The organism is Acinetobacter sp. TY1, assembly GCF_048551395.1.
Lineage (GTDB): Bacteria > Pseudomonadota > Gammaproteobacteria > Pseudomonadales > Moraxellaceae > Acinetobacter.
On sequence record NZ_JBLYZK010000025.1, the window covers coordinates 1 to 46,133 of the forward strand.

52 protein-coding genes and 1 tRNA gene are annotated in these 46,133 nt (G+C 38.0%); 34 read left to right on the forward strand and 19 right to left on the reverse strand.

Annotated elements, in window-relative coordinates:
* Position 1 precedes the first annotated feature (1 nt).
* Positions 2–77: transfer RNA gene (locus tag ACK2M2_RS12775), tRNA-Gly, on the reverse strand.
* Between the two features lie 226 nt (positions 78–303).
* On the opposite strand from ACK2M2_RS12775, the gene ACK2M2_RS12780 reads away from it, so the two are divergent.
* From ACK2M2_RS12780 to ACK2M2_RS12800, 5 genes are all read left to right on the forward strand, one after another.
* Positions 304–612, forward strand: a complete 309-nt coding sequence (locus ACK2M2_RS12780) for a BolA family protein (protein WP_409512579.1) — start codon at positions 304–306, stop codon at positions 610–612.
* Between the two features lie 8 nt (positions 613–620).
* On the forward strand, positions 621–1,013 hold the full coding sequence (locus tag ACK2M2_RS12785; protein ID WP_419349046.1) for a SirB2 family protein: 393 nt from the start codon (positions 621–623) through the stop codon (positions 1,011–1,013).
* A gap of 92 nt (positions 1,014–1,105) precedes the next feature.
* Positions 1,106–1,942: a ParA family protein gene (locus ACK2M2_RS12790; RefSeq protein WP_419349049.1), complete on the forward strand. Its 837-nt coding sequence runs from the start codon at positions 1,106–1,108 to the stop codon at positions 1,940–1,942.
* A 13-nt stretch (positions 1,943–1,955) separates the two neighbouring features.
* Positions 1,956–2,351 (forward strand): hypothetical protein, encoded by a 396-nt coding sequence (locus tag ACK2M2_RS12795; RefSeq protein WP_409512576.1) that lies wholly within the window; start codon positions 1,956–1,958, stop codon positions 2,349–2,351.
* Between the two features lie 204 nt (positions 2,352–2,555).
* Positions 2,556–3,152 carry a LysE family translocator gene (locus ACK2M2_RS12800; RefSeq protein WP_409512575.1) on the forward strand — a complete coding sequence of 199 codons (597 nt, stop codon included), beginning with the start codon at positions 2,556–2,558 and terminating at the stop codon, positions 3,150–3,152.
* Positions 3,153–3,168: 16 nt separating this feature from the next.
* Here the strand turns inward: ACK2M2_RS12800 and ACK2M2_RS12805 are convergent, their stop codons facing one another.
* A complete protein-coding gene (locus ACK2M2_RS12805; protein WP_409512574.1) occupies positions 3,169–3,807 on the reverse strand; it encodes a DedA family protein in 639 nt (212 codons plus the stop codon).
* Between the two features lie 190 nt (positions 3,808–3,997).
* Between ACK2M2_RS12805 and ACK2M2_RS12810 the strand changes: the two genes are divergently transcribed.
* Together ACK2M2_RS12810 and guaA are read left to right on the forward strand one after the other, a co-directional pair.
* On the forward strand, positions 3,998–4,414 hold the full coding sequence (locus ACK2M2_RS12810; protein ID WP_419349055.1) for a DoxX family protein: 417 nt from the start codon (positions 3,998–4,000) through the stop codon (positions 4,412–4,414).
* Positions 4,415–4,580: 166 nt separating this feature from the next.
* Complete coding sequence (gene guaA / locus ACK2M2_RS12815) at positions 4,581–6,149, forward strand: glutamine-hydrolyzing GMP synthase (protein WP_419349058.1); 1,569 nt, start codon at positions 4,581–4,583, stop codon at positions 6,147–6,149.
* A gap of 49 nt (positions 6,150–6,198) precedes the next feature.
* Here guaA and ACK2M2_RS12820 read toward each other — a convergent pair whose 3' ends face one another.
* Entirely contained in the window at positions 6,199–7,335 is a 1,137-nt protein-coding gene (locus ACK2M2_RS12820; RefSeq protein ID WP_419349060.1) for a restriction endonuclease, read from the reverse strand.
* A gap of 66 nt (positions 7,336–7,401) precedes the next feature.
* Positions 7,402–8,406 carry a DNA cytosine methyltransferase gene (locus ACK2M2_RS12825; protein WP_419349063.1) on the reverse strand — a complete coding sequence of 335 codons (1,005 nt, stop codon included), beginning with the start codon at positions 8,404–8,406 and terminating at the stop codon, positions 7,402–7,404.
* 364 nt (positions 8,407–8,770) lie between these two features.
* Here ACK2M2_RS12825 and ACK2M2_RS12830 point away from each other — a divergent pair, with 364 nt between their 5' ends.
* The 4 genes from ACK2M2_RS12830 (at position 8,771) to ACK2M2_RS12845 (ending at position 11,607) form a co-directional block, all read left to right on the forward strand.
* On the forward strand, positions 8,771–9,721 hold the full coding sequence (locus tag ACK2M2_RS12830) for a pirin family protein (RefSeq protein WP_419349066.1): 951 nt from the start codon (positions 8,771–8,773) through the stop codon (positions 9,719–9,721).
* A 114-nt stretch (positions 9,722–9,835) separates the two neighbouring features.
* Positions 9,836–10,234 (forward strand): OsmC family protein, encoded by a 399-nt coding sequence (locus ACK2M2_RS12835; protein WP_419349069.1) that lies wholly within the window; start codon positions 9,836–9,838, stop codon positions 10,232–10,234.
* Between the two features lie 113 nt (positions 10,235–10,347).
* The gene (locus tag ACK2M2_RS12840; protein WP_419349072.1) at positions 10,348–10,989 is read left to right on the forward strand and encodes a glutathione S-transferase family protein; all 642 of its coding nucleotides are present in this window, start codon (positions 10,348–10,350) and stop codon (positions 10,987–10,989) included.
* A gap of 6 nt (positions 10,990–10,995) precedes the next feature.
* Complete coding sequence (locus ACK2M2_RS12845; RefSeq protein WP_419349075.1) at positions 10,996–11,607, forward strand: alpha/beta fold hydrolase; 612 nt, start codon at positions 10,996–10,998, stop codon at positions 11,605–11,607.
* Positions 11,608–11,665: 58 nt separating this feature from the next.
* Here the strand turns inward: ACK2M2_RS12845 and ACK2M2_RS12850 are convergent, their stop codons facing one another.
* Positions 11,666–12,268 (reverse strand): SPOR domain-containing protein, encoded by a 603-nt coding sequence (locus tag ACK2M2_RS12850; RefSeq protein ID WP_409512564.1) that lies wholly within the window; start codon positions 12,266–12,268, stop codon positions 11,666–11,668.
* Between the two features lie 107 nt (positions 12,269–12,375).
* Positions 12,376–14,175, reverse strand: a complete 1,800-nt coding sequence (gene argS, locus ACK2M2_RS12855; protein WP_419349078.1) for an arginine--tRNA ligase — start codon at positions 14,173–14,175, stop codon at positions 12,376–12,378.
* Positions 14,176–14,354: 179 nt separating this feature from the next.
* Here argS and ACK2M2_RS12860 point away from each other — a divergent pair, with 179 nt between their 5' ends.
* The 3 genes from ACK2M2_RS12860 to ACK2M2_RS12870 all read left to right on the forward strand — a co-directional run bounded on the left by ACK2M2_RS12860 (position 14,355) and on the right by ACK2M2_RS12870 (position 17,071).
* Positions 14,355–14,624 (forward strand): DUF2798 domain-containing protein, encoded by a 270-nt coding sequence (locus ACK2M2_RS12860; protein ID WP_419349081.1) that lies wholly within the window; start codon positions 14,355–14,357, stop codon positions 14,622–14,624.
* A gap of 213 nt (positions 14,625–14,837) precedes the next feature.
* On the forward strand, positions 14,838–16,535 hold the full coding sequence (locus tag ACK2M2_RS12865) for an NAD-dependent malic enzyme (RefSeq protein WP_419349084.1): 1,698 nt from the start codon (positions 14,838–14,840) through the stop codon (positions 16,533–16,535).
* Between the two features lie 143 nt (positions 16,536–16,678).
* Positions 16,679–17,071, forward strand: a complete 393-nt coding sequence (locus ACK2M2_RS12870; protein ID WP_419349087.1) for a hypothetical protein — start codon at positions 16,679–16,681, stop codon at positions 17,069–17,071.
* A 78-nt stretch (positions 17,072–17,149) separates the two neighbouring features.
* Here ACK2M2_RS12870 and ACK2M2_RS12875 read toward each other — a convergent pair whose 3' ends face one another.
* The gene (locus ACK2M2_RS12875; RefSeq protein WP_419349090.1) at positions 17,150–18,073 is read right to left on the reverse strand and encodes a Dyp-type peroxidase; all 924 of its coding nucleotides are present in this window, start codon (positions 18,071–18,073) and stop codon (positions 17,150–17,152) included.
* Between the two features lie 163 nt (positions 18,074–18,236).
* Here ACK2M2_RS12875 and ACK2M2_RS12880 point away from each other — a divergent pair, with 163 nt between their 5' ends.
* Positions 18,237–18,857 carry a LysE family transporter gene (locus ACK2M2_RS12880; RefSeq protein WP_419349093.1) on the forward strand — a complete coding sequence of 207 codons (621 nt, stop codon included), beginning with the start codon at positions 18,237–18,239 and terminating at the stop codon, positions 18,855–18,857.
* A gap of 437 nt (positions 18,858–19,294) precedes the next feature.
* On the opposite strand, the gene znuB is transcribed toward ACK2M2_RS12880, so the two are convergent.
* Genes znuB through ACK2M2_RS12895 form a run of 3 tightly spaced genes read right to left on the reverse strand, consistent with a single transcriptional unit; the run spans position 19,295 to position 21,357 of the window.
* Positions 19,295–20,095 (reverse strand): zinc ABC transporter permease subunit ZnuB, encoded by an 801-nt coding sequence (gene znuB, locus ACK2M2_RS12885; RefSeq protein ID WP_409512557.1) that lies wholly within the window; start codon positions 20,093–20,095, stop codon positions 19,295–19,297.
* A gap of 3 nt (positions 20,096–20,098) precedes the next feature.
* A complete protein-coding gene (znuC, locus tag ACK2M2_RS12890; protein ID WP_419349096.1) occupies positions 20,099–20,878 on the reverse strand; it encodes a zinc ABC transporter ATP-binding protein ZnuC in 780 nt (259 codons plus the stop codon).
* Positions 20,860–21,357: a transcriptional repressor gene (locus ACK2M2_RS12895; protein WP_409512555.1), complete on the reverse strand. Its 498-nt coding sequence runs from the start codon at positions 21,355–21,357 to the stop codon at positions 20,860–20,862. The genes znuC and ACK2M2_RS12895 overlap by 19 nt, the downstream gene beginning before the upstream one ends.
* Before the next feature lie 138 nt (positions 21,358–21,495).
* On the opposite strand from ACK2M2_RS12895, the gene ACK2M2_RS12900 reads away from it, so the two are divergent.
* The 12 genes from ACK2M2_RS12900 to ACK2M2_RS12955 all read left to right on the forward strand — a co-directional run bounded on the left by ACK2M2_RS12900 (position 21,496) and on the right by ACK2M2_RS12955 (position 30,807).
* Positions 21,496–22,338: a metal ABC transporter solute-binding protein, Zn/Mn family gene (locus ACK2M2_RS12900; protein ID WP_419349100.1), complete on the forward strand. Its 843-nt coding sequence runs from the start codon at positions 21,496–21,498 to the stop codon at positions 22,336–22,338.
* 170 nt (positions 22,339–22,508) lie between these two features.
* The gene (locus tag ACK2M2_RS12905) at positions 22,509–22,901 is read left to right on the forward strand and encodes an ATP synthase subunit I (protein WP_409512553.1); all 393 of its coding nucleotides are present in this window, start codon (positions 22,509–22,511) and stop codon (positions 22,899–22,901) included.
* Positions 22,902–23,013: 112 nt separating this feature from the next.
* Positions 23,014–23,889, forward strand: coding sequence for a F0F1 ATP synthase subunit A (atpB, locus tag ACK2M2_RS12910; protein ID WP_409512552.1), 876 nt, complete (start codon positions 23,014–23,016; stop codon positions 23,887–23,889).
* An 80-nt stretch (positions 23,890–23,969) separates the two neighbouring features.
* Positions 23,970–24,224, forward strand: a complete 255-nt coding sequence (gene atpE / locus ACK2M2_RS12915) for a F0F1 ATP synthase subunit C (protein ID WP_107008918.1) — start codon at positions 23,970–23,972, stop codon at positions 24,222–24,224.
* A 38-nt stretch (positions 24,225–24,262) separates the two neighbouring features.
* A complete protein-coding gene (locus tag ACK2M2_RS12920; protein ID WP_409512551.1) occupies positions 24,263–24,733 on the forward strand; it encodes a F0F1 ATP synthase subunit B in 471 nt (156 codons plus the stop codon).
* An 11-nt stretch (positions 24,734–24,744) separates the two neighbouring features.
* Positions 24,745–25,281 (forward strand): F0F1 ATP synthase subunit delta, encoded by a 537-nt coding sequence (locus ACK2M2_RS12925; protein ID WP_419349107.1) that lies wholly within the window; start codon positions 24,745–24,747, stop codon positions 25,279–25,281.
* 63 nt (positions 25,282–25,344) lie between these two features.
* Positions 25,345–26,889 (forward strand): F0F1 ATP synthase subunit alpha, encoded by a 1,545-nt coding sequence (atpA, locus tag ACK2M2_RS12930; protein ID WP_409512549.1) that lies wholly within the window; start codon positions 25,345–25,347, stop codon positions 26,887–26,889.
* An 89-nt stretch (positions 26,890–26,978) separates the two neighbouring features.
* Positions 26,979–27,848, forward strand: coding sequence for a F0F1 ATP synthase subunit gamma (gene atpG, locus ACK2M2_RS12935; RefSeq protein ID WP_409512548.1), 870 nt, complete (start codon positions 26,979–26,981; stop codon positions 27,846–27,848).
* 26 nt (positions 27,849–27,874) lie between these two features.
* Positions 27,875–29,269, forward strand: coding sequence for a F0F1 ATP synthase subunit beta (atpD, locus tag ACK2M2_RS12940; RefSeq protein ID WP_409512547.1), 1,395 nt, complete (start codon positions 27,875–27,877; stop codon positions 29,267–29,269).
* 27 nt (positions 29,270–29,296) lie between these two features.
* Positions 29,297–29,716 (forward strand): F0F1 ATP synthase subunit epsilon, encoded by a 420-nt coding sequence (locus ACK2M2_RS12945; protein ID WP_419349111.1) that lies wholly within the window; start codon positions 29,297–29,299, stop codon positions 29,714–29,716.
* Between the two features lie 364 nt (positions 29,717–30,080).
* A complete protein-coding gene (locus tag ACK2M2_RS12950) occupies positions 30,081–30,290 on the forward strand; it encodes a DUF4145 domain-containing protein (RefSeq protein ID WP_419349148.1) in 210 nt (69 codons plus the stop codon).
* Between the two features lie 220 nt (positions 30,291–30,510).
* On the forward strand, positions 30,511–30,807 hold the full coding sequence (locus ACK2M2_RS12955; RefSeq protein ID WP_419349114.1) for a hypothetical protein: 297 nt from the start codon (positions 30,511–30,513) through the stop codon (positions 30,805–30,807).
* A gap of 13 nt (positions 30,808–30,820) precedes the next feature.
* Here the strand turns inward: ACK2M2_RS12955 and ACK2M2_RS12960 are convergent, their stop codons facing one another.
* Positions 30,821–31,264, reverse strand: coding sequence for an AAA family ATPase (locus ACK2M2_RS12960; protein WP_409512544.1), 444 nt, complete (start codon positions 31,262–31,264; stop codon positions 30,821–30,823).
* 84 nt (positions 31,265–31,348) lie between these two features.
* Here ACK2M2_RS12960 and ACK2M2_RS12965 point away from each other — a divergent pair, with 84 nt between their 5' ends.
* On the forward strand, positions 31,349–31,813 hold the full coding sequence (locus ACK2M2_RS12965) for a hypothetical protein (protein ID WP_419349117.1): 465 nt from the start codon (positions 31,349–31,351) through the stop codon (positions 31,811–31,813).
* A gap of 2 nt (positions 31,814–31,815) precedes the next feature.
* Here the strand turns inward: ACK2M2_RS12965 and ACK2M2_RS12970 are convergent, their stop codons facing one another.
* The 4 genes from ACK2M2_RS12970 to ACK2M2_RS12985 form a co-directional block, all read right to left on the reverse strand.
* A complete protein-coding gene (locus ACK2M2_RS12970) occupies positions 31,816–32,412 on the reverse strand; it encodes a hypothetical protein (protein ID WP_409512542.1) in 597 nt (198 codons plus the stop codon).
* A 184-nt stretch (positions 32,413–32,596) separates the two neighbouring features.
* Positions 32,597–33,139, reverse strand: coding sequence for a glutathione peroxidase (locus ACK2M2_RS12975; RefSeq protein WP_419349120.1), 543 nt, complete (start codon positions 33,137–33,139; stop codon positions 32,597–32,599).
* A gap of 192 nt (positions 33,140–33,331) precedes the next feature.
* Positions 33,332–33,856, reverse strand: a complete 525-nt coding sequence (locus tag ACK2M2_RS12980) for a hypothetical protein (protein ID WP_419349123.1) — start codon at positions 33,854–33,856, stop codon at positions 33,332–33,334.
* A gap of 217 nt (positions 33,857–34,073) precedes the next feature.
* A complete protein-coding gene (locus tag ACK2M2_RS12985) occupies positions 34,074–34,820 on the reverse strand; it encodes an AraC family transcriptional regulator (protein ID WP_409512538.1) in 747 nt (248 codons plus the stop codon).
* 299 nt (positions 34,821–35,119) lie between these two features.
* Between ACK2M2_RS12985 and ACK2M2_RS12990 the strand changes: the two genes are divergently transcribed.
* Entirely contained in the window at positions 35,120–35,995 is an 876-nt protein-coding gene (locus ACK2M2_RS12990) for a DMT family transporter (protein WP_409512581.1), read from the forward strand.
* 468 nt (positions 35,996–36,463) lie between these two features.
* On the opposite strand, the gene ACK2M2_RS12995 is transcribed toward ACK2M2_RS12990, so the two are convergent.
* The 3 genes from ACK2M2_RS12995 to ACK2M2_RS13005 are packed head-to-tail and all read right to left on the reverse strand — an operon-like array spanning position 36,464 to position 39,413.
* Positions 36,464–37,033, reverse strand: a complete 570-nt coding sequence (locus tag ACK2M2_RS12995) for an L-threonylcarbamoyladenylate synthase (protein WP_419349126.1) — start codon at positions 37,031–37,033, stop codon at positions 36,464–36,466.
* A gap of 41 nt (positions 37,034–37,074) precedes the next feature.
* Complete coding sequence (dprA, locus tag ACK2M2_RS13000; protein WP_419349129.1) at positions 37,075–38,235, reverse strand: DNA-processing protein DprA; 1,161 nt, start codon at positions 38,233–38,235, stop codon at positions 37,075–37,077.
* A gap of 23 nt (positions 38,236–38,258) precedes the next feature.
* Positions 38,259–39,413: a LysM peptidoglycan-binding domain-containing protein gene (locus ACK2M2_RS13005; RefSeq protein ID WP_419349133.1), complete on the reverse strand. Its 1,155-nt coding sequence runs from the start codon at positions 39,411–39,413 to the stop codon at positions 38,259–38,261.
* 124 nt (positions 39,414–39,537) lie between these two features.
* On the opposite strand from ACK2M2_RS13005, the gene def reads away from it, so the two are divergent.
* The 4 genes from def to ACK2M2_RS13025 all read left to right on the forward strand — a co-directional run bounded on the left by def (position 39,538) and on the right by ACK2M2_RS13025 (position 44,185).
* Positions 39,538–40,068, forward strand: a complete 531-nt coding sequence (gene def, locus ACK2M2_RS13010) for a peptide deformylase (RefSeq protein ID WP_409512534.1) — start codon at positions 39,538–39,540, stop codon at positions 40,066–40,068.
* Between the two features lie 89 nt (positions 40,069–40,157).
* On the forward strand, positions 40,158–40,715 hold the full coding sequence (locus ACK2M2_RS13015; RefSeq protein WP_409512580.1) for a DUF2946 domain-containing protein: 558 nt from the start codon (positions 40,158–40,160) through the stop codon (positions 40,713–40,715).
* Positions 40,716–40,800: 85 nt separating this feature from the next.
* A complete protein-coding gene (locus tag ACK2M2_RS13020) occupies positions 40,801–42,915 on the forward strand; it encodes a TonB-dependent copper receptor (RefSeq protein ID WP_419349136.1) in 2,115 nt (704 codons plus the stop codon).
* Between the two features lie 106 nt (positions 42,916–43,021).
* Entirely contained in the window at positions 43,022–44,185 is a 1,164-nt protein-coding gene (locus ACK2M2_RS13025; protein WP_419349139.1) for a hypothetical protein, read from the forward strand.
* 60 nt (positions 44,186–44,245) lie between these two features.
* Here ACK2M2_RS13025 and ACK2M2_RS13030 read toward each other — a convergent pair whose 3' ends face one another.
* The gene (locus tag ACK2M2_RS13030) at positions 44,246–45,454 is read right to left on the reverse strand and encodes an oxygenase MpaB family protein (protein ID WP_419349142.1); all 1,209 of its coding nucleotides are present in this window, start codon (positions 45,452–45,454) and stop codon (positions 44,246–44,248) included.
* 86 nt (positions 45,455–45,540) lie between these two features.
* Between ACK2M2_RS13030 and ACK2M2_RS13035 the strand changes: the two genes are divergently transcribed.
* On the forward strand, positions 45,541–46,133 hold a 593-nt coding region (locus tag ACK2M2_RS13035), incomplete at its 3' end, for a TetR/AcrR family transcriptional regulator (protein ID WP_419349145.1).

Genomic DNA, 46,133 nt, shown 5'->3' on the forward strand with positions numbered 1-46,133 from the left:
TTGGAGCGGGAAAAGAGACTCGAACTCTCGACCCCAACCTTGGCAAGGTTATGCTCTACCAACTGAGCTATTCCCGCATGCCGTGTATAATACAGTATGAAACAAGAGGGTCAACATTTTTTTATAGCTGAATACACTATTTGCATAAAATAAAACCAAATTTGCTTAGAAAAAAGTAATTTATGCTGAAAAATGCTTCAGATTCAGTTTTTAATCGATTGTATTTTACCAATTGTAGATTTTGAGCAGATTGAAATAAAGGCTATACTTTATTTCAATCGTTCATTTCAGTAAGGAAATTCTATGAGCCTAGAACAACAACTGATTACTCAGTTAAATGCGCTACAGCCTGCACATTTACAGGTGATCAATGAATCATCGGGTCATGGTGGATATTTCCCCGGAAAAGAATCACATTTTAAAGTTATTATTGTAAGTGATATTTTTCAAGGCTTACGCTTAGTACAGCGCCATCAAAAAATTTATGCAGCAGCAACAGGGTTACTCGAAGCAGGTAAAATTCATGCTTTGGCAATTCATGCTTACGTACCTGAAGAATGGCAAGGTGAAGCACCTGCAAGTCCAGAATGTGCACACGCACCTAAAGCTTGAGAATAAATATGGATTTACATTTACTCGTTAAAATTATTCATATGACAAGTGTGAGTGTTGCAATCATTGTCTTTTTAGCGCGAGCTTTGACACTCTTTACAGGTATTCAAAATGATCAGCCCAATCCGAAAGGGCGGGTAGCTTATGTGGCTGTGCAACATTTGTCTTATACCTTGATCGTTTTGACGGGTGTAATTCTTCTATTTATGAATAATTTTCAGGTTCAACCTTGGTTCTACGCCAAAATTGTTTTGTTCCTCGTCCTGATTTCATCATTAATTAAAACATGGCGTAAAGATGACACAATTTTATTGGCACAGCGCCGAGCAGGTCTTTTTGTCAGTGCTGTGGCATTGATTGCTATTATTTCATTGGTCATCATTAAACCTGTGTTTAATTAGACTTTTTAAAGATTGTCTGACATAAAAATCAGTACAGGTTAGGCAATCAATTAAACTTCATATTGATAAAATATTAAAATTTTGAGGGAACTATGCTGACACGTGTTGTATTTAACCAAAAAGGTGGTGTGGGGAAATCAAGTATTACGGTGAATCTTGCGGCAATGAGTGCGCATCAAGGTTTAAAGACTTTGGTGATTGACCTCGATCCACAAGCTAATTCAAGTCAGTATTTGTTGGGTGATGATGCAACTTATTCAGCAGATAAAACTGCGCTTGAGCCAAATATTGAAAATTTTTTTGATGATGTATTGGGGAATAATCAACAAAAAGGGTTGCTTGGAAATGCAATTGGCTCATTATTAAAATCTAAAAATAAAGGTTTTGATCAATATATTCATCGTTCGCCTTTTAAAAAATTGGATGTTTTACCTGCCAGCCCAACTTTGGGTGCGCTTGAACATGCATTGGTCAGTAAACATAAAATTTATAAATTACGTGATGCCATTGAAACCTTAAAAGGTCAATATGACCGTATTTTTATTGATACACCACCTGCATTTAACTTTTTTACACTCTCGGCACTCATTACCGCAGATCGTGTACTGATTCCATTTGACTGCGATGTATTTTCAAAACGTGCTTTGCAAACATTAATTGAAAATGTGATTGAAACACAAGATGATCATAATGATCGTCTAGAAATTGAAGGTATTGTGGTTAATCAATATCAAGCACAAGCAAAATTGCCACGTGAAGTCGTTCAACAGTTGAAAGATGAAGGCTTGCCTATATTAAATAGTATGTTGCCACCGTCTGTCTTAATGAAAGAATCCCATCATAAAAATCTGCCGTTGATTTATTTGGCTACAGATCATAAATTGACGCAGGCCTATCAATTATTGTTCAATGAAATTGAAAATAAATAAGCGTGGAAATGCAATGAAAACCATCAACTGGAGTCTATTGGCTCTTTCAGCGGTATTGATGACAGGTTGTGCGACAACGGTTAAACCGACTTATGTTTCTCCTACCCAATATCAAGCGATGAATTGTGCACAATTGGCACAGGAATTCGATCGTATTCAGCAATATATTAACAATGGTGTACAGCCACCGAAAAGTAAAGGTATGGGTGTTGGTCTTGGTTTAGGTGGTGGATGGGGAAGTCATGGTGGTTGGGGCTTTGGTCCATCTATTTCAGTGAATATGGGGCAGTCTAGCAATACCAAAAAAACCGAATTGGGTCGTTTGTATGGTGAGCAAGATGCACTATCGCAAGCTGCTCAATTTAAAAACTGTCCTTATATTCCCAAACGCCAAGAAGTGAAAAAATAATTGATAGGCAGACTTTTAGTGAAAGATTAAGAGTCTGCTTAATAATGGAAATGTTTCAAAATTTATTGATTAAAAATCAGTATATTAAAATAATAATTTTATATTTGAGGAGAGTATAACCCATTTTAAATTGGGTATTTTCCTTGTTTTTTTTACCGTATTTCGTTTAAGGTGTGCCTCGCTTTAAATATTTTTGCACGCTTTATGATCGAAAGTTGGTTTTTTGTTGTCGCGTTATTTGCCGTTCTACTGATTCCAGGACCAGTAAATGCTTTACTTGCCAGTTCCGCATATCATCAAGGTATTGCTAAAACCATTCATTTAATTCCGGCTGAAATTTTGGGTTATTTGTATGGCATAGCCATGTGGGCATTGTTGATTCACTTGAGTATGCCAGTGTGGCCAAATTTGATGCATTGGCTACATTTTATGAGTGCAATTTACGTGATGTGGCTAGCATTCCATTTATGGAAATCATCACAGTTAAAAAAACAAAGTCAGCTCAATTTATTGTTCAAGCCAAGTAAAGTTTTTATTCATACCCTTAAAAATCCAAAAGTTATTTTATTGACGGTTGGTGTACTTCCTGTGGAAACATGGGATTCTTTGGGGAGTTACGTCTTTATTATGGGGATTGTTTGTTTAAGTCTTTTGCCTTGCGCATTGTTCTGGATGTATTTTGGACGAGCATTATTGGCAGGAAAATTAAAGCGAATAAGCACCGACCAAATATATAAAGGGTCGGCGTTGTTATTGATGATTTGTATGTTGCCTGTGGTGTATCGTATTTTTATGGCTTAAGTAAACTTAAAGGATTTTAAGCTTCTTTTTTAGCAAAAAATTTATGACGAATATAGCCAATAATGCCCGGTAAAATGCTCAAGAAAATAATACCAAAAATCAAATGAGTAAAATTATCTTTAACAATTGGCATATTGCCAAATAAATAACCCAAAGTAATAAAAGAACCGACCCAACAAATGGCACCAATAACATTAAAGGTGAGGAAAAATTTATAATTCATGCTGCCTGCACCAGCGACAAAAGGTGCAAAGGTACGAGCAAAAGGAATAAAGCGAGCAAATATAATGGTTTTACCACCGTGGCGTTCAAAAAACTCAGATGTTTTAATTAAATGTTGCTTGTTAATCCATCGAGATTCGATTTCAAACACACGCGGACCAATATATTTACCAATGTGATAGTTTAGCGTGTCACCTAAAACAGCGGCGATAAACAATAAAATGATTAAAACGACAGGATCCATTGCACCTGTAGAGGCTGCTAATGCACCCGCAGCAAATAATAGGCTATCGCCAGGTAAAAATGGCATCACCACTAAACCTGTTTCCACAAAAATAATCAAAAATAAAATGCCGTAGATCCATACGCCATAATTTTTAATAAATTCAAAAAGGTGTTCGTCTACGTGTAAGATAAAATCAATTAAATCCATGGGACTAAAACTATGTGAAATTGTGCACAAAGCCTAGCAGTATGAGCAGGGAAAGTCAGTATGAAAAACTAAATAAATTCCGCTGATATCGTTGCATATTTAATACGATGGATACTAATTTCATATATTTATTCATTTTCTAATCAGATTAAAATAGCTTCAATTCTTAAATAATGAAAAGAGTTTTACCATGTTTAATCCCAATGTTGTTGTTAAAAATATAGTCAATCAACCGACTGCTCAAGCCGTCTTGGCATTATTTGCACGTATTCTTATGGCGTACATTTTTATTGTTGCTGGCTACGGCAAGCTTACAGCATATAGTGCAACTGTTGGGTATATGGAAGCGATGGGTGTTCCAGGTGCAATGTTACCATTGACTATTTTTGTTGAGCTAGGCGGTGGTTTGGCATTACTTTTCGGTTTTCAAGCGCGTTTTGCCGCATTGGGTTTAGGTATTTTTAGTATTATCACGGCATTTTTATTTCATGGTGGTGCAGATGATGCCACTAACTTTATGAAAAATATAGCAATGGCAGGTGGTTTGTTTTACTTGATGCTGTATGGTGCGGGTAAGTTCAGTATTGATCATGCAATTGAGAAATAATTTGTAAAATAAGTCAGTAAATAAAAGCGCAATTTTGTGCTTTTATTTATTTGAAATAAATCATCTTTTTCTTACAAAATACAAGAGTGATGAATACAGTGCGTCTTGCACTGAAAAATGCTAGAATATGGCGCTTAAATCCATTTGCCTGCATAGTTGTATAGCCATGACGACCAATACTCAAATTACTGAAGATCGTATCCTGATTTTGGATTTCGGTTCTCAATATAGCCAGCTGATTGCACGCCGTGTTCGTGAAGCGGGTGTATATTCAGAAATGTACGCATTCGATATGTCAGAAGATGACATTCGTGCATTTAACCCAAACGGGATTATCCTTTCAGGTGGTCCAGAAAGTGTTTATGAAGCTGGTAGTCCACGTGCTCCTGAAGTTGTGTTCAACTTAGGCGTACCTGTATTGGGTATTTGCTATGGTTTGCAAACCATGTCAGAACAACTTGGTGGTAAAGTAGAACCAGGTGATGTTCATGAATTTGGTTATGCCGAAGTCGACATTCAAGTGCGTGATAAACTGATTGGCGATCTTGAAGATGGTAAAGACCAATTAAAAGTGTGGATGAGCCATGGTGACAAAGTCACTGCAATTCCAGCAGGTTTCCAAGTAACTGCAAGTACGCCAAGCTGCCCATTTGCAATGGTTTCTGATGAAGAACGTCGTTTCTATGGTATTCAGTTCCACCCTGAAGTGACTCACACTGCAAAAGGTGAGCAAATTATTTCTAACTTCGTTCACAGCATTTGTGGATGTCGTAACCTTTGGAACTCTGAAAACATCATTGATTTACGTGTTGAGCAATTACGTCAACAAATTGGTGATCAAAAAGTTCTTTTAGGTCTTTCAGGTGGCGTAGATTCATCTGTTGTTGCTGCGCTTTTACACCGTGCAATTGGCGATCAATTGACATGTGTATTTGTAGATAATGGTTTACTTCGTTTGAACGAAGGCGAGCAAGTGATGGATATGTTTGCGAAGAACATGGGTATCCGTGTGATTCGTGCCGATGCTGAAAACCGTTTCTTAACTGCGCTTAAAGGTGAAGTTGATCCTGAAGCGAAACGTAAAATCATTGGTCGTGAATTCATCAATGTATTTGCTGAAGAAGCACGTAAGCTTGATGGTGTAAACTTCCTTGCACAAGGGACAATTTACCCTGACGTAATCGAATCTGCTGCAACCAAAAATGGTAAAGCACATGTGATTAAGTCGCACCATAACGTGGGCGGTTTACCAGAAGATTTAGCATTTGAATTGGTTGAGCCAATTCGTGACTTGTTTAAAGATGAAGTTCGCCGTTTAGGGACAACTTTAGGTCTTCCTTTCGAAATGCTTTATCGTCATCCATTCCCAGGTCCAGGTTTAGGTGTGCGTATTTTGGGTGAAGTGAAAAAAGAATATGCTGATATTTTACGTTTAGCCGATGATATTTTCATGCAAGAACTTCGTGTAAGCGGTTGGTATGACAAAACTGCACAAGCATTTGCTGTATTCCAACCTGTTAAATCAGTTGGTGTTGTAGGTGATGGTCGTCGTTATGCATGGGTCATTGCACTTCGTGCTGTTGAAACTGTTGACTTTATGACAGCTCGTTTTGCTCATCTTCCATACGACTTAGTAGACAAGATTTCTACTCGTATCATGAATGAAATTGCTGATGTTTCACGTGTTGTTTATGACGTGTCTTCTAAGCCCCCAGCTACAATTGAATGGGAATAATTTTCTAAAGAAAATTATTTTAAATAAAGAGGGTGCTTAGGCGCTCTTTTTATTCGTTGTATATAAAGTTTTCGTAACCGTTAAGTTCTGCCTTATCAATTTTGAATTTATTGCCACTATCTCTGTAAATAATAACACTATCAAAGCCCAACTCTAGAAGCTTTTCAATAGTTGCTAATTCACCTTCTTTTAGTTGTAATAATTTTCTTAATAACCAATCTGAAAGTGCTTTATTTGGATTAGTCATTAGTGCTTTAGAGTTTTGTTGGCATACTTTAGCTGAGAATATTTCACCAGTAGGCACTTCTAGTTCGAAAACGTGATCTTTGGGTGGGAAAAAACTTGGGAATAGTTCATGAATTTTTTTAGGAATAGGAATATATACTTCGCCTTTGTCTCTTGCTCTGCCACCAGCATTCCATTGATTTAAACCACTACTTTCAAATACAAATTTTTCTTTATTTTTGATGCCATATAATGGTAAGACGACAAAATCTTGTCCTTTTGTAAGTTTATCTTCAGCTACGTCTAGCCTTGTGTTTTGGAATAAATCTAAAAGAAGAGAATATGGATCATCAATAATTTCAATAGGAAGTCTAAATCCATTTTGGGGAATATAAAACTTTCTAAATAGGGTACTTTTTGAAAAATTAAATGAATATTGATTAATACCATCTTCAAATAAAATGCTAGCTTTTGTTGTTTTTATGATTTTAATGTTAGTTAGATCAATTTTTTCATAATCAGTTTCGAATAGTACTAGTTCGCCATTTCTTCTAGCAACAATGTGGTATACGCTATTAGAAATGTTATAAAGCCTATTTGCTAACTCAATTCTTTCATTGCGATATTCTGCTAGTTTTTTAGCTAATTTTAAACCATTTAATTGTGATAATGTATGAGATAAGGCATTGAATTCAGCAATTTTTTCATTGCTACTGTTAGTTTCACATACAAAAGTTTTAAGCCCTACACCAATTGTCCCTTGAAACTTTGCATCATAAGCCGTATCTGATCGTGATAAATTTTCTGCTAAGAAGCTTCGACAAAAAATATTTTCTGCAACACGATAGTTTATAAAAGGGGTTGTACTTTCACTAAATAGTCCTGAAAGTTTACCAACTGCCTCAAGTAATTTTAAATATTCACCATTATTTTTTTTATCGATTCGAGCGAAGCTAACCATAGTATTTCATATAGAAGTAATTGAAAACCTAATAGTTATACAGTAAATAATATGGTTTAAAAATTATTATTTGATAACTTTTAAAATCTTTTCCCCAATCCGTTGAATCAATGGCATCGTGACTGAATTTCCTGCTTGCATATATAAAGCACTATTTGCCATTTTTTCAGGAAAAACCATTTTATCTACAGGGTAGCCTTGAAACGCAAAACACTCTTTCGGAGTAAGTTTACGAATACCAAAATCATCCACCAATAACGGCACATTATGACCACCTGCACCCATATTTGCTGTTAAGGTTGGGCAAACATTACTCTTATTTTCACGTACATAAACACGACGCCACTGATATAAAGTATCACGAGAAGTCATACTTTCTTTCAATGTAGGGTAATACATGTGATCAGGTTTGTAATAATACTTCTGATCAACTTTTTCTGTTTCTAGAAAATCATGAATGGTTTTCGTCAGTGGAATTGCTTCAGGAAATTGAAACTCGGCATGATTAGGAACAAGTGCTTCATTAAACGCTACAATAAAAATACGTTCACGGTTTTGCGGTACATTGGCATGAGTCATACTATTTAAAACTTGAAAATAGACTGCATAACCAAGCTCTTTTAACGTATTTTTAATGACTTCAAATGTATTGCCTTTATCGTGAGAAATTAAATTTTTTACATTTTCTAAAAAAATTACACGAGGTTGGTGTCTTTCTGCGATATCTACAATATCGAAAAATAATGTCCCACGTGTTTCATTAAAACCTTTTTGATTACCCGCAATAGAAAAGGCTTGGCAAGGAAAGCCACCACATAAAATATCAAAATTTTGAGGGATTTTTTCTTTAGTGTCATTTAATGTGATATCGCCATCTGGTTTTTCACCATAATTTTGAAAGTATGTCTCTTGAGCATTTTTATTCCATTCACTACTAAAAACACAGCTACCTTTTAAATTTTGCAAAGCCATTCTAAATCCACCTACGCCTGCAAAGAGGTCAATGAATTTAAATTGAGTATTAGCCTGTTCAGCAAATTGAACATTGACTAGCTGAGGCTGAGCTTGCATTAATGGTCTCACGAGGTAAGGTGAAAATAAATTTTCTGATAGTAAGCTATATTAAAGTAATTTGCAGCATTTGATGTTAGGTTTTACGAATATTGTTAAAAATAATGGATGGGTTCTGTTTTTGATTAGCTTTTTTAGGACGATTTTTTTAAAAAGCAAAGTTAAACCAAAGAAACCCTGCAAATCAAAACTAGACATAGTTCAAACGACTTACAATAAAAACAAAACTGTTATTGTCCTATAAACGGGTTTCAGCGTATTAACATACGAGTAGGACAATACAGGCTGAACCGCTAATATGAAGTGAAATAGGATGATGCTCGCCTCAACATCCTGAGCTCGTGAACAACTTTAGGATAATAATATGACCAATACCCATGACACTGAAATTTCCCATTCGGATGACTGTGAAAAGTACGTGAATAAATTTATTCAAGACTTTCAAATTCGTTCTGCGGAAATTGGCAAAGGCACAGTCATTAAACGTGCACTACCAAGCCGTGAAAAACGCATGATTGGCGCATGGTGCTTTCTAGACCATGCAGGTCCAGTTCATTTTAAACAAGGTGAAGGGCTTGATGTTGGACCACATCCGCATATTGGTTTACAAACCTTTACATGGATGATTGAAGGCACGATGTTGCATAGCGACAGTCTTGGAACAGTAGATCAGCTGATTCGTCCAAAACAAGTTAACTTAATGACGGCAGGTCATGGTATTTCGCATACCGAAGTTGCACCTGCAACTGAAACTAAAATGCATGCTGCACAGCTTTGGATTGCATTGCCAGATGCCAAAATTAATATGGCACCGCAGTTTGATCACTATCCAGAATTGCCTGTAGTAGAAAAAGATGGCGTTGAATTTACCATTCTTGTCGGTGAGTTTTTAAATACGACATCACCTGTAAAAGTACATACAGAACTTTTAGGTGTGGACTTAACGGCGAAGGAGAAAACAAAAACACGTTTAAGTTTAAATCCGAAATTTGAATATGCATTTATGGCATTGGAAGGTACAGCAGTGGTGAATGGTCATGAACTTGACCAAGATAATCTTGTTGTTCTTGAGCCAGGTTTGACTGAACTTGATATTGAAATTCATGAAGGCGGTCGCATCTTATTGCTCGGTGGTGAACCATTTGAATCACCAATTTTACTGTGGTGGAACTTTGTGGGTCGTACCCAAGAAGAATTACGTATTGCCCGTGAACAATGGATCAATAAAGATCCTCGTTTTGGCAGTATTCCAAGTTATATTGGTGAAAGCTTAAAAGCACCAGTATTCCCAGATAGTATGCGCCCATCAAAATAACTCGGTTATGTATTAATAATTTATATTTCAATAAATTATGTTTTAAAAGTTAGTGGCTTTATTTGGAATTTAAAGCCACTAATTTTGAATAATTAAAAATAAAGGATAATGATCATGGGTACGATTGCCACTGCAAAAGTAAAAAGCTTGCCTGAACCATGGGCAGGTGAAATCATCAGTCATAAACATCAATTTATTACAGATAAACCTGAATCGTTTGGTGGTCAAGACAAAGGTCCTGCACCGTATGACTTTATTTGTTCAGGTCTAATTTCATGCACCATGATCACCTTGCGTATGTATGCAGAACATAAAGGTTTTGATTTGGGCGAGTTTACGGTAGAAGCAGATTTTAAAGCCAACAAAGAAGGCAAGGAATGGATTGAACGCCGTTTGTCTTTTGTCAGTCCTTTGGATGAAGAGCTGAGTGCAAAAATCCTGGCGGTTTGTCAAAAAACGCCTGTCACCAAGACTTTATTGCGTAGTGTTGAAATCAATACATCTATTGTTTAAGCAATTGATTAATGAATAAATTTAAAAAATATAGATGCTATTTTTTAAAAAACAGGGTGTCATTTTTTAATCTCTTTAGGTTATATTGAAAGAAACCTAAAGAGATCACAATAATGATTACACTACATCATCTAGAACAGTCACGCTCACTCCGTATTATTTGGGCGTTGGAAGAGTTGGGTGTGGAATATCAAATTAAGCACTACAAACGTTTACCCACTTTTGCTGCACCGCCTGAGTTAAAAGCTATTCATCCTCTAGGTAAATCACCTGTATTGACCGATGGTGATCTGACGATTGCTGAATCTGCCGTAATCCTCGAATATTTACAGGCGACCTACGACAAAGACAATAAATTTAAACCTCAAAATCCTAAAGATTTAATGCAATACAATTATTGGATGCATTATGCAGAGGGTTCACTCATGCCTTATTTGGTCATGACGCTAGTGATGACCAATATGCCAAAGCATGTTCCTTTTATTATTCGACCTATTGCAAAGAAAATTTCAGATGGAGTGAAAGGTGGTTTTATCAATCCACGATTAAAAGAACATACAGCTTTTCTCGAAGATTATTTTTCCAAAAATGAATATGCAGCAGGGCAATTTTCCTTTGTAGATATTCAACTGAGTTTCCCTGTGGTTGCGATGCAAGAGCGAATTAAAGGAAATAAGCCACAAATTGTTGCCTATGCTGAAAGAATACAGCAACGTCCAGCCTTTCAAAAAGCCAAAGCCAAAAGTGGTTTTTAGATCTAAATGAATATGATTTTTTTACCGGGTGCATCGGGTAATACTGAATTTTGGCAACCGCTAATGGATTTATTACCTGAACAAGATGGCAAAACCGTTATTGCTTATCCGAGTTTTGGTGGTTATGGCGATCATGCCAATGTAAATAATTTTTTAGATTTACAGCGCTATGTCCTAGATCAAATATCACAGCCTTCGGTCATTGTTGCACAGTCAATGGGTGGCATATTTGCTGTTCAAGCTGCTTTGCAAAAGCCCGACCTTGTTGATGCTTTAGTTTTAGTTGCGACATCGGGCGGAGTTGATTTAAGCTCTTTTAATGTTGCCGATTGGCGACAGGACTATCAACAGACATTTGATGTACCTGATTGGTTTGTACAGCCTCAGGTTTATTTGGATAATTTGCTGTATAAAATTGAATGTCCTGTATTGTTGATTTGGGGTGATGCCGATCCCATTAGTCCTGTCGCGATTGGACAGTACTTACATGGAAAAATCATTTTGTCTGAACTTCATGTAATTCAACAAGGGCAACATGATTTGGCACAGCTACATGCTGATCAAGTAGCATTTTTACTTCAGGCATTTATTGAAAAAATTATGTCAATCGAAGAATAAAGTTCAATAAAAAAGATGCCGAGGCATCTTTTTTATTTAAGGTCTGTATTAAGCAAGATTAGCGTTTCACCACAATCGAGTCGATACCGCTATGTTGCAAAGTTTGTTGTGCCATCACCGCTGCATTTTCAGAAGCATATGGTCCTGAAATCACACGATACCAAACCTTATTTCCTTCAGAACTTTGTACAACATCGGCTGAAAGACCATTCAAAATAATTTCAGCACGGCGAGCATCGGCAGCATCAGGATCATCATAGCTTTTCACCTGTAAAATAAATTCAGGTTGTTGGACTACAGGCGCTTGCTCATTCGCATCTACACTCGTATTGACCTCTTCAGTTTTGGCTGGAGCTTCAATAATTAAAGGTTGTTGCTGTGTTTTAGTTTCAGGCACAGCTTGTTCAGGAATAGGTGTGACTTGTTGCTGCGGAAGTAGGTCATAAAAACGGTAGTCTTTATTAGTATCTTCCTGATAATGCGGTGACGTCACTGTATTGTTGCGTGGTTGTACAGGTGCCCAAGGTTTCCACAGGAGCAATGCCACTGCAAAACTTAACACGATTAAAATGACCACGAGCATGCCTAACCATTTTGGTATGAGTGGCTTTTTCGGTTTATTCGGTCTTTCTGATACACCGCGTTGCGTTTTTCCAAACACGAGGAACCTCTAATTATTTTTAAACATCGGGTTTAAGCATAATTTTGCTTTAGCCCGATGTAAAGTAACGATTTATTGTATTACTGATGTATCAAAGAGTACTTTGCTTACATGCTTTCAGGAGCAGATACGCCAAGCAATGTTAAACCATTTCGAAGCACTTGCTGTACATTTGATGATAACAGTAAACGTGCTTGTGATAATGTAACATTTTGATCATCAATGAATTTGATACCATCTTGCGCATACCAACCATGAAACAGGGCAGCCAATTCTTTCAGGTAATTACCAATTTGATGTGGTTCATAACTATTGGCAGCACGAACTAAAACTTCAGGATAAGCAGCAAGCTTCGCTAAAATTTCAGTTTCAGTGTCTAAAGTTAATAAGTTTGCGTGTTCACGAGCAGTAGCAACATTTAGCTCAAGATTTGAAGCTTGTGCTTTTTGCAAAATACGTTGAATACGTGCATGCGCATATTGAATGTAATACACGGCATTGTCTTTGCTTTGTGACACAGCAAGGTCTAAGTCAAAGTCAATGTGTTGTTCAGATTTACGCATTACATAGTAAAAACGTGCGGCATCAATACCCACTTCTTTGCGTAAATCACGTAAAGTCACAAATTGACCTGAACGAGATGACATTTGCACCATCACGCCACTGCGCCACAAGCTCACAAACTGAACTAACAATACCGTTAATTTTTTAGAGTCATAACCCATCGCATCAATTGCTGCTTTTACACGAGCAATATAACCGTGGTGATCTGAACCCCAAATATCAATGATATCGGTATAGCCACGTTGTAATTTATTTAAATGGTATGCAATGTCAGAGGCAAAATAAGTGGTTTGACCATTACGACGTTTCACTACACGGTCTTTTTCATCACCAAATTCAGTCGATTTAAACCAAATGTTGCCATCTTTTTCATATAGGAAGCCACGTTGATCAAGCGTTTGTAATGCTTCATCAATTTTTTCAGTCAAAGATGCTTCACTGAACCATTTGTCAAAAGTTACGCCAAATTCACCAAGGTCATCTTTAATGTCATCTAAAATTGCATGTAAAGCTGCTTGATGGAAAACGCGGTAACCTGCATTTAAATGGTTTTGAGCATTGTGGATTAAACCATCAATATGCTTTTCTTTATCGCCTGAAAGGACAACTTTATTCCCTTCAGCATCAAGCTCAGCGGCATATTGAACATCTTCAGGTACATCTTTATAAATGTCAGCCACAGGACGGACATATGCATCGCCATCTTTATCAATAATGCTTTGTGCGATTTCTTTAACATAATCACCTTGATAAGCATTTTTCGGGAAAACGAGTTCCTGACCTGTCAATTCTAGGTAGCGTAAATAAGTTGAAGTTGCAAGAATGTCCATTTGACGACCTGCGTCATTGACATAGTACTCACGGTCAACGGTTGCACCAGTTGCTTCAAGTAAGTTGGCAACCGTCATACCGTATGCTGCACCACGACCATGTCCTACGTGTAGGCTTGAAGTCGGATTTGCAGATACAAATTCAACTTGAATGCGTTTTGCTGCATTGACAGTTGTTTGACCAAACTGATCTTTCTGTATTTGAATTTGGTCAAGTACAGCAAAGCGTTGATCTGCATTTAAAAAGAAATTGATAAAACCTGGACCTGCAATTTCTGCTTTAGAAATATCAGCAACTTCAGGCAAATTTGCGAGAATTTTATCAGCCAAATCACGAGGTTTCATACCCGCAGCTTTAGATGCAATCATCGCAATGTTGGATGCAAAGTCACCATGACTTCGATCTTTAGTTCGCGTCAGGATACTCGTGTTGTTCCAATCAGATGGAAGTGTCCCTTCAGCTTTTAGGGACTGTACTGCATGATCAAGAGCTGCTTGTATGGCCGTATTCATAATCTATCGAGAAATAAATGTCGCAGAAAAACGCTAAATATAGCAAATTTCGAGGTCTTTAGGTGAATGCATTTTACAGAATAAAACTTATCCGATAGATAAATGTGATGGTTAAAGCATATTCGTTGTTGATCTTATACAATACGGTACAAAATGATCTAATTTAGCTAGAGCGTGATATGTCTGAAAATCGTCCAATGATTGTGGGGAATATTCCAAAACTTCCCGCAAAATATGCCATGTGGATTATGCCTTTATTCTTATCATGTTTGATGAGTGGTATGGTATCACTCATCAATCTAATCTTGAATGTTGGGTTAAGTGAACATTTTTTTAAGAAATGGCTGTCGGCATGGTTGATCTCATGGGTTGTGGCTTATCCTGTGGTTCTTATAGTTTTGCCTTTGGTGCGAAAATTGACAGGTATACTTGTAGATATGCGTGATTAGAAGCATTGTGTTTTAAAAAATAAAATAACCGAGTGTAAAATGTACAATTTTAAAAATATGATGGATTTATCATTCTGTAAAATATATGGCATATCATTATCACGTATCTAAATACCCATTTGCTTCAAAATAGGCTTAAGCTTGTCAGAAATTAAAGTTGTATTGGATTAAATCCTAAACGTATAGAGACGTTTTAGGTCGATGAGAATGGAAATGACCACTGAAAATTTAAATAGATATCCGCTGTATATTCACTATGCAGGCAATGCTTTGCTTGAACTCCCTTTACTCAATAAAGGCTCAGCTTTTACTGAAAATGAGCGCACTTCTTTTAACTTACATGGTTTGATTCCGCATGTTATTGAAAGTATTGAAGAGCAAAGTCAGCGTTCATATCAGCAATATTGTTCATTTAATGAAGCGATCAATAAGCATATTTATTTGCGTAATATTCAAGACACCAATGAAACATTGTTTTATCACCTCATTGAAAATCATCTCAGTGAAATGATGCCTATTATTTACACGCCAACGGTGGGTGAGGCTTGTCAGCGTTTCTCAGATATTTATCGCCGTCATCGTGGTGTCTTTATTTCTTATCCTGACCGTAAACACATTGATGAGATTATTCATAACGTCAATCGTAAAAACGTCAAAGTGATTGTAATCACTGACGGTGAGCGTATTTTAGGTTTGGGAGATCAAGGTATTGGTGGTATGGGTATCCCGATTGGGAAACTATCACTTTATACTGCGTGTGGCGGTATTAGCCCTGCATATACACTACCAATCACACTTGATGTGGGTACAAATAATCCACATTTGCTGAATGATCCAATTTATATGGGTTGGTCTCAGCCTCGTATTAGTGGTGATGAATATTATGCATTTGTTGATGAGGTCATTCAGGCTGTCAAACGCCGTTGGCCAAAAGCTTTAATTCAGTTTGAAGATTTTGCACAGAAAAATGCGATGCCTTTATTGCAAAAATATCGTGATAAAATCTGTTGTTTTAATGATGATATTCAAGGTACAGCAGCCGTTTCTGTTGGTACGTTGATTGCAGCAAGTCGAGCAGCAGGCAAGCAACTCAAAGATCAAGTGATTGCCTTTTTGGGTGCTGGGTCGGCAGGTTGTGGTATTGCAGAGCAGATTATTGCGCAAATGGTGGCAGAAGGTTTAACCGATGCACAGGCACGCTCACAAGTGTATATGGTTGATCGCTTTGGTTTACTCACTGAAAATCAGCCAAATTTACTTGATTTCCAAAGTCGTCTTGTGCAGAAACTCAGTGTGGTTGATGGTTGGGCAAGTGCAGATAATATTATTTCATTGCTTGATGTAGTGAAAAATGCCAAACCAACTGTGTTAATTGGCGTGTCGGGTCAGCCAGGTTTGTTTACTGAAGAAATTATTAAGACCATGGCAGCGCATTGTGTAAATCCAATCGTTTTACCCTTATCTAATCCAACTTCACAAGTCGAAGCTGTACCTGCAGATATTATTCACTGGACGGAAGGTCGTGCGCTCATTGCAACAGGTAGTCCATTCTTGCCTGTAACTTATCATGGGCAAATCTACAATATTTCACAGTGTAATAATTCATATATTTTCCCAGGTATTGGCTTGGGCGTGGTCGCAGTAGGTGCGACTCGTGTAACTGATAGAATGTTGATGGTTTCAAGTACAGCATTGGCAGATTGTTCGCCAAAATTGACTGATCCATCTGCGGACTTATTACCAGATTTAAATGAGTTACAAGCTGTTTCTCGTATTATTGCCTTTAAAGTTGCAAAAGCAGCAATTGAAGATGGTGTTGCTCCGCAAATCAGCGATGAGCAAATTCAGGAAAGTATTGAACAGAATTTCTGGAAACCTGAATATCGTAGTTATCGTCGTGTGCCGTTCTAAAGCAGGATCAGGTATCTTTTCAATGTTCATTTGAATGTTGTTTTAAAAGCAGTATCGGCAGGTACTGCTTTTTTATTTTGAATTTTAAACATACTATAAAAATGGCATTGTAAAAATGATTTGAAAATAAGGGGGGAAGGTTAATGTTAAAAACAGTCAGTATCGTGTTAATGGTGGCAATGGGTTTGGTGGCTTGTGATGGGTCTGAGCAAAAACAATCAAATGAACAAAAAGTGAATGTTAGCGAAACAGCATCTCGAACTGAACAGCCAAAGCCAATCGGTACTTCTAAAACCTTGTGCGATACAGTGAATGTTGAGCAATGGTCAGGTTTTGATGAGGCAGAAGAAGAGCCAAAGTGCCAAGTGATTCAGGCTTATCAGTTATCATCGTATCATTGTGATATTTCAAAAAAGGCTTTTGGCTTTGAGCAGGATGCGGCATTCATCGAAAGTGGTGAGCATCGTATTTTTGCATATTCAAATGATGAAATTTGCCGTAAAGCCTTGGATGTTCATAATTCAAATGCGCCTTGATCAAGAGCATTGATATATGTGAAAAATAAAAAACTCCCTGTGACGATAGTGTGACAGGGAGAAATATTATAAATTTTTTTATTCTTCACCGAGAATTTCGGTCAGTAAATCTTCGCTTGGAGCAAAATAATAGGCACCATCAACGGCTGTAGTGAAGTGCAACAAACGATCATGGACTCCGTCACCTGTTGTACCAAACATATGTTTTAGCATGTCATCAATAATACTGAGATTTTTGGTATATGCGATAAAGAATAGTCCTTTATCACCTTGACCATCACCATAGGGTAAAGAATGGCGTAAAATTTCTTGCTCCTCACCTTTTTCATCTTCAATAACAACACGGGCAATGTGAGCATTTTCAGGTTTAACGTCGTCGTCCATTTCAATGCTTTCAAGTTTAGAACGACCAATCACATGCTCTTGAGCATCTACTTTTAAACGTTTCCATTTGTCTAAAGCATGAACATAGCGTTGTGCAAAAACAAACGAACCATCTGCAAAAATACCTGCATCCTCACCTAAAAGTGTAGTTTCAGCACGATCATCATGGAATTGTGGATTTTCAGTACCATCAATGAAACCTGTTAAATCACGTCCATCAAGATAACGGAAGCAAACACGTTCATCTAAAACGTCGACTTGATCTTGAATTCCTTCAAAAAAAGCTTGGCTGAGTGCAAAACATAAATCTACACGTGCAGAAGCAATATGAATGATGACATCGGCAGGAACGACGGGCATATTAAATGCACCATATACAGGGTCAAGTTGCTTGAAGCCTGTTGGTGTCTGTTCGTGAAGTTGTGCCCAAAGTGTGGGACCAAAAGCAACTGCTGTTTTTACTTCTGCGCTCGGGTGTTGTCCAATGAGGCGGTCACGTGTAGAAAATAGAGTATTCAGTTGTTGTTTAAGGTCTTCAATCGACAAATTTTTTAAATTTAAAACAATAAAGCGTGCATGGTTTGAAGGTAAGGGTAAAATGACAGATTGTGCGGTCATATAAAATGAGTCCTTGAATTTATGAGCAATATTTTTAATCTATTGTGCATGATATAGGAGAAGTTAGACAGTTTTTGTGGATGGTTTTTTAAATCAAATTCATCGAAAAATACGACAATAAAGGCATATAATTGCTTGTTTCGTATTCTCCTGAAAAATAATTATGTTGTTTCAAATTTGGCTTACATATATGGCTGCATGTTGGGTGATTAGTGTATCACCCGGTGCGGGGGCAATTGCTTCAATGTCGAGTGGTTTAAATTATGGTTTCCGTCGTGGGTATTGGAATGTCATTGGGCTGCAAATCGCACTTTTGGTTCAGATTTGTATTGTGGCAGCCGGGGTAGGGGTTTTATTTGCGACAACACCATGGGCTTTTTTAGTGGTGAAATGGTTTGGGATCTTGTACTTATTGTATCTTGCTTACTTACAATGGACAGCACCAGCACAATCTATTGATATTCAATCGGAAAAAAAATTAAAGTCGATTCCTAAAATCATTTTGCATGGTTTTATTGTCAATATTAGTAATCCGAAGGCGATAGTTTTTCTATTGGCAGTTTTGCCTCAATTCTTAGATTTATCGAAACCACAGTGGATTCAGTATGTGATTATGGCTGTAACAATGGTTACGATTGATATGATTGTCATGGCGGGTTATACAGGTTTAGCGGCGAAAGTTTTACGCTTATTGAAATCGCAAAAACAGCAAAAAATTATGAATCGGACTTTTGCTGTGCTATTTAGTTGTGCGGCAGGTCTATTGAGTCTGGTACATCAGTAAACCTTATAGGTTTTTGAGTGTTGATTTGAGTGCTTTTATAATTAGTGTTGTCATTAAAATGTCGGCATACTTTGAATGTCAGGAAGATTAACAATTATAGATTTATCTGATGAAGCTGATCCTCTAAGTCCAAAATATAGGGTCTGCCTTTTTATTGGGGCGTGTATTTTAGTTTGTTTAACATGACGTTAAACGTTGACCAAGTCGCTGAACCTAAATATCTGTAAGCTTTTGAGTATCAATATATCTTGTTCTTAAATTATAAATAAAACATGAAAATATTCTGATTTAAAAACAGGACATTAAAGGATCATTTTTTGTTTTATGGAAGAGACCTATTGGCTTTTTTGACGAGATTGAAATTTGGGAAAAATGAATGCTCGATTCGTATTTGATGAATCCAAGCATGTCGTCCTTCACTTCTAAGATTAATCGTTTTAAGCCATTTTTTTAAATTTTTGAATAATAAAAATAATGGCAAACAATAATGACATGGTTAAAACAATCGTTAAGCCTGTAGAAGTATCTAAGCCCGCACTTGACCATAAGCCGACAGTAATACCGAACTGAGCAATAATGAACGCACCAATCATCATTTGTTTAGGTGAATGTGAAAGTAAACGTGCGGCTAGGGCAGGAATGACTAATAATGCACCCATCAATAATGAACCGACTGCACGTAAAGCAAGTACCGTAAATAAAGCCAAGAGCATCATAAAAACAAGGCGTTGCCATTTGGCATTCACACCTTCACTGACCGCAATATCGGGATCAATTGCAATTTGAATCTGTGCTTGCCAATTTTTATATAAAATCGCGAGTGCAACAACAATAACTGTAGCAAACATAGGTAAATCAGACCATTCAATGGTGAGTAAGTCACCAAATAAATAGCTGAGCAATTCAGGACGTAAGGCAGGTAAATGTTGAATCAGCAGTAAACCTGAGCAAAGTAGCGTTGCTGAACAGAGAGCAAGTAATGCATCGTTGGGTAAACGAGGATCATGTAACACCCACAAAACGGCAACAAGTAAAACAGCCGTGAATGTCACGCCAATCCATAACGGTAGACTTAGAACTGCAGCCAGAGCCACACCGAGCAATGTGCCGTGTGCCATGGTATCTGCAAAAAAAGACATTCTACGCCATAACATTAAACAACCGAGAGGGGCGGTTAAAAACACCAATAACGTGCCCATAATCCATGCAGGTAATAGCAGTTGTAACCATTCCATCATGGATTAAGCTTCCGGTTCTGGGTGAATGTGAGGACGAGGGTCATGCAGACAAGGTGTTGCAGTATCGCCATGTGCACAATGATTGTGATGATGTTGATAAAATGCCCGATTTGTACCAAAAAGTGCTTGGTACTCGGGATGTTGTTGAATACTATCAGGTAGACCACTACAACAAATATGCTTGTTCAAGCACACGACACGTTGCGTACCTTGCATGACCCATTGCAAATCGTGGGAAACAATTAAAACAGAGCAATTGTAACGTTCAGGCAGACTACGTACATAATCATAAAGCTCAGCTTCAGATTGAATGTCTAAGCCTTGCATTGGCTCATCAAGTACTAGAATATCAGGTTGGCGAAGTAACGCACGAGCCAATAAAACCCGTTGGCGCTCACCGCCTGACAGTTGCTGAACTTTCGATTCAAGTAGCTTTGCAATACCCGTATCTTGTACGATTTCAGCTTTAATCACAGAATCACATTTCTCAAGATTGAGTAAATCTTTTACTCGTAACGGCAAGCTATGAGATGGATTAAATTTTTGTGGCACATAAGCCAGCTTCAGTGATTTTTTATTTTGAATTTGACCTGAAGAGGGCTTGGTAATACCCAAAATTACTTTAATCAGCGTAGATTTACCTGCACCGTTTGGACCAATCAGCGTGACAATTTCATTTTCATGAATTGAAAAATCAACATTTTTTAAGATGTCACGTTCGTCAATGCGGACATTGATCTGATTCAACTGAACCAGAGGTGGCGTTAAGCCTTGTTCGAGCATTGCTGACAAATTCCAGAAATTTCAATAATACTGTGGTGTGCTTTAAATTGATCAGATGCTGCCAAATGATCTAACTCTTGAATCAATCCTTTTGCAGATGCCTCTTTTACAATATGACATTGGCTACAAATTAAAAATGCAGCCTGATGCCCTGCACGGGGGTGGCAACACGGAATATATGAATTAATGGAGGTTAGACGGTGGATCAGACCCTTTTCAAGTAAGAAGTCCAAAGTACGATAGACTGTCGGTGGGGCAGCAGGGCGGTCAGATGTACCTTTGAGTTTAGCAAGTAAATCATAAGCGCCGACAGGACCTGATGCATTTAAAATGAGCTCGAGTACTTCTTTACGTAATGGAGTAAGACGAGCGCCTGTTGCTGTACACAAGGTTTCTGCTTCATCTAGGCGAGCTTCAATATTATGATGATCATGAACGCCGTGCAAAGTATCATGATGTTCGTGTGAACATAAGCTCATAACAGACCCTCTGGATTTCTTTTAAATGAAGAGACAATCGAATATCTTAACATGAAGCCATAACTTCTTACGAATGGCATAGGTATTTTTTCATATTTGTTATATTATAACATGAAAATATTTTGGTAATTTCTCGTCATGAAACGCGTGTTCGCTTTTCTGCTGTGTGCTGTTCTAAGTGGTATGGCATGGGCTCAATCTCCTTTGGTTATTTCTACTCATCCTATTTATTTGATTGCCAAGAAAATTACACAAGGTGTGGAAACACCAGAGTTGTTATTGGGAAATCAGTCAGGACATGATGTACAACTTACACCAGCACACCGTAAAGCCATTCAAGAAGCAGGCTTGGTGATTTGGTTGGGGCAAGCACATGAAGCTCCACTCGAAAAAGTGCTCGGTGAAAGTAATAAAGCGATTGCAATCCTCGATTCAGGCATCATTCAAGCATTGCCTTTACGTAGCACTCGTGGTGTGGCAATTAAAAATACCATTGATACTCATGTTTGGCTTGATCCAAACAATGCTGTTCGTATTGGTTTCTTTATTGCAGCGTTACGTTCACAGCAATATCCTGAACATAAAGCAATGTATTGGAATAATGCCAAAAGTTTTGCCCGTGAAATGATTTTAGCATCACAGAAATTTACTACATCAGGTAATCCTAAACCGTATTGGGCATTTCATGATGCATACCAATATTTAGAGCGCCCATTAAACTTAAAGTTTGCAGGTGCTTTAACAGATGATCCGCATGTTGCTGCTACTGTTGCGCAGATTAAATATTTAAATGACACACGCCCAGTTACAAAAATGTGTCTGCTTGCAGAAGGTAGTGCAACCCCTGCGCAATACAGTAAATTAGGCAATATTGCTTTTCAGGCTGTAGATGAAACTTTAGCAAAATATCAAGATTTTGTGGTTGCATGGCAAAGTTTGGCAAAAGAAACACAAGCCTGTATATATAGTGCACGGAAATGATGCAAAAAATAAGCATCAATTGTACAGATCGAAAGCAATGTCGCGTTTAAAAAAACACGACTAAGATCGGGAAAAGATTGCATGTTCAGGGGTGTAACCCTATAATGCCTGCGATTAAAAACGATCATCAGCTAAACTTGTCAAGCATTTATGCTGTGAGTGAGTAAAAAATGAGCCGAGCCAATCGCATGATTGACCGACGATTAGCGAAAGCTTTGGTCCTTTTACAAGCACTAATGATTCCTGTTTCAGCCTTGATTGCTTGGGTAATCAAAGATACTACAGCCGCACTCAGTGCAGCTTTAGGGGCTTTGGTCTGTTGGCTTGCCTGCAGTTACTTTTCATGGCAATCATTTCGGGCTGCGGGAGCACGTGCATCCAAACAGGTTCTGATGAACATGTATCAGGGCATGATGGGCAAATTTGCAATAGTGATCGTTGGTTTCATTTTGATTTTAAGCAATGTTAAGCCGTTGTCAGCGGTTGCATTGTTTTGTGGTTTCATTCTTGTTCAGTGTATGTCGTGGTTTGCGCCTTTATTGGCTGCACGATTACAAAAATAGGCGTAGAAACAACAAAAAATGAAGTTTTTTTAGAACTTTAACGAGATATCAAGCAGCACGCGATGTTCGTTAAAGTTCTAATTTAGTATTTGACATTAACCAGGTGTGATTTATGGCTGCTGAAGAACATACCCTTACCTCGTCTGAGTATATTCAGCATCACTTGACCAACATGACTTATGGCAAAATGCCAGACGGTACGTGGAAGTTGGCTGAGACTGCTGCTGAAGCTAAAGATATGGGGTTCACTGCTATTCACTTGGATTCGATGGGTTGGTCAATCGGTCTTGGTCTGATTTTCTGTTTGTTATTTTGGATGGTAGCGAAAGCTGCAAATGCTGGTATCCCTGGCAAATTCCAATCTGCAATTGAGATGATTATCGAGTTTGTTGACTCAAGCGTTCGCGATACATTCCATGGCAAATCACGCTTAATTGCACCACTAGCATTAACCATTTTCGTGTGGATTTTCCTCATGAACTTAATGGACTTAATCCCAGTTGACTTTATCCCGTATACAGCTCAATTGATCGGTGCACACGTATTTGGTATGGATCCTCATCACGTTTACTTTAAAATTGTTCCAACTACTGACCCTAACGTAACTTTGGGTATGGCATTGTCAGTATTTGCATTAACTATTTTCTATAGTATTCGTGAAAAAGGACTTGTAGGCTTTGGTGCAGAATTTGCACTTAACCCATTTAACCCAAGTAACCCATTGCTAAAAGCTTTACTTATTCCTGTAAATATCTTACTTGAACTTGTAACTTTTATTGCACGTCCAATTTCATTGGCACTTCGACTGTTCGGTAACATGTATGCAGGTGAGTTAATCTTCATCTTGATCGCGTTACTACCTTTCTGGGTACAATGGGCGTTGTCTGTGCCTTGGGCGATCTTCCATATTCTTATTATCACGTTACAAGCATTCATTTTCATGATGCTGACTATCGTGTACATGAGTATGGCTACCGAAAAGCATTAATGAATATGGCTCAGCTGCACTAAGGCGGTTGAGCTACAGTTTTTTTGTTTGATTTAAACTCAACCTCTGAGGATTTTTTCATGGATTTAGTAGTTGGCTTATCTGCTGTTGCAGCTGCCCTTTTAATCGCGTTTGGCGCATTAGGTACTGCAATTGGTTTTGGTCTTTTAGGTGGTCGCTTCCTTGAAGCTGTAGCTCGTCAACCAGAACTTGCTCCACAACTTCAAACTCGTATGTTCTTAATCGCGGGTCTTCTTGATGCTGTGCCTATGATCGGTGTTGGTATTGGCTTGTTCATTATCTTCGCAAATCCGTTCATCGGCTTATTGGGTTAATTCGCTACATTCCGAAATCAACTATTTGAGGAATAGCAATGAATATCAACCTCACATTGATTGGCCAAGCGATTGCATTTGCGATGTTTGTCGCATTCTGCATGAAGTTTGTATGGCCACCACTAATCAGTGCGATTAGTGAGCGTCAGCGTAAAATCGCTGATGGCTTAAATGCTGCTGAAAAAGCGAAAGCTGACCTTGCGGATGCGCAAGCTCAAGTGAAAGCTGAAATTGATGCAGCGAAAGCACAAGCAGCTCAGTTGATCGAGCAAGCGAACCGTCGCGGTGCGCAATTGGTAGAAGAAGCGCGTACTCAAGCATCTGCTGAAGGTGAGCGTATTCGTCAACAAGCGAAAGATGTTGTTGATCAAGATATCAATGCTGCTCGTGAAGAATTACGTCAACAAGTTGCTGCTCTTGCAGTTGCCGGCGCAGAAAAAATTCTGAACCAGCAAGTTGACGCAGAAGCTCATAATGCCATGCTGAATCAGCTGGCAGCTAAACTTTAAGCGAGGCGAATATGGCTGAATTCTTGACGTTGGCACGACCATACGCTAAAGCAGCATTTGCTTATGCTACTGAACAGAATGCAACTGACACTTGGTCAACTGTATTACAACTGCTCAGTGCTGCGGTGCAAGATGAAGCATTTTCCGCTTATTTAAGTCGCCCAGAGTTGACTCCTGCTCAGCAGGTCGAACTTTTTGCGAAAGTTTTAGGTGAACAACAAACTGCATCAGTGTCAAACTTTTTGACACTTCTTGCAGAGAATGGCCGTGTGGCTTTGTTACCTGAAATTGAAGCAGAATACGAACAACTTAAAGCACAGAACAACAACACTGTAGATGTCATTATTGAATCTGCATTTCCACTTGATGCTGTTCAAGAACAGAAACTGATACATGCGCTCGAAAAGCGTTTTAACAGTGCTGTGAAAGCAACGGTAGAAGTGAATAAGGCATTAATTGCCGGTGTAGTTATTCGTGCTGGCGACCAAGTGATAGATGATTCTGCGCTTAGCAAGCTTGAAAAAATGCGAACACGTCTTCTTGCATAATGATTGATAAATCAAAATTGCATAAAAGAAGACTGAACATTAAAACGATTGAGGTATAGCGCAATGCAACAACTGAATCCATCCGAGATCAGTGCGCTCATTAAACAGCGTATCGGCGATCTGGACACCAGCGCGACCGCTAAGAACGAAGGGACCATTGTTATGGTTTCCGACGGTATTGTGCGTATTCACGGCCTAGCTGATGCTATGTACGGTGAAATGATCGAATTCGACGGCGGCCTATACGGTATGGCACTGAACCTAGAACAGGATTCAGTGGGCGTCGTTGTTTTAGGTAACTACTTAAGCCTTCAAGAAGGCCAAAAAGCGCGTTGCACAGGTCGTGTATTAGAAGTTCCGGTTGGTCCAGAACTTTTAGGCCGTGTAGTAGATGCTTTGGGTAACCCGATTGATGGTAAAGGCCCGATCGATGCAAAATTAACTGATGCTGTTGAAAAAGTAGCACCAGGCGTAATTTGGCGTCAGTCGGTAGATGAGCCTGTACAAACTGGTTATAAATCAGTTGATACAATGATTCCAGTTGGCCGTGGCCAACGTGAATTAATCATCGGTGACCGTCAAACTGGTAAAACAGCAATGGCGATCGATGCGATCATCGCTCAGAAACACTCTGGTATTAAATGTGTATATGTAGCAATTGGTCAAAAACAATCGACTATCGCTACTGTTGTGCGCAAGCTAGAAGAAACTGGCGCTATGGCGTATACAACTGTTGTCGCAGCAGGTGCATCTGATCCAGCAGCAATGCTGTATTTAGCTCCGTACTCTGGTTGTACAATGGGTGAATACTACCGTGACCGCGGTGAAGATGCGTTAATTATTTATGATGATTTGTCTAAGCAAGCAGTTGCTTACCGTCAAATTTCATTGTTATTACGTCGTCCACCAGGTCGTGAAGCGTATCCAGGTGACGTATTCTATCTTCACTCGCGTCTTCTTGAACGTGCTTCGCGCGTATCTGCTGACTACGTTGAGAAATTCACTAACGGTGAAGTTAAAGGCCAAACTGGTTCATTAACTGCATTGCCGATTATTGAAACTCAAGCGGGTGACGTATCTGCATTCGTACCAACAAACGTAATTTCGATTACTGATGGTCAGATCTTCCTTGAAACTTCATTGTTCAATGCGGGTATCCGTCCAGCTGTAAACGCAGGTATTTCTGTATCGCGTGTTGGTGGTTCTGCTCAGACGAAGATCATCAAAAAATTGTCTGGTGGTATCCGTACTGCTTTGGCGCAATATCGTGAATTGGCAGCATTTGCTCAGTTCGCTTCTGACCTTGATGAAGCAACACGTAAGCAACTTGAACATGGTCAACGTGTAACTGAATTAATGAAGCAAAAACAATATGCTCCATATTCAATTGCTGACCAAGCTGTTTCAGTTTATGCATCTAACGAAGGTTATATGACTGACGTTGAAGTGAAGAAAATCGTAGACTTTGATGCTGCGTTAATTTCTTACTTCCGCGCAGAACATGCGCCGTTAATGCAAAAAATTGACGAGACTGGTGCTTACGATAAAGAAATCGAAGCAGCATTCAAAGCAGGTATTGAGAAGTTCAAAGCGACTCAAACTTACTAAGTTTCAACCAGTTGAAATTTAGTGATGGTTTGGTTCACGGAATCAACCTTCGGAGGCTCGAAAGGGCCTTTGAATACTAGGTTTAGCGTATGGCAAATTTAAAAGAAATTCGCGCCAAAGTAGCTAGTATCAAAAGCACGCAAAAGATTACTCGAGCGATGCAGATGGTAGCAGCTTCTAAGATGCGTCGTGCGCAAGAGCGCATGGCTCAAGGCCGTCCGTATGCCGAAAATATGCACCGTGTAATTGCTCATTTGGTACAAGCGAACCCTGAATACAAACACCGTTATATGGTTGAACGCCCTGTTAAGCGCGTTGGCTATATCATTGTTTCTTCAGATCGTGGCCTTGCTGGTGGTTTGAACATTAACTTGTTCAAGAAAGTGGTTAAACACGTTCAACAGCAACAAGAGCAGTCAATTGAAGTTCAATTTGCTTTGATTGGTCAAAAAGCGGTTTCGTTTTTTAAAAACTACGGCGGTAAAGTACTAGGTGCGACTACGAATGTAGGCGATACACCAAGTCTTGAACAGTTGTCTGGCTCAGTACAAGTAATGTTGGATGCATTTGATAAAGGCGAGTTAGATCGTATTTATCTTGTATCTAATGGCTTCGTCAATGCAATGACTCAAAACCAAAAAGTAGAACAACTTGTTCCTTTGGCTGCGGCTGAAACGGAAGAAGGTCTAAACCGTCAATATGGTTGGGACTACTTGTATGAACCAGAAGCTGAAGAGCTATTAAATGGTTTATTGGTTCGTTATATCGAGTCAGTGGTGTATCAAGGTGTGATTGAAAATATTGCATGTGAACAATCTGCACGTATGGTGGCAATGAAAGCTGCAACCGATAACGCAGGCGACATCATCAAGAGCTTACAACTTATTTATAACAAGCTGCGTCAAGCCGCGATTACTCAGGAAATTTCTGAGATCGTTGGTGGTGCCGCTGCCGTTTAACATTATTTTGAATTGAGGAGACAGCAATGAATAGCGGTCGTATCATTCAGATCATCGGCGCGGTTATCGACGTCGAGTTTGAACGCAACAGCGTTCCTAAGATCTATGACGCTCTCCATGTTGATGGTACTGAAACTACTTTAGAAGTTCAGCAACAACTTGGTGATGGCGTAGTTCGTACTATTGCAATGGGTTCTACTGAAGGCCTTAAGCGTGGTTTGAACGCAACGAATACTGGCGCTCCAATCTCTGTACCTGTAGGTACAGCGACTCTTGGTCGTATCATGGACGTTCTTGGTCGCCCGATCGATGAAGCTGGTCCTGTTGCAACTGAAGCGCGTTTGCCAATTCATCGTCAAGCACCTTCTTATGCTGAACAAGCTGCTTCTACTGACCTTTTAGAAACTGGTATTAAAGTCATTGACTTACTTTGCCCGTTTGCTAAAGGTGGTAAAGTTGGTCTGTTCGGTGGTGCCGGTGTTGGTAAAACTGTAAACATGATGGAGTTGATCAACAACATCGCTAAAGCTCACTCAGGTTTATCTGTGTTTGCTGGTGTTGGTGAGCGTACTCGTGAAGGTAATGACTTCTATCACGAAATGAAAGACTCTAACGTTCTAGACAAAGTAGCAATGGTCTACGGTCAGATGAATGAGCCACCAGGCAACCGTTTACGCGTAGCGTTGACTGGTTTGACTATGGCTGAGTATTTCCGTGACGAGAAAGATGAAAACGGCAAAGGTCGTGACGTATTATTGTTCGTAGATAATATCTATCGTTATACACTAGCGGGTACTGAAGTATCAGCACTTCTAGGTCGTATGCCATCTGCAGTAGGTTATCAGCCTACACTTGCAGAAGAGATGGGTGTTCTTCAAGAACGTATTACATCGACTAAGTCTGGTTCTATTACGTCAATTCAAGCGGTATACGTACCTGCCGATGACTTAACAGATCCATCGCCTGCAACTACATTTGCTCACTTAGATGCAACTGTAGTATTGAGCCGTGACATCGCATCTTCTGGTATTTATCCAGCGATCGATCCACTTGACTCAACTTCACGCCAATTAGATCCTTTAGTTGTTGGTACTGAGCATTACGAAATTGCTCGTTCAGTTCAAAACGTTCTTCAACGTTATAAAGAATTGAAAGACATTATCGCAATTCTTGGTATGGATGAGCTTGCAGAAGAAGACAAATTGACTGTTTACCGTGCGCGTAAAATTCAACGTTTCTTCTCTCAGCCATTCCACGTAGCTGAAGTGTTTACTGGTGCTCCTGGTAAACTTGTACCGCTTAAAGAAACGATTCGTGGCTTTAAAGGTCTGTTAGCTGGTGAATTCGACCACATTCCAGAACAAGCGTTCTATATGGTTGGTGGTATTGACGAAGTGATCGCTAAAGCCGAGAAGCTTTAATTAGCAACTCTATTTTAGGAGATTCACATGTCGACTATGCAATGTGACGTTGTAAGTGTTAAAGAGTCTTTGTACTCTGGCGCTGTGACTATGCTAATTGCAAAAGGTGCTGGCGGTGAACTAGGTATTATGCCTGGTCATGCTCCGTTGGTAACTTTGCTTAAGCCGGGCGCGATTCGCGTTCTGCTTGAAAATGGTACAGAAGAGTTAATCTATGTATCTGGTGGTGTTTTAGAAGTTCAACCGCATGTTGTTACGATTCTTGCAGATACTGCAGTTCGTGCCGATAACTTAGATGAAGCTGCAATTTTAGAAGCACGTAAAAATGCTGAAATTTTGCTTGCAAATCAAAAGAGCGATTTGGACTCAGCTGCTGCTTTGGCTGCTCTTGCAGAAACTGCTGCTCAGTTGGATACCATCCGCAAAATCAAGAACCGTGCTCAATAAGACACAGTTCGAGATTGAAGAACCGTCCGAAAGGGCGGTTTTTTTATGCTATAAATAAGATTAAATATGAACAATATAAGGTCTTTTGATGCAAAAGAATAATTGATTCTGTCCAATGTTCTAAAAAATTGAGAAATTAGAGCAAGTTGAGAATTTTGAAAAATGCTTATGTGTAACTTGTAACGTTGCCATAAAGCATGAAGTTTTTATAAATATTAGAAATCATATAATTTATGAAGATGAGTGTCTTAGACTTTATGAGTGTGAGCAAATAATAAATTGCCTTTATTAACTGAATTCGGTTTAAGCACTCTTTTTAGAGAAAATAATTAAGTATTTTGGGAAATTTGATGATTTAGGGGGTATTTTAAATCAATTTGAGAGTGGTGGATTTATCTTTACAAAACAAAGAGAATTGTTGGGTAATATTCGTTATTTAGGTAATTATGCAACTCATCGAGCCGACTTTAAATCTAGAAAAGAGTTAATTTTATATCTTAATGTTTTAGAAAATTTAATTCATCAGCTTTTTGTATATTACAAATTGGAGAATGAAGTATCAAAAAAGCAGTGAATAGCGTTAGGTTGAAATCATCTCCAAGACACTCTATATCTGTAGTTAGAGAAACCATGTGTAAAAGAAAGCCAAAGAAAAAACTGTAATTTTCTAAATTTAGGCGCATGAAAGCTCTAAATTTCTACTGATTTAATTTAAAGATAGACCACCTAAAGTTGCATGTATTAAATTGTGTACTTAGCATAATCTAAAGAATAAAAAAGGATTTCAAAAAATTATGCACCTTATTGACCAACAGCCCCACTTTTGGGAACTCTACCAAGATGATTCCAATTACTATCTCAGCATTGCAATAGATATGAGTTCAGTTGTCTCTTGTTGGGATATTAAACTTACTGAAAATGAAATTAAAAGATTCCAATCACAAGGTAGAGTGGCCATTGAAGAAATAGCAGGTTTAATTGTGAGGGAAACTTATCGAGGGGATTTCTCCACTTTAGAATCAAGAAAAGTATCAGCAGACATTGAACAACAAATTCAAATGACTTTTACAGCGTGGCGCTCTACTCAATAACTATTGATTACTTTTAGTCATTTATGGGTAGGATCGAAAATCCATCGTTTTCAATTAGTTTAACTTTAAACAGTGCATTAAATCCTTCTGAAGATGTCGGCTTTTGCAGTTTGTAGAAAGTGGCTTTCACACCTTGTTCAGGAATATTGGCTTTGCCTTCACGTTGTGTATTGCGGTGTAAAGTACTTTCTAAATCGGTTTCAAAATAAAAAGAAACTACATCAAAGTCAGCATCTTTTGCCCGTTGAATATAACGCTCACGGTCATAAATCGTCATATTGGTATTATCAATTACCATTTTGGTTTTAGATCGTAATGCCGCCTCAAACAAAATATTTTCACGATGCCTAGTTTTCAACATATCGAGGTTGATGCGCAGATGTGTATCATAAAAATAATGTTTATAAAATGTTGACTTACCCGATGCTTGAACACCTGTAAAAATAATCAGTTGCATAGATGGCTACAAAAATATGCTAAATTGTGTGGTAAATCATGCAAGATAGACCTATGAGAATCAAGCTTAAGTTTAAAAATTAAAATGAAAAAAGTATTATTAGAGAAGGCCTTATTGTATTTTTGTATTGTAAGTACTTTGAGCGCCTGTCAGCATCAATTTGAACTAACCAAGACTCATCAGCCAACTGAAGCGGCTTTGGTGGCAAATTCAATTCAAAATGGCATGCAAGCAGAATTAGAAATTAACTATTTACAAGCCTACAAAAATTTAAAATTAGCCTATAGCCAATGTATTGCATTTACATCAAAGCAAGATTTTGTTTTTACAGATAGTAAATTGGAAGAACACTTTGAAATGGGGACGATTTTCGCTCGAAGTAAAGGCGGTGCTTATTTATCTAAAGTTTTGTTAGAAAGTGTTGAGCCTCATAAAACTCGTTTAACATTATTTGTACCAAAGGATTACCCTTATGCAAGTTCACGGTTTCGTCAGGAAATCAAACGGGCAAAAGGGCAGGATACTCAATGTAATATTAAAATAGAGTAACTTTATTCCTTTGTGGAATTAGCATCGGCAGTTGGAATGAGCATAGCCGCAAGTTTAAGCATTTCAGTTTGAATATTGCCAACTTGTTGTTCAAACTGTTTAATGTTGATTTTACTCACATCAATATTGCCATTGAGTAATGCTGAATTGAGTAACTCTTTATTGCTTTGTAAAACATGTTGACGAATATCATCAATTTCCTGACTTTTTAAATCTAGGGAAATGAGGGCTGTATTGAAGCCTTGTAGTTCTTGGCTTAATGTTTTTACTGTATTTTGCAATTCATTTTGGTCTTTGGATTCAATCGCATTTTGTAGATCTGCTTGTGCTTGGGTCAATTTTTCAACATAGCCACCTGCTTTAAATTGAACATCAGCTACATCGCGAGCGATATAGAACATATTGCCACTTTTAAGTTCAGATTGAGTTTGTGTTGTATCTGCCTGATTTTCATGGTCACTATGAGCCTGCTCTGAGGACGCTTTAGCATTTGAGTTCTGAGAGTTTGATTGTTCAGGTGATGGCTCACATCCCAATAACAAAATACCTGAGGTAAAAATGACGAAAGGGAGGAGTGCTCCTTGGACGAGCTTTTTCATTGCATGCATCTGAATTTCTTTAAAATACTTTGACTATTGGTTTTGAACTATAAAGTGGAAATGTGAATAAAAATTGGATTGTTGCAAAGTCATAACAATAAGTCATATCAATACATAAAAAGGAACGCTATTCGTTCCTTTTTACCGTGTATTTGAATCATTCTAAATTGGGTCAAGCAATAACTTATTTAGCAAGTTCATTCTGCAAAACTTCGAGTAAGCGTGGATCATCGGCTGTAATGTCTGGTGCAAAACGCGCAACAACTTCACCTTGTTTATTTACAACAAATTTTTCAAAGTTCCATAGCACTTCAGGTTTTGGATTTGGTGTTAAACCATAATCAACAAGATCTTTCCACCATGGACCTTCACCTAAACGTTCAGGAATAGCGTGAATGAGTGTGTCATACAATGGGTGTTTGTCATCGCCTGCCACAGAAATTTTGGCAAATAATGGAAACTCGACATTGTAAGTCAAAGAACAGAACTTCTGAATTTCTTCATCTGTGCCTGGTTCTTGTGCAAGAAAATTATTTGCAGGAAAACCAAGAATTTCTAAACCTTGATCTTTCTTTTCAGAATATAGTTTTTCAAGTCCTTCATATTGTGGAGTTAAACCACATTTTGAAGCAACATTAACAATTAAAAGAACTTTGCCTTCATATTGATTAAGTGTGGTGTCTGTACCTTGTATGGTTTTGACTGGAATATCGTATACAGATGCCATGCTGAAATCCTTGCTATGTTTATCTAGTTTGAGTGTATGTTTTAACGATAATTCAGCGTCTAGACAAGTTTTTCTCAACTTAAATGCAAATTTTATTTTTAGTAGGTCAATGATATGCGAGTGAGATCAAAAAAGCAGATCAAATGATCTGCTTTTACAGTAAAAATAAATAATTATAGATTTAGATCATGATTATTTTACAGCTTGTAGAGCTTGCATTTCAGCGAGTACAGTTTTTTGAAGTTCCATTGCTTGAGTTTGTAATTGTTGAAGTTTTGCTGTATCTGGTGGCATTTTAATACTTTCTTCCGAAAGCGAAAGGCTCAGAGTATTTGCTTCTTTCATTTTGTCACGTAGAGAAGCACCTTCACTACTTTTTAGTGCCAAACCATCCAAATCATTATTGAAATTGGTAACGTAGGTTTTTAAATTATCAACAATACCTGAAATTGCCGACTTGTCGCCTTTTTGAGCTGCTTTCATCATGTCTTGCTGAAATGTTAAAGCTTCTTGCGCACGCGTACTGGAAAGGGTTTGGATGGTAACAAAATCACTTTTCATATCTGCACTATTTGCTGTACTGAGTGTTGCAGCAGGAGCAGATGTTGTGGTTGCAGGTGTATTGCTTGAGCTTGAAGTGTTTTCGTTAGATTTTTTGTCACATGCAGTTAAAATTAATGCTGCTGTACAGAGTGAAACGAGTAATGATTTTTTCATTATAAGACCTTTATTATTGAGAATAAAAATTTAAATCCGAATACTTTAAGGCATATATTTAAATATGCTTGCTACATATATAAGTTAAATTCTCATAATTAGACCTAAATTGACTATAGTTTTTTTGTATATAAGGTTATTAAAATAACTTCATGGGTTGGAGTGCTGGTTAAAAAAACAGAATAAAAAAACATCCGATTTATCTTTTTAGATACGCTTATTGGTGTCGCATTTGGGCAGGAGTTTGACCTGTAAAGCGTTTAAAAAATTCAATAAAACTAGAGCTATGTTGATAACCAAGTTCCAAACCAATTTTTTTAATGGATACACCTTGTTGAATTTGTGAGATAGCGTAGATGATTTTAGAGCGATTACGCCATTCAGATAGACTCATTTGTAATTGTTGCTGACTCAGTCGCAATGCATGCCTTTCAGAAATTTGAACCTGATCTAAAATTTCTTGCAAACTTAAATGAAAATGCTGAGTTTCAGACAGGCGATCAAGAATGGGTTTTAAAATAGGATGATTACTCTGTGGAAGATAATGTTGATAATGGGTACTTTTTTGAATTTGTCGAAAGAGCAATTGTAAAAGTTGCTCATAATATTCGGGATCGCTACATCTTTGTTTTTGTTGCTCTAAAATTTCAGTTATGGTCTGACGTAAAAAAGGGCGTACATTTAATGTTTGAGTGAGTTGAGCAAAAGACTGACACAGTTTAGGGTGAATTCGAATACAAATATAATGGGTTAAATGCTCATTCACCGCAGTACAACAATGTTCAGTCTGTGGTGGAATCCATAGACCATAATTGGGTGGTGATAGATAAATTTGGTCTGCGACATTGAGCTCTAAAGTACCATTCAAACTCAAATTAAAATCTCCCCATAAATTGCAATGTGGAGTCACAACATCATGTTTTTGATAAAAAAATTCATCAATTGAAATCAGTGTGGAAAACATATTTACATCCATTGATTTTCAGTACAATTAGCTTGCTTGGCACTATAAAAATTGTCAACTGTACTTCAGCTTGATTGTTATTGTGGGTGGTGTAGGAAGTAATTGATTAATCACATTCTCTCATGCTTTGATTTTAAAATATAAATGGGGCGGAAATGCCCTATATATGTCTGAAATACCATATTTTAATTTAATTGGACTTAATTGATAATGTTTCTCAGTAAATAGGTGAGCGTAATGGGCGTAACCTTGATTGTTTCAGTAGCAGAGAGATGAAAATGTTAAAGACTCAACAAAAAATGTGGTGGGCATTTGCGCTTCCTGTGCTTGCTGTATTTATTTGGTCAATGAATATTGCAGTTACACGCTATGTAGCAGACTACATTTCACCTGTGAGTATTAGTTTTTATCGTTGGTTGATTGCTTTTATTGTTTTAACCCCATTTATGGCAATAAAAGTATGGCAACAACGTCAATTGATTAAAGCTCATTTACATCAATTTGCTGTACTGAGTGCTTTTGGTATGGCGTTATATCAAGGTCTAGCGTATAGCGCATCGCATCATACTTCGGCGACCAATATGGGTATTATTAATGCCTTTATTCCTGTATTTACGCTCTTTGTATCATTCGTAATTTTAAAAGAAGTGCCTAATCGTTTTGCTGTAATGGGCAGTCTTTTGTCATTTACAGGTCTACTGTATGTCATGGGGCAGGGGAGTTTCATCAGCTTATTGCAACTTGGGCAACATTGGGGCGATATCATGATGATCTTTGCTGTTTTTTTCTACGCATTTTATGGTGTTTTTTTGAAAAAATGGCAACTGAAGGTTCCCTTACTCATTAGCCTTTATGTTCAGATTGGATTTACCTTGATCTACCATTTACCCTTTGTCTTATGGAATGGTCTAGATTCGCTGAATGCAGAAAATGCCGCTAGTGTTTTTTATGCAGGTATTTTCCCTTCATTGATGGCACCTTTGCTGTGGATGATGGCAGTGCAATATATTGGTCCTAATCGAACGAGTATTTTTATGAATTTGATGCCTGTCTTTACTGCCATTATTGCGTATTTTTGGTTAAAAGAAGCGTGGACGGTTTATCATAGTATTGGCGGTGTAATTATTGTACTTGGCATTATATTGGCACAAAAAAAGCGCAAAGTTACGGTATAAATCTCAGTTATTTATATTATATAATTAGACAAAAGTGGAAAGTTACACTAATTTGATTAAAAAACAAACAAGTAAAACCTATTTTGGGGATCAAATGCATGATTTTATGAGCTTATAGTGATCTGTATAAATGTAAAAAAAATAAATTTAATAAACTATAAGAATAACTTAGTTTGAATACCTTTTTTGTATTTCACTTTTTTGCATTTATATCTCTAAACATAAGATAAATAAAATATTTGTATAAAAAAATCATTTATCGCATAATACTCGCATTGAAAATCACAGTTCTTCTAATAATTTATAAACTGATTTTCTCAATGAATTTTCAAGACCCTCTGGATGTGTTTTGCACATCCTTTTTCATGCTCAGTCACTTAGTTATGACTGAGCTTTTTTTTTGTCTATTCAATTATAATTAACAAAATGAATTAATATTTAAGGGATGTTTAAGCAATAAAATTACAGTTAAGCACGAATAATGTTTCCAGATTCAGCATCTAAAATTTTACTAGGTTCAGTGCCTAAGCCTAAGTCCCCATTTAAGTAATTGATTTCAAAGTTAAAGTATTGATTTGCATCTTGTAGTGAGCGTGCAGGTTCAAGCCCAGCAGGATTGGCACTAGTCGATACAATAAAGCCATTAAACGCATTACAGAGAGCAACACAGAGTGGATGTGTTGTGACACGGACAGCAACTTTAGGATGGTCACCTTTAATCCAAGTCGGGATATGCTCATCGGTAGGAAGTAACCATGTCGTAGCGCGATCGTTCAATGTACGATTTGTCCATGTTTCAATAATTTGTTCACGAACAGCAGGTTGTAAATTTTGTAACAGATGCTCAACTTGATTGATGTGGCTAGCAAGCAAAATCACACCTTTTTCAATGGGTCGTTGTTTCAGGCGTAAAATTTCAAGGAAAGCGTGTTCATTAAATGGGTCGCAACCTAAGCCCCATACTGCTTCTGTCGGATAGGCAAGTACTTTGCCTTGAGTTAAATATTCGGCAGCTTCAGCAACTGAGGTTGTAATCATAGATCCGTACCTTGGCAAAGTTGAAAAGGTTATTGTGAACCTTAAAAACTTTTACGGCAACGTAAGTAAAGCCCAGATTGTTGAATACACAGTCCTAAAAGTTCTAGTTCCATGAGTGATGCAGTTAATTCGGCAATATTGATATTGAGTTTTTCTGAAAGAGAATCAATATCTTGTCCAGTCCAATCAAGTTGCTGATACAGTAAAAATAGATGTTGAGGAATGTCGTTAGAAGTACTAGTATTTATTGTTGGGCTTATGTCAGTACGTGAACTTTCATCATTTTTTTGTTGGTAATGCCATTGTGTAGGTAGGGCAACATCTTCAATCAATTGCTCAGGATGATCAACCAAAATCGCTCCTTCACGAATCAGTTGATGACAACCACGATGAAAATCACTGTAAATATGCCCTGGAATAGCAAAGGTAAGTTTACCTTGTTCGGCGGCTAATTTTGCTGTAATGAGTGAGCCACTTTCGACAGCTGCTTCGGCAACGAGTATTCCAATACTGAGTCCACTGACAATACGATTGCGCCGAGGAAAGTGTTGTTGCAATGGCTTTGTATTCGGTAAAAATTCAGAAATCACGGTTCCTGAATTTTGTAGAATCTTCTTCTGTAATCCTGCATTTTGTGATGGATAAGTGAGATCAAGCCCTGTACCAATCACAGCAATGGTTCGATGATTTTCAAGCGCTCCCATATGAGCAGCTTCATCAATCCCTTGTGCTAGTCCACTCGTAATAAAAAAGCCTTTTTCACTTAAATAATATGCAAAATCAAAAGAAACCTGTTTGCCGTGTGGACTAGGCTTACGACTACCAACAATAGCAATTTGGGGTTGACTTAAATTTTGAAGATTACCTTTGCCAAATAAAATTGGAGGATGATCATTATAGGGAAGTAATTGTTGAGGATAGTACAGTTCAGACTCAGTCACAATAAAATCTGTATATTGCTTGATTTGATCAAGACAACGCTGAAATTTTTGCTCCCCAAGAGGTGTAAGTATCTCTTTGGCACGTTCTAAATGGCTTTTGTGGAGTTTGATTTCAGACCATTTAGATAAATTTTCGGTTGAAACCGCAGCTTCAACCGAACCAAAAAATTGTTCTAATTTACGAAAAGCAGAAAGTGAATGCTGAACCAAATACCACAGTTGAATGGTCTTTGCATGTTGCAAAGAAATTTGGTTCAGCATCGTTATTTACCTAAGTAAGAAGATTAGTAGCCTGTTGTAGGAGGTGGCTGAATTTCAGCACCAACTTTAATAGGTAATGAACTATCGAGTACATAAGCATAGCTTAACTGATCAAATGCTTTGAAAATCATGACTGTACCGACACGCTGATTAGGTAATTTCACCATTTCTTTAGTTTGCGGATCACGTACTGTTTCACCTTTTTGGTAAATGCTAAAGACTTGACCTGATTTCACACCATGTAATGCACCACGGTCTAAAGTGACAACACCATGTTGTGCAGCAGTTCCAATCGAACCTTGTACACGTACGACCTGACCACCGTCCGTCACTTCATTTGGAATTGTTGGATAGAACAGGCTTGGCATGTTGTTATCGTATTGTGGTAATACAAAATCACCTTTACGTACTTCAGCATTGAAACTCTTCGTGAGTTCAAGTGTTGTAATATCATTTTCATCTGCGACTGCAGTTGCAGATGCGACTTCAACTAGCTCAATGCCTGCATTGATTTTTTTACCTGTTGCGTCGGTAAATGTATACGGTTCACCTTGACGGAAAACACCATACTGCTGACCTGTCACCAAGCCATTACCACGTGCATAGACAGTTTGACCGGCACCTGTAATCACACGATTATCGGCTGCACCTAAAATATAAGGAATATTGGTCAGTGATTCAGGTGAAACTACAATACTATGATCAAGCCATTGTTGAATATATGCCAAAGGAACGACAGGAATAGTGTTGGCTAAAGATTCAATGCGTATCTGTGGTTGAAGCGAAGCACCACCTTGATGACGACGAATAATGCCTTCGCAACCATCGCCTTCATCTTTACCAATGAGTGGGCGACCATCAAGTGTACAGAGCAAAAGTTTATCACCAGGATAAATCCAGTGTGGATTTTTAACGTGGCGGTTGCTTGCCCAAATTTCTTTCCAACGCCAAGGACTATTTAAGAATTTCCCAGCAATATCCCACAGTGTATCGCCACGTTTAACGACATAGACATAGGGTGCACTTGCTTTTAATGCGGGTGGATTTTGGTTCGGACTTGCTGCAACAGCAACATCCATATAAGCGACACCTGCGCTAACACAAAGTGCGATTGCAAGAACGTGTTTTTTAAACCCCGTGGCATGAAAGTTAACTATGCCCTTGAAAACCTTTTTCATTATCATAATTCCTGAAACTATGGATCTATATGCGTTATAATAAACATCTTACACATTTTTTTTTAATGAAGCATAATTCTTCATTTAGTTTTAAGATCAATGGCATAGCCAGTGAGGATACAGTATGGCCTTATTACCTATTTTAAGTTTTCCTGATCCCCGTTTGCGCACCATTGCAAAACCTGTCGAAACCGTGACAGATGATATTCGTCAATTGGCCGCTGACATGTTTGAAACCATGTATGAAGCACCCGGTATAGGCTTGGCTGCGACACAAGTTGATCATCATATTCAGCTTATCGTTATGGATTTGTCTGAAAATAAAGATCAACCGATGGTATTCATTAACCCCAAAGTTACTTCATTGACTGAAGAAATGCTACCGTATGAAGAAGGATGTTTATCCGTTCCTCAAATATACGATAAAGTTGAGCGTCCGTCACGCGTGAAAATCAATGCAATTGGTTTAGATGGTCAAGCATTTGAAATGGAAGCAGATGGATTACTCGCAGTGTGTATTCAACATGAAATGGATCACTTGAACGGTAAACTATTTGTCGATTATCTTTCGCCTTTAAAACGTCAACGGGCACGTGAAAAAGTAGAGAAAGTAGTACGTCAACGTGTGAAAGATAAAGCACCTGTAAAGCGTTAAAATTTTGTTTTACATGTATGTGAAAGATGAAGCCCAATTTTGATTGGGCTTTGTTATACTAAAACCATGAAAATGTTGAGATGAACGTTTTGTTGTTGAGAATGGGGCTGCTGCTAGGATTCGGCGCAGTATTTTTACAGATTGCTGTTTTCTTACAGCCTTTGTTACCGAAGCAATATCAAATTGCTCCGGTCTGTGAAACTGTTTCTCAAGCTTTGTTACAGAGTAATTATTATCAAATTAAAAGTGCTCAGAGTCAGAGTAATCAACATTTAAACCATCAGCAATATGAAAAATCTTCGCTACATGACCATGCTCATTATGGCAGCAGACATGATAGCCATCAACAAGTGCCTCAGCAAAGTGCAGTTGAACATCAAAAGTCTGCTATTTACGTTGCCTCTGATCATCAAGTCCAGCAAGCATCAGTCAATCTAGGTCATGATCATCATGATCCAAATCATCAATGTCAGTATTGTACTGTTTATGGCAATTTAGTTTTACCTCCTGTGCTTGAAGTCAAAGAAGTCTTGGTGAAAATTCAAGTTCGTCTGATTGCTTTTCAGCAAGCCTATCTTCATGTTTGGTTTGCACTTCAACGTTTATTTCTGCTCCCTCAAGGGCGAGCCCCTCCGCTTTTTGCATAACTTTAACGTTAAAACTTAGAACTTTAAATTTCAGAGTCTTGAATGGCTCTCGTACAGTTATATTTATGCATTAAGTGAGAAGAAAATGGCTAAGCCTAACTTTCTATTACAGCCTCTTGCGGCTGCGGTTTGTGTTGCGTGTTATTCAGGGATGATTCATGCAGAAGAACATTTAAAAACATCGGAATCTAGTGATTTAGTCGAGCAGTATTCCGCTGAGAAGTTAGCACCTATTGTCGTTACAGCCCAGTCAGCAAAGGGCGGTAATGGTTTAATAATTCATGCAGACCCTAAACAGCCGATTCAACCTGTACCTGCAACAGATGGTGCAGATTATTTACAAAGCATTATGGGTTTTAGTGCAATCAAAAATGGTGGTACCAATGGCGATGTGACCTTTAGAGGCATGTTTGGTTCACGTATTAAAATTTTAACGGATGGTAATGAAAGTCTAGGTGCTTGCCCAAGTCGTATGGATGCACCGACATCTTATATTCAGCCTGAAAGTTATGACCGAATTTCAGTCATTAAAGGACCTCAAACAGTCCAGTATGCCAATACAGGTTCGGCAGCGACAGTGATTTTTGAACGTCAGAAGCCAAAATTAAACAATGAAAAGCATTATGAAGGTCAGGCGAGTGTTCTACTTGGTTCATTTGGTCGTTTAGATCAAAATGTTGAAACTATTGTGGGCGATGAAACAAAGTATGTTCGTTTAAATGCCAATCGTTCAGAGTCTAATAGCTATCAAGATGGTGATGGCAATACCGTACCATCGGCATGGGAGCGTTGGAATACCGATGTCGCAGTGGGTTGGACACCAAATGATGATACTTGGTTAGAGTTGACAGCAGGCAAAGGCGATGGTGAAGCCTTATATGCAGGTCGTGACATGGATGGTTCACAGTTTGCTCGTGAAAGTTTGGGGTTACGGTTTGAGAAAACGAATATTACTGATGTAATTAAGAAAGTAGAAGCATCAGTTAACTATAGTTATAACGATCATGTGATGGATAACTTTAGCTTACGTACACCACCAATGATGGAAATGACACATGGTCATCATACGATGTCGATGCCAAATCCTTCTGAGATGCAAGTTACACGTAGGACGCTCAATTCACGTTTGGCTATGACATCAGAATGGAATCAACTCAGTTTGATGACAGGTATCGATACACAGCAAAATCATCATGCTGGTAGTATGAAGTCAATGATGATGGATATGCCTTTAGCTACCAATATGAAGTTCAATTCATATGGTGCTTTTAGTGAACTTGGTTACCAATTGAATGATCAATATAAAGTAGTTGGTGGTGCGCGTATTGATCAAGTGAAGATTGATGCGATTAAGCTAAATGATGATCGAAAGGAAACATTACCAAGCGGGTTTATTCGTTTAGAGCATGAAAGCGCAGAGCATCAAGCAAAGAGTTATATCGGATTGGGTTATGTTGAACGTGTACCTGATTATTGGGAACTTTTTAGTACGGCACATGGTAATTCTTTACCAAGTACGATGGGCATGTCGAAACCGACATTTAATGATCTAGAGACAGAAAAAACGTTACAACTCGATTTGGGTTATCAACATCAACATGGCGCATTTAACTCGTGGGTTTCTGCCTATGCAGGCTTGATTAATGACTACATTCTTATGAGTTACCACAATCATCCAACGATGGGGGGACATGGTCATGGTTCATCTTTTAGTGCTGGTGCTAAAAATGTCGATGCTGTGATTGCTGGTGCAGAAGCAGGTGTGGGTTATCAATTTACCGATGCTATTCAAGCAGATTTAAGTGTGATGTATGCGTGGGGTGAAAATAGTGAAAGCAATGATCCATTACCACAGATTGCCCCACTAGAAGGACGCTTTAACTTACGTTATGTACAAGATAAATATACATTAGGTTTGTTATGGCGTGCCGTTGCACAGCAAGATCGAGTGAGTTTAAATCAGGGTAATATCGTGGGTTACGATATGGGCGAAAGCAAAGGCTTTAGCACTTTGGCCTTAAACGCAACATATCATATTGTAGATAATATTGATTTAGCTCTAGGTATTGATAATGTCCTTGATAAAACTTATACCGAACATTTAAACCGTGCAGGAAGTTCTGGGTTTGGTTTTGCATCTAATGAACAGTTTAATAATACTGGGCGCAATTATTGGGCACGGATTAGTATGAAATTTTAATTCAGCCTTTTGACGTTATGAATTGATTTTGAAAATAGAAACCATTGTCTGCTGACGGTGGTTTCTGTCACAATGTTTGCGTATAAAATTTAAGCGCAATTCATACATGAATGAAAAAATCGAAATTTATATCAATAAATTAAAAAATTTTAGTGAAGTTTCTATTGCTGATACAGAGTGGACGGCTGAATTTGAACAAGCATTTCGTACAGAATTAAAACAGCAGGGAATTGATGAAATTCGGATTTATCGAACCCTTCAACAGCCTGATCGACGTCTAATTTGTCGTGTTTTTCATAAACCGAGTATAGAGGTTGAACAAGAATATAACGCACGCTCAATGTTAGGTGTTTTACTTCCGATTATTATTTTAATTTTATTGTACTTTTTACTTATTTCTCTCATTGCTTTGCGTCAAGAAGCCATGTTGACGACTGCATTTTTGATTTTTTTACCATTCAGCTTTGGGGCTTTAGTTGAATATCTGACGACATTAAATCGTCCGCATTCTATTGCTAAAGTTTTACTGCAACAATTATGGGTTTTACTCGCGATTATTGTGGTTGGTGGTGTAATTTTAAGAGAAGGCGTAATTTGCTTAATTGTGGCAGCACCGATTTTTTTCGCATGCTCGACTTTAGGTGCTTTTGCAATGCGAGCGCTGTGTCGTCATTTGTGGAAACCTTCTAAAAAAATCTATTCGATTGCACTGTTGCCACTCTTAGGGCTTTTTCTATTGCCCGATTTATCGCAATATCATAATGGTATGACCAAACAAGAAATTGTGGTCAATGCGCCAATTGAAACTGTTTTTGCTTCTATTAATAATATTCAGCAGATTCAACCCAATGAAATTAAATATAGTCCTATTTTTACCATGGGCTTTCCAAAACCAATTTCAGGGATGACTGAACAAACAGAAGATGGATTGATGCGCCAAATTTATTGGCAACGAGATATTCATTTTCAAGAAAAAATTACGCAGTCCAATGCGCCAACACAGTTGGCATGGACGTATGTTTTTACACCACAATCTTTTCCAAAAGGCTCACTCGATGATCATTTGAAAATAGGTGGTCAATATTTCAATTTACTCACGACTGATTACCAACTTGAAGCTGTGAGTCCAACACAAACGCGTATGACCTTGAACATTGATTATCGCCTGTCTACAGAGGTGAATTGGTATGCCGATTTGTGGACACGTTATGTACTCAATGAATTTAGCGATGTTGTACTAAATATTTATAAACGTCGTTTGGAAGGCTAGACGAAACTGACATTGCAGGAAAAGGCGATCAGAGTAATTTTGATCTCCTTTTGAGTAAAACTATTGATGCATACTCGCCAATTGTTTTCCTGCATTTTGATATAAGGCGAGTGCATATTCTTGTTCTGCTCGCCCATGTTGTTGCAAATATTTTTTGAGCAGATCACTATGCCTTGCACCATTATAAATCAGCGTATTTTTTGCCAATAAATATAAGGGATACCATGCAAAGGGACGCGGTTTTAAGCCTAAGTCTTTCATCTTTTGTTTACCCAAAAATAACTGCGTAATATCGAGATGATTCCGATAAGCTTTTTTCTGAAAGAAAGTATTGAAATGTTTATATTGGCGTTCAAATGGTTCTTTGGACAAACTCTTTGCTAACATCTGACTGCTTTGATCGATTTTGGGATGGGCATAATTCATCCATTGTAGTAATTTCCATGCTTCGGACTCTTTGTTGACGAGCCATTTTTCTTCCACACCCATGAGCCAACCTGCATATTTCCAAAAATGCAGTACCGATTCGGCTTCTGATTTATTGGGGAAAATACCAATAGCACGAATCCCGAGGAGTAATACACCACTAAAAGCAACATTTGTCATGGCTTGATCATATTGATTAATCGGTGTTCCCCATAGGTCATTGTCCCAATCAGGTGATTTTTTCAGTTGATAACGAATTAAAGAATGAATAAAACGTACATAAATTGTCGATGTAAAACCTGCATTAAAACGCTCGAAGCTGTTTATTTGGTTAACATCAAGCCACCATTTATGTGTTTCAGCTAAACGCTTACCTGCAAATTTTTTCAATGCACCTGTCATAATTAAAGGCTGATTGAATCCTGGATATTGATAACCCGTCATAAGTGCTAAATCTCGCAAAATAAAGGTGCCATTGCTCCCTAATCGTTGCGTGAAATTTACAGCATGATCAAGCTTGTCTTTGTTTAGCCATGTTGGTGGTGTTTCAATATGTTTAAAAAATTCAATTAAAATAGACTCAGGTGCTTCAAGTTGATCTACACCTTGATACAAAGCCATTTCAAAACGCTTGCGGTTACGCCGTGGATCAGTCATCACCCAATCCATCACTCGATCCATGGCAATATCACCCGCATATAGACTGTCATTCAATTCTAAATATTCTGCATAACTGGGAATAAAATTTTGATCGGTGATTTTATGTAGTACTTTAGATACCACATCACTCTTTGTTACACGCTCATAAGAAGCTAAACGTTTTGCAATTGGATGATTCAACATTGTATTGACCTTTTGATTGTTATTTAATCAAAACTATAATATGAATAATTATTCGCATTCAATTCGCATTTCAGAGAGTAGATACTGTGAGGAAACAACCACAACAACAACGTGCCAAAAAAATTGTTGATGATATTTTGGAAGCAGCACAGCTTTGTATTGCAGAGCAGGGAATTGTGCAGGTTACGACACCTAAAATTGCAGAAAAATCAGGGGTCAGTGTCGGTTCAATTTATCAATATTTCGAAAATAAAGATGAAATCATTCAAGAGCTATTACGCCGTAAAAGTGAAAACTTAGGCATGGCGTTTAAACAGATTGCAATTGCGCAAGAAAACTTAACACTCGCAGAAATTGTACCTATTAGCATCCAATTCGGTTTTGACATGATGAAAGCTGATGATGGCTTCTTTATGGAGGTGCTGAAACATTGGCATGGATATAATAATTCAGAAGCGGCGCAGATTTTAGAAAAGCATTTTTTTGAAGTGGGCATGTATGTCTTTAATCGTTACTTTCAGCACTGGAACTTCGAAACCTTAAGAAATAAATCCTTTGTGATTATCAATAGTACCTTGTTCACAATGATGCGATACGTGAGTAATAATAGTTTTCTTATTTCAGAACAACAACTTAAAAAAGAATTAAGCCAAATGATTTTGTCATACTTAGCATTTGA

What these genes read in the sequence shown, in the direction of transcription:
- ACK2M2_RS12780 (WP_409512579.1), top strand. Translation starts at nt 304, where the DNA reads ATGAGCCTAGAACAACAACTGATTACTCAGTTAAATGCGCTACAGCCT.
- ACK2M2_RS12785 (WP_419349046.1), top strand. Translation starts at nt 621, where the DNA reads ATGGATTTACATTTACTCGTTAAAATTATTCATATGACAAGTGTGAGT.
- ACK2M2_RS12790 (WP_419349049.1), top strand. Translation starts at nt 1,106, where the DNA reads ATGCTGACACGTGTTGTATTTAACCAAAAAGGTGGTGTGGGGAAATCA.
- ACK2M2_RS12795 (WP_409512576.1), top strand. Translation starts at nt 1,956, where the DNA reads ATGAAAACCATCAACTGGAGTCTATTGGCTCTTTCAGCGGTATTGATG.
- ACK2M2_RS12800 (WP_409512575.1), top strand. Translation starts at nt 2,556, where the DNA reads ATGATCGAAAGTTGGTTTTTTGTTGTCGCGTTATTTGCCGTTCTACTG.
- ACK2M2_RS12805 (WP_409512574.1), bottom strand. Translation starts at nt 3,807, where the DNA reads ATGGATTTAATTGATTTTATCTTACACGTAGACGAACACCTTTTTGAA.
- ACK2M2_RS12810 (WP_419349055.1), top strand. Translation starts at nt 3,998, where the DNA reads ATGTTTAATCCCAATGTTGTTGTTAAAAATATAGTCAATCAACCGACT.
- guaA (WP_419349058.1), top strand. Translation starts at nt 4,581, where the DNA reads ATGACGACCAATACTCAAATTACTGAAGATCGTATCCTGATTTTGGAT.
- ACK2M2_RS12820 (WP_419349060.1), bottom strand. Translation starts at nt 7,335, where the DNA reads ATGGTTAGCTTCGCTCGAATCGATAAAAAAAATAATGGTGAATATTTA.
- ACK2M2_RS12825 (WP_419349063.1), bottom strand. Translation starts at nt 8,406, where the DNA reads ATGCAAGCTCAGCCTCAGCTAGTCAATGTTCAATTTGCTGAACAGGCT.
- ACK2M2_RS12830 (WP_419349066.1), top strand. Translation starts at nt 8,771, where the DNA reads ATGACCAATACCCATGACACTGAAATTTCCCATTCGGATGACTGTGAA.
- ACK2M2_RS12835 (WP_419349069.1), top strand. Translation starts at nt 9,836, where the DNA reads ATGGGTACGATTGCCACTGCAAAAGTAAAAAGCTTGCCTGAACCATGG.
- ACK2M2_RS12840 (WP_419349072.1), top strand. Translation starts at nt 10,348, where the DNA reads ATGATTACACTACATCATCTAGAACAGTCACGCTCACTCCGTATTATT.
- ACK2M2_RS12845 (WP_419349075.1), top strand. Translation starts at nt 10,996, where the DNA reads ATGAATATGATTTTTTTACCGGGTGCATCGGGTAATACTGAATTTTGG.
- argS (WP_419349078.1), bottom strand. Translation starts at nt 14,175, where the DNA reads ATGAATACGGCCATACAAGCAGCTCTTGATCATGCAGTACAGTCCCTA.
- ACK2M2_RS12860 (WP_419349081.1), top strand. Translation starts at nt 14,355, where the DNA reads ATGTCTGAAAATCGTCCAATGATTGTGGGGAATATTCCAAAACTTCCC.
- ACK2M2_RS12865 (WP_419349084.1), top strand. Translation starts at nt 14,838, where the DNA reads ATGACCACTGAAAATTTAAATAGATATCCGCTGTATATTCACTATGCA.
- ACK2M2_RS12870 (WP_419349087.1), top strand. Translation starts at nt 16,679, where the DNA reads ATGTTAAAAACAGTCAGTATCGTGTTAATGGTGGCAATGGGTTTGGTG.
- ACK2M2_RS12875 (WP_419349090.1), bottom strand. Translation starts at nt 18,073, where the DNA reads ATGACCGCACAATCTGTCATTTTACCCTTACCTTCAAACCATGCACGC.
- ACK2M2_RS12880 (WP_419349093.1), top strand. Translation starts at nt 18,237, where the DNA reads ATGTTGTTTCAAATTTGGCTTACATATATGGCTGCATGTTGGGTGATT.
- znuB (WP_409512557.1), bottom strand. Translation starts at nt 20,095, where the DNA reads ATGATGGAATGGTTACAACTGCTATTACCTGCATGGATTATGGGCACG.
- znuC (WP_419349096.1), bottom strand. Translation starts at nt 20,878, where the DNA reads ATGCTCGAACAAGGCTTAACGCCACCTCTGGTTCAGTTGAATCAGATC.
- ACK2M2_RS12895 (WP_409512555.1), bottom strand. Translation starts at nt 21,357, where the DNA reads ATGAGCTTATGTTCACACGAACATCATGATACTTTGCACGGCGTTCAT.
- ACK2M2_RS12900 (WP_419349100.1), top strand. Translation starts at nt 21,496, where the DNA reads ATGAAACGCGTGTTCGCTTTTCTGCTGTGTGCTGTTCTAAGTGGTATG.
- ACK2M2_RS12905 (WP_409512553.1), top strand. Translation starts at nt 22,509, where the DNA reads ATGAGCCGAGCCAATCGCATGATTGACCGACGATTAGCGAAAGCTTTG.
- atpB (WP_409512552.1), top strand. Translation starts at nt 23,014, where the DNA reads ATGGCTGCTGAAGAACATACCCTTACCTCGTCTGAGTATATTCAGCAT.
- atpE (WP_107008918.1), top strand. Translation starts at nt 23,970, where the DNA reads ATGGATTTAGTAGTTGGCTTATCTGCTGTTGCAGCTGCCCTTTTAATC.
- ACK2M2_RS12920 (WP_409512551.1), top strand. Translation starts at nt 24,263, where the DNA reads ATGAATATCAACCTCACATTGATTGGCCAAGCGATTGCATTTGCGATG.
- ACK2M2_RS12925 (WP_419349107.1), top strand. Translation starts at nt 24,745, where the DNA reads ATGGCTGAATTCTTGACGTTGGCACGACCATACGCTAAAGCAGCATTT.
- atpA (WP_409512549.1), top strand. Translation starts at nt 25,345, where the DNA reads ATGCAACAACTGAATCCATCCGAGATCAGTGCGCTCATTAAACAGCGT.
- atpG (WP_409512548.1), top strand. Translation starts at nt 26,979, where the DNA reads ATGGCAAATTTAAAAGAAATTCGCGCCAAAGTAGCTAGTATCAAAAGC.
- atpD (WP_409512547.1), top strand. Translation starts at nt 27,875, where the DNA reads ATGAATAGCGGTCGTATCATTCAGATCATCGGCGCGGTTATCGACGTC.
- ACK2M2_RS12945 (WP_419349111.1), top strand. Translation starts at nt 29,297, where the DNA reads ATGTCGACTATGCAATGTGACGTTGTAAGTGTTAAAGAGTCTTTGTAC.
- ACK2M2_RS12955 (WP_419349114.1), top strand. Translation starts at nt 30,511, where the DNA reads ATGCACCTTATTGACCAACAGCCCCACTTTTGGGAACTCTACCAAGAT.
- ACK2M2_RS12960 (WP_409512544.1), bottom strand. Translation starts at nt 31,264, where the DNA reads ATGCAACTGATTATTTTTACAGGTGTTCAAGCATCGGGTAAGTCAACA.
- ACK2M2_RS12965 (WP_419349117.1), top strand. Translation starts at nt 31,349, where the DNA reads ATGAAAAAAGTATTATTAGAGAAGGCCTTATTGTATTTTTGTATTGTA.
- ACK2M2_RS12970 (WP_409512542.1), bottom strand. Translation starts at nt 32,412, where the DNA reads ATGAAAAAGCTCGTCCAAGGAGCACTCCTCCCTTTCGTCATTTTTACC.
- ACK2M2_RS12975 (WP_419349120.1), bottom strand. Translation starts at nt 33,139, where the DNA reads ATGGCATCTGTATACGATATTCCAGTCAAAACCATACAAGGTACAGAC.
- ACK2M2_RS12980 (WP_419349123.1), bottom strand. Translation starts at nt 33,856, where the DNA reads ATGAAAAAATCATTACTCGTTTCACTCTGTACAGCAGCATTAATTTTA.
- ACK2M2_RS12985 (WP_409512538.1), bottom strand. Translation starts at nt 34,820, where the DNA reads ATGTTTTCCACACTGATTTCAATTGATGAATTTTTTTATCAAAAACAT.
- ACK2M2_RS12990 (WP_409512581.1), top strand. Translation starts at nt 35,120, where the DNA reads ATGTGGTGGGCATTTGCGCTTCCTGTGCTTGCTGTATTTATTTGGTCA.
- ACK2M2_RS12995 (WP_419349126.1), bottom strand. Translation starts at nt 37,033, where the DNA reads ATGATTACAACCTCAGTTGCTGAAGCTGCCGAATATTTAACTCAAGGC.
- dprA (WP_419349129.1), bottom strand. Translation starts at nt 38,235, where the DNA reads ATGCTGAACCAAATTTCTTTGCAACATGCAAAGACCATTCAACTGTGG.
- ACK2M2_RS13005 (WP_419349133.1), bottom strand. Translation starts at nt 39,413, where the DNA reads ATGAAAAAGGTTTTCAAGGGCATAGTTAACTTTCATGCCACGGGGTTT.
- def (WP_409512534.1), top strand. Translation starts at nt 39,538, where the DNA reads ATGGCCTTATTACCTATTTTAAGTTTTCCTGATCCCCGTTTGCGCACC.
- ACK2M2_RS13020 (WP_419349136.1), top strand. Translation starts at nt 40,801, where the DNA reads ATGGCTAAGCCTAACTTTCTATTACAGCCTCTTGCGGCTGCGGTTTGT.
- ACK2M2_RS13025 (WP_419349139.1), top strand. Translation starts at nt 43,022, where the DNA reads ATGAATGAAAAAATCGAAATTTATATCAATAAATTAAAAAATTTTAGT.
- ACK2M2_RS13030 (WP_419349142.1), bottom strand. Translation starts at nt 45,454, where the DNA reads ATGTTGAATCATCCAATTGCAAAACGTTTAGCTTCTTATGAGCGTGTA.